Raw genomic sequence first — 40,926 nt, forward strand, 5'->3', positions numbered from 1 at the left:
CATGTCCTTGACGTGCCGGTCCGATGCGTGACGTGTGCGTGCGGCTCAGCCCTGGGTCACCGTGATGTTCTGTTCCCTCACCGCGTGGAAGTTCGGCAGCGGGATACCGAGCAGGCTGGGGCTCAGCTCCACGAGCGTGGCCTCGACGTGGGCGGTGCCCGGGGTGAGCGTGCGGGGCTCACGCTTCTCCGAGTTGGTCCAGCGGTGCTCGGCGCCGTCACAGACCGCCGACGTGCCGCCGATGCCCTGGCGGACACGGGGGTCGCTCTGCGACACCGAGGAGGACACGTACACGGGCCCGGTGCGGCTGAGGCAGCGGTAGGTGCCGGAGAGCGTGATGGTCCCGTCGGCCGCGACGCTGCCGGTCGGGTCGACGGTCACCTCGTCGGACGGGGCGGACGGGGCGGACAGGGCGACGGCGGACGGGGCGAGGAGCAGGAGCAGCGCGGCGCCCGTGGCCGCGCCGATGAGCTGGCGAAAGGACATGGCAGTACCTCCTGGAGCGGGGGTTCCACAGGTACCGTTCCAAGGCCTGGAGTGCGGTGATCGTCACCCCTTTGGTGGCGAGTCCGCACCGTCCGTCTTCGACACGTCCGAGTGTTGTCCGGGTGTTGTCACGCTTCTCAGCCGGCGGTTCCGATGAGTTCGTGGCGGGAGCATGGTCTATCCATGCGAGGCGACGACACCGCCGCCGGTCATCGCATACGACGTGGAGGTGCGCCATGTGTTCCCACCAGACTTCGTGCCAGTCCGCTGGCAGCGGCGCCCCGCACATCGTGGCCGCCCACCCCGAGCAGGGCTGGAACCTCCTGTGCAACGGCGCGATCGTCTTCGACGACACCGGTGAGCTGCTGCCCGACGGCCGTGTCGTCGCTCCGCACCGCGTGTTCGCCGAGCGGCTGGCCGTCGCGGCCTGAGCCCCGCGGCCCGACGTGATCGGAGAGATCGCGCTAGTCCAGCACCGCGAACCCGTCGAGTTCGACCAGGGCCCGTTCGTCCCAGAGGCGGGCGGCGCCGATGACGGCCATCGCGGGGTAGTCGCGGCCCGCCAACCGGCGCCAGAGGCGGCCGAGTTCGGGGGCGTGGGTGCGATAGTCCGCGACGTCGGTGGCGTAGACGGTGACCCGGGCGAGGTCCGCCGGGGTGCCGCCCGCGGCCCGCAAAGCGGTCAGCAGATTCCTCAGCGCCCGCTCGAACTGCTCCGGCAGTGTCTCGCCGACCACCTTTCCGTCCGCGTCGAGCGCGGTCTGGCCCGCCAGGAAGACGACGCGGGTGCCGGTGGCGACCACGGCGTGGGAGAAGCCGGTGGGCGGGGAGAGCTCGGGCGGGTTGACGCGCTCGGTGGTCATGAGGCCTCCGCTTCCGGCTGGGTTTCGCGGTACAACTCCTTGGCGATGACCGCTCGTTGGACCTCGCTCGCACCCTCGTAGATTCGGGGCGCGCGGACCTCGCGGTAGAGGTGTTCGAGGAGATGACCGCGGCGCAGGGCGCGGGCGCCGTGCAGTTGGACCGCCGCGTCGACGACGTACTGCGCCGTCTCGGTCGCGAGCAGCTTCGCCATCGCGGCGCGCCGGGGGACGTCCGGGGCGCCCTCGTCGTACGCCGCCGCTGCCGCGTACACCATCAGGCGGGCCGCCTCGGTGCGCAGCGCCATCTCGGCGACTTGGTGGGCCACCGTCTGGAGGTCCTTCAACTTGCCGCCGAACGCGTCTCGTTGAGCCGTGTGCGCGAGGACCGCGTCCAGGGCCGCCTGTGCCATGCCGACCGCGAAGGCGCCCACACTCGGCCGGAACAGGTTCAGGGTGTGCATCGCGACCCGGAAGCCTCGGTCGGGGTCGCCGAGCATGTCGTCCGCCGTGACCGGTACGGCGTCGAAGCCGAGGGCTCCGATGGGGTGCGGCGAGAGCATGTCGAGCGCGGTCCCGGTGAGTCCGGCGCGGTCGGCGGGCACGAGGAAGGCGGTGACCCCGCGGGCTCCGGCGTCGGCGGTGGTCCGCGCGAACACGGTGTAGAAGTCGGCTTCGGGCGCGTTGGAGATCCAGCACTTCTCACCGGTGAGCCGCCAGCTGTCGGGGCCGTCCTCGTCCGCCCTGAGCGCGAGGGCGGCCGCGTCGGATCCGGCGCCCGGCTCGCTCAGCGCGAAGGCGGCCACCGCGCTGCCGTCCGAGACGCGGGGCAGCCAGCGCTCGCGCTGCGCCTGTGTGCCGTAGGCATGGACGGGGTGCGCGCCCAGTCCTTGCAGGGCCAGCGCCGTTTCGGCCTCCGTGCACGCCTGGGCCAGGGATTCGCGCATCAGGCACAGCTCGAGCGCGCCCGAGGTGAACAGGCGGGCGAGCAGGCCGAGGCCGCCGAGTTCGGCGACCAGGGGGCGGTTGACGTGGCCCGGCTCGCCCTTCTCGGCGAGCGGGCGCAGCCGCTCCGTGGCCAGCGCGCGCAGCTCCGCACACCAGGCGGTCTGTGCCGGATCGAGCGAGAATGCCGTCATTGCCGGTCCTCTCCCCTGCCGGGTTGCACCCCCAGGCTATCGCGGACCGTTGACTGTCGTCACCAACACGATACGCTCCTGGTGCGAGCCCACCACGACGCCCACCAAGGCAAGGGGGCGAACCGCCATGGACCTCACGGACTCCACGGACCCCATGGACACCATGGACACCTTGGAGCCGACGACCTCGGCCCACGTCGACACCTTCCCGCGCGATCACCTCCCGCCCCCCGAGCAGTGGCCCGAGCTCCGTTTCGAGCTGCCGGAGCTGCGCTACCCCGACCGGCTGAACTGCGCCGCCGAGCTCATCGGCCACACTCGCCCCGAGCGCCCCGCGTTCCGTACGGCCTCCGGCGACCTGTGGACGTACGGACAGCTGCGCGCCCGCGTCGACCGCATCGCCCATGTGCTCACCACCGAACTGGGCGTCGTCCCCGGCAACCGGGTGCTGCTGCGCGGCCCCACCACACCGTGGCTGGCCGCCTGCTGGCTGGCGGTCCTGAAGGCGGGCGCGGTCGCCGTCACGGTGCTCGCGCAGCAGCGGCCGCACGAGCTGAGCACGATGTGCGAGATCGCGCGGGTGTCGCACGCCCTGTGTGACGTACGGTCGGTCGACGACCTGGTCAAGGCGGAGATCCCCGGCCTGCGGGTCACGACGTACGGCGGTGACGCGCCCGACGACCTGCTGCTGCGCATCACCGGCGCCCCGCAGGAGCCCTTCGCCGCGGTGGACACGGCCGCCGACGACGTCGCGCTGATCGCGTTCACCTCGGGCACGACGGGCCGGCCCAAAGGCTGTATGCACTTCCACCGCGATGTGTTGGCGGTAGCGGACACCTTCTCGAAGCATGTGTTGCGGCCACACGAGGACGATGTCTTCGCGGGCAGCCCCCCGCTGGGTTTCACCTTCGGGCTCGGCGGTCTCGTCGTCTTCCCGCTGCGCGCCGGCGCCTGCTCGCTGTTGCTCGAACAGGCGGGCCCCAAACAACTGTTGCCTGCGATCGCCGAGCACCGCGTCTCCGTGCTGTTCACCGCTCCGACCGCCTACCGGGCGATGCTGGCGGAGATGGACGCGTACGACACCGGGTCGCTGCGGCGCTGCGTGTCCGCCGGCGAGAACCTGCCCGCGGCGACCTGGCGGGCCTGGCACACCCGCACCGGGCTGCGCGTCATCAATGGCATCGGCGCCACCGAACTGCTGCACATCTTCATCTCCGCGGCCGACGAGCACATCCGCCCCGGCACCACGGGCGTCCCGGTACCGGGATGGCACGCGCGCGTGGTCGACGCCGACGGGGCTCCGGTGCCGGACGGGGAACCCGGACTGCTCGCCGTGCGCGGCCCGGTCGGCTGCCGCTATCTCGCGGACCCGCGGCAAGGGGAGTACGTTCGCGAGGGCTGGAACATCACCGGCGACACCTATGTGCGCGATCCCGACGGCTACTTCCGCTATGTCGCCCGCGCCGACGACATGATCATCTCGGCGGGGTACAACATCGCCGGCCCGGAGGTCGAGGACGCCCTGCTGCGTCATCCGGACGTGGTCGAGACGGCGGTGGTGGGGCGGACCGACGAAGCGCGCGGACAGGTCGTCGTCGCGTACGCGGTCCTCAAGGAGGGCGCCCGCAAGGACCCGGAGGCGCTGCGGGCCTTCCTCACGTCGGAGCTGGCGCCGTACAAATGCCCCCGCGAGTTCGTCTTCCTCGACGCGCTGCCGCGCACCGCGACCGGGAAGCTCCAGCGCTTCCGGCTGCGTACGGCCGTGAAGCCCTCGCCTGTGGATGACCTGTCCACAGGCAGCGAACCCAAGTGATCTTCGAGCACTAGAGTGATCAACGTGTCAGAGCAGCACGCCCCCCGGTCCCTCATCGTCACGTTCTACGGCGCGTACGGCCGTTTCATGCCCGGTCCCGTGCCGGTGGCCGAGTTGATCCGGCTCCTCGCCGCGGTCGGCGTCGACGCGCCCTCCGTAAGGTCGTCGGTCTCGCGGCTCAAGCGCCGCGGCCTGCTGGCGCCCGCGCGCACAGCGCTGGGCGCGGCCGGGTACGCGCTGTCACCGGACGCCCGGCAGCTGCTCGACGACGGCGACCGGCGGGTGTACGCGACCGCACCACCCACGGACGACGGCTGGGTGCTCGCCGTCTTCTCCGTGCCGGAGTCCGAGCGGCAGAAGCGGCACGTCCTGCGCTCACGGCTGGCCGGTCTCGGCTTCGGTACGGCGGCGCCCGGGGTGTGGCTCGCCCCGGCGCGGTTCTACGAGGAGACGCGGCACACCCTGGAGCGGCTGCGGCTAGGTCCGTACGTGGAGCTGTTCCGCGGCGAGCACCTGGGCTTCGCGGCGACGGCCGACGCGGTCGCCCGCTGGTGGGACCTGGCCGCGATCGCCAAGGCGCACGAGGCCTTCCTCGACGAGCACGCGGGCGTGCTGCACGCCTGGGAGCGGCGCGCGGACACCCCGCCCGAGGAGGCGTACCGCGACTATCTGCTCGCCCTCGACTCCTGGCGCCATCTCCCGTACGCCGATCCGGGACTGCCCGCCGCGCTGCTGCCCGAGGACTGGCCGGGCGTCCGCTCGGCCGCGGTCTTCCGGGCGCTGCACGAGCGACTGCGGGACGCGGGGGCGGTGTTCACGGGGGGCCCGAGCGGTCGGAGCGCTGACCTCGACCCCATGGGGAAGGGGTGTACGCCCGGCAGGCGGCGGGGCGGCTCAGCGGGCTGACCGGTGCCGACGATCCGTACGAGCCGCCACTGAACCCGGCGCTGACCCGTCGGACACATCTGCGGAGCCCCGAGGCGTCCGCGGCGCCCGTGTACGCGGTGCCCGCGGCGCGCGGGCTCGGTGTCACGTCCGCCGCGGCCAAGCGTCCCTTCACGCTGTCGCATCTGGACGCCCTGGTGTCGCCTCCTGGTCGACCCGGCGGACGGTGGGATGCCGGCGGCCGGGATGGTTGACCTTTCCTGGCCCGGCGGATGCCCTCAAGTCTCCAGTGTGAGCCGGGGTTTGGGGGCGTCGGTGCGTCCCGTCTGCGGGCGCCGGCTGCCCGCGCGGTAGGGCGTCGGCCAGCCGACGCCAGGGCCCTCGTATCCCTGCTCGGCCGCCGCGTGGAGCGTCCAGTGCGGGTCGTACAGGTGCGGCCTGGCGAGCGCGCACAGGTCCGTACGTCCCGCGAGGATCAGGGAGTTGACGTCGTCCCAGGAGGAGATCGCGCCGACGGCGATCACGGGGATGCCCATCTCGTGGCGGATCCGGTCCGCGTACGGCGTCTGGTACGAGCGGCCGTACTCGGGGCGCTCGTCCGCCACCACCTGGCCCGTCGACACGTCGACCGCGTCGGCGCCGTGCGCGGCGAAGGCCCGCGCGATCTCGACCGCGTCGTCCTCGGTGTTGCCGCCCTCGGCCCAGTCGGTCGCGGAGATGCGGACGGTCATGGGCCGCTCCTCGGGCCACACGGCCCGTACGGCGTCGAAGACTTCCAGCGGGAAGCGCAGCCGCTTCGCGAACGAGCCGCCGTACGCGTCGCTGCGCCGGTTGGTCAGCGGCGAGAGGAAACCGGAAAGCAGGTAGCCGTGGGCGCAGTGCAGTTCGAGCAAGTCGAAGCCACAGCGCGCGGCACGCCAGGCCGCTGACGTGAACTGCTCGCGCAGGTCCGTGAGTTGGGCGCGGCACAGTTCGCGGGGTGTCTGGCTGCGCGGCTTGTACGGGATCGGCGACGCCGCCACCAGGGGCCAGTTGCCGCCCTCCAAGGGCTCGTCGATGCCCTCCCACATCAGCTTGGTCGAGCCCTTGCGACCGGAGTGCCCGAGCTGGACGCCTATCGCGGTGCCCGGTGCCTGCCGGTGCACGAAGTCGGTGATCCGCCGCCAGGCCTGGGCCTGATGGTGGGTGTAGAGCCCCGCGCAGCCGGGCGTGATGCGGCCCTCGGCGCTCACGCACACCATTTCGGTCATCACGAGTCCGGCGCCGCCCAGAGCCCGGGCGCCCAGGTGGACGAGGTGGAAGTCGCCGGGTACGCCGTCGACGGCGGAGTACATGTCCATGGGCGAGACGACGACGCGGTTGCGCAGGGTGAGGCCGCGCAGCCGGAACGGCGTGAACATCGGGGGCGTACCGGGCGGGCAGCCGAACTCGTGTTCCACGGCCGCCGTGAAGTGGGCGTCGCGCAGCCGCAGGTTGTCGTGGGTGACGCGGCGGCTGCGGGTGAGGAGGTTGAAGGCGAACTGGCGTGAGGGCTGACCGAGATAGCGGCCGAGGTTCTCGAACCACTCCAGGCTGGCGCGTGCCGCCCGCTGGGTGGACGCGACGACCGGGCGCCGCTCCTCCTCGTACGCGGCGAGGGCCTCCTCGATGCCGGGCCGTTCCTCCAGACAGGCGGCCAACGCGAGCGCGTCCTCGACGGCGAGCTTGGTGCCGGAGCCGATGGAGAAGTGGGCGGTGTGCGCGGCGTCGCCGAGGAGGACCAGGTTTCCGTGCGACCAGCGGCGGTTGACGACGGTGCGGAAGGTGGTCCACGCGGACTTGTTGGAGCGCAGGGAGCGTCCGCCCAGCGCGTCCGCGAAGATCTTCGCGCACCGCTCGACGGACTCCTGCTCGTCGAGGTCCGCGAAGCCGGCGGTCTGCCACACCTCTTCGCGCATCTCGACGATGACGGTGGAGGCGTCGGCCGCGTAGGGATAGCCATGCAGCTGCATCACGCCGTGCTCGGTCTCGGCGATCTCGAAGCGGAAGGAGTCGAAGGCGAAGTCGGCGGCGAGCCAGATGTAGCGGCAGCGGTGCGCTTCGATACGGGGGCCGAACACCTCCGCGTACGCCGCGCGCGTGAGGCTGTGCACACCGTCGGCGGCGACGACGAGGTCGTACGCCGTCATCAGCTCGGACACCGGCGGGGCCTCGGCCTGGAAGCGCAGCTCGACGCCGAGGGAGCGGCAGCGTTCGTGCAGGATCTCCAGGAGCCTGCGCCGTCCGAGCGCCGCGAAGCCGTGGCCGCCGGAGGTGTGGCGCACTCCCCGGTGCACGATGTCGATGTCGTCCCAGCGCACGAACTCGTCCTGCAGCGCCGCGTACACGACCGGGTCGGCGTGCTCGATGCCGCCGAGCGTCTCGTCGGAGAGTACGACGCCGAAGCCGAAGGTGTCGTCGGGGGCGTTGCGCTCCCAGACCGTGATCTCGCGGGCCGGGTCGAGGCGCTTGAGGAGAGCGGCGGCGTACAGGCCTCCGGGGCCACCACCGACGACGGCGACCCGCAGAGGCAGCCGCGGCAGCGCCCCGGCACCGTCCGGCACCCACGCACCCTCCGGCACCCGCGCACCGTCCGACACCCGCGAATCCTCTGGCAGTCGCGCACCGTCCGGCAGTCGTGCACCCTCCGGCACCCGCGAACCCTCCGGCAGTCGTGCACCCTCCGGCACCCGCGAACCCTCCGGCAGTCGCGCACCGTCCGGCACCCGCGAACCGTCCGGCAAACGCGCACCCTCCGGCACCCGCGCACCCTCCCGCACCCGCGCACCCTCCGGCAAACGCGCACCCTCCGGCCACCGCCCGCCATCCTGCGGCCATGCGCCCTCTGACACCGGCCCGCCCGGCAACGGCCCGCTCTCGGCTACCGGCCCAGCCCCTGGCAACCGCCCGCCGTCCCGCGCCCACCCGCCCGCTGTGGCCTGCCGCCCCTGCACGACAGCCGACACCGCAGCGACACCCGCCGACAGCGCGCCCGCGCCCTCCGACACCCGCCCGTCCAACGGCACCCGCACGCCCGCTGCCGCCACCCGCCCCTGCACGATCGCCGGCACCGGGGCGTCATTCTCCGCCGACACCAGCCCCCGGGCCGCCGGCACCGGGGCGTCATCCTCCGCCGACACCAGCCCCCGGCCCGTCGGCACCGGTGCCCCGCTCGTCGCCGCCACGGCTATCGCCCCCGCCACTTCGGCGGCCGCTTCTCCGTGAACGCCGCGTGGAACTCGGCGTAGTCCTCGCCGTTCATCAGCAGGGCCTGGGTCGAGGCGTCCAGTTCGACGGAGGCGGCGAGTGGCATGTCGAGTTCGGCGGTGAGCAGGGCCTTCGTCTGGGCGTACGCGAGGGCCGGGCCGTCGGCCAGTCGGCGGGCCAGCGCGTGGGCGGCCTCGTCGGCGCGGCCCTCGTCGGTCAGCTCGCTGATCAGGCCGATCCGCTCGGCCTCGGGGGCGCGCACCGGCTCGCCGAGCATCAGCAGCCGGGTCGCGTGGCCGAGCCCGACGACCCGGGGCAGCAGATAGGCCGCGCCCATGTCTCCGCCGGACAGACCGACGCGGGTGAAGAGGAAGGCGAAGCGGGCCGAAGGGTCGGCGACGCGGAAGTCGGCGGCCAACGCCAGCACCGCGCCCGCGCCCGCCGCCACCCCGTGCACCGCCGCGATCACCGGGAACGGGCATTCACGTACGGCCCGTACGACCTGCCCCGTCATCCGGTTGAAGTCGAGGAGCTGGGCGGTGTCCATGGCGAGGGTCGCCCCGATGATCTCGTCGACATCGCCGCCTGAGCAGAAGCCGCGGCCCTCGCCGGCCAGCACCAGGGCGCGTACGGACCTCTCGCGGGACAGTTGAGCGAGCAGGTCGCGCAGGTCGGCGTAGGCGCCGAAGGTGAGCGCGTTGAGTTTCTCGGGGCGGGCCAGGGTGACCGTGGCGACCCCGTCGGCGACCTCGTACCTGAGGTGCTGCCAGTCGGGGGTGCGGGCGGCGGAGCCGGTGAAGGGACTCATGACGTGCGGCCTCCTCGGGCGGGGGCGGCGCTCTGCGGCTACTCCATGAAGCTATCACCTATCTGTGACTACCGTCACGAGCACGCGATAGAGCTGTCGCGAAGTGTCCGTTCCCCCGTCACCGAGTCACGGATCGTCGATAGCAGCGTAACGACGGGAGCGCGGCGCGCGAGGCCGGTCGTCGACCTGGGTAAGCAGCCGTATACCGGGGCGAACGTCCCGGAAGAACACCCGCCGAAGTCCTGACAAAAGCCCGCCGAGCGACTCTGCCGGACGGCGCCGTACCATTCCTAAGGTTGAAAGCAGGACAGCCTGCTCCATGAACGGACCCACGTTGCACGACACCCCAGCCCCCGCCTCCTGGCGCATCGCACTGCCGCACACCGTCGCGGCCGTGCCCGTCGCCCGTGCCCTGGTCCGTACGGCGCTCGCCGAGCTGGAGCACGCGGCCGACAGCGACACCGCGGAACTTCTCACGGCGGAGCTGGTCGCCAACGCCGTGGAGCACACCGCGGGCCGCGGCCCGATAGAGCTGGTCGTGGAGCTGATGCCGACCGGCTGCAAGGTCGAGGTGCACGACCCTGACCCTGCGCCGCCCGGCAACCTCACGCTCCCCCACCCGGCCGGCCCGCCCGACCCCTGGCAGGAGCACGGGCGCGGCCTCCTGCTGATCCGCACCCTGAGCTCGTCCTGCGGTCACCGCCCCACCGACTCCGGCAAGGCGGTCTGGTTCAGACTGCCTGTGGTACCCGCTCAGCGGCGGCCGTCGTAACGGCGGCCAGCCGGGAGTTGCGGCGCCCGTAGAGGACGTACACCAGGAATCCGGCCGCGAGGAAGCAGGCGAACTGGATCCAGGTCGCCCAGCCCGTCTCGTACATCAGATACAGACAGCAGCCCACGCCGAGCACCGGTACGACGGGATAGAGCGGCACCCGGAAGGTGCGCGCCAGACCCGGCTCCCGGCGGCGCAGCGCGATCACCGCGACATTGACGGCGGCCATCACGGCGAGCGTGCCGATGGTGCACAGGTTGACCACGGCGTCCAGGGACGCGAAGGCCGCCGGGACCGCGAAGACGACCGCCACGATCAGCGTGCCCGCGACCGGCGTGGACGTCCTGGGCGAGACCTTCTCGAAGACGCGCGGGACCAGTCCGTCACGGGACATCGACATCAGGATGCGACTCTGGCCGTACATCACCGCGAGGACGACCGAGGCGATGGCGACGACCGCGCCGAAGGCGATGACCCCGCCGCCCACGGTGGAGCCGGTGACCTCGTTGACGACGTAGGACAGCGCGGCGGGCTGACCCCCGACCTTGTCTCCGCCGATCGCGCCGATCGCGGCCAGGGCCACGGCGCAGTACAGCAGCGTGACCAGGCCGATGCACACCAGGATGGCGATGGGGATGTTGCGGCGCGGGTTCTTGGCCTCCTCGCCGGCCGTGGTAATCGCGTCGAAGCCGATGTACGAGAAGAACGCGGCCGTGGTGCCCGCGCCGATGCCGCCGAGTCCGGCCGGCGAGAACGGCGTCAGGTTGCCGTCCTTGAAGGCGCTGAACCCGATCGCGCAGAAGAGCACGAGGACGACGAGCTTGAGGACCGCCATGGCGGCGGTCGCGCGGGCACTCTCGCGCACACCGCGCACCAGCAGGATCGAGGCCAGGGCGATCACGACGACCGCGGGAAGGTTGACGATTCCGCCGTCGGACGGGCCCGAGGAGAGCGCGGCGGGCAGCTGGAGGCCCATGAGGCTGTCGAGCAGCTCATTCACGTACTGGCTCCAGCCGACCGCCACGGCAGACACCGAGACGCCGTACTCCAGGAGCAGACACCAGCCGACCAGGAAGGCGGTGCTCTCGCCGAGTCCCGCGTAGGCGAAGGAGTACGAGGATCCGGAGACCGGGATCGCGCCGCCCAGCTCCGCGAACGAGAACGCGGTGAGGACGCAGGTGATCGCGGCGAGGATGAAGGAGACGACCACGGCGGGTCCGGCCTGGGCGACCGAGTCGGACAGACCGACGAAGATTCCGGTGCCGACGATCGCGCCGACACCGAAGCAGATGAGCTGGAAGAGGCCCATCGTGCGCTTGAGTCCGTTGCCTTCGAGGTCGGCGCCGGATTCGGCGATCAGCGACGCCGGGGACTTGATACGGGGAGCGGGCATGCGGGGTGGTGCTCGTTTCTGGTGGTGCGGGTGCGACGGGGTGTGTCGCGCGACGTGCTCCGGAAGGGGTGGTTCCGGGCCGCCGGTCAGGATAAGGCCTGCTGGGGCGGAGGTCGGCCGGCGTGGCTGGTACGCCGGTCAGGCCAGGGTGGCGACCAGGATCGCCTTGATGGTGTGCAGCCGGTTCTCCGCCTCGTCGAAGACGACCGAGTGCGCGGACTCGAAGACCTCGTCGGTGACCTCGAGGGAGTCGAGTCCGTGGGTGTCGTGGATCTCGCGGCCGACCTTCGTGCCCAGGTCGTGGAAGGCCGGGAGGCAGTGCAGGAACTTGACGTCGGGGTTGCCGGTGGCGCGCAGCACGTCCATGGTGACGGCGTACGGGGACAGGGCGCCGATGCGTTCGTCCCACACCTCCTTGGGCTCCCCCATGGACACCCAGACGTCGGTCGCGACGAAGTCGGCGCCGAGGACGCCCTCGGTGACGTTCTCGGTGAGCGTGATGCGGCCGCCGCTGTTGTCCGCCAGCTTGCGGGCCTGGGTGACGATGTCGTCGGCGGGCCAGTAGCTCTGCGGGGCGACGATGCGGACGTCCATGCCGAGCAGCGCGCCGGTGATCAGATACGAGTTGCCCATGTTGAAGCGGGCGTCACCGAGGTAGGCGAAGGCGATCTCGCCGAGCGGCTTGGCGCTGTGCTCGGTCATCGTGAGCACGTCGGCGAGCACCTGGGTGGGGTGCCAGTCGTCGGTCAGCCCGTTGTAGACCGGCACTCCTGCGTACCCGGCCAGCTCCTCGACGGAGGCCTGGCTGTCGCCCCGGTACTCGATCGCGTCGAACATCCGGCCGAGGACGCGCGCGGTGTCCTTCACGGACTCCTTATGGCCTATCTGCGAGCCGGACGGGTCCAGATACGTCGTCGAGGCACCCTGGTCGGCCGCCGCGACCTCGAACGCGCAGCGCGTACGCGTCGAGGTCTTCTCGAAGATCAGCGCGATGTTCCTGCCCCGCAGGTACGGCGTCTCGGTCCCGGCCTTCTTCGCCGCCTTCAGCTCGGCGGCCAACTCGATCAGACCGCGGAACTCCTCTTTCGTGAAGTCCAGCTCCTTGAGGAAGTGGCGGCCGGCGAGGGCGGTCGGGACTGTCGCCATGGGGGCGCTCCAGGGTTACGTGGACGAGGACCGTGGAATTCTATACGACACATAGAATTTCTATACGGAGACTATACGGCCTCCCGTTCGACCGGACAGCTCATACAGCGCGGCCCGCCCCTCCCCCGCCCCAGCTCACTCCCCGGGATCTCGATGACCTCGATGCCCTGCTTGCGCAGATGGGTGTTGGTGGTGGAGTTGCGCTCATAGGCGATGACGACGCCCGGCTCGACGGCCAGGACATTGCAGCCGTCGTCCCACTGCTCGCGCTCGGCGGCGTGGACGTCCTGGGTGGCGGTCAGGACGCGGATCTCGCTGAGCCCGAGCGAGGCGGCGATCGCGCGGTGCATGTGCTCCGGGGGATGATCGGTGACCTTGAGTTCCTTGTCCCCGGAGCCCGGTTCGATGGTGTAGGAGCGGAGCATGCCGAGCCCCGCGTACTGCGTGAAGATGTCGCCGTCCACCATCGTCATCACCGTGTCGAGGTGCATCAGGGCCCGCCGCTTGGGCATGTCGAGCGCCACGATGGTGCGCGCCGAGCCCGCCGCGAACAGCTTGTACGCGAGCATCTCGACGGCCTGGGGCGTCGTCCGCTCGCTCATGCCGATGAGCACCGCGCCGTTGCCGATGACCAGGACGTCCCCGCCCTCGATGGTGGACGGGTAGTCCACCTGCCCCTCCGACCAGAGGTTGAAGAGCTCGTCGCGGAAGAGCGGATGGTGTCGGTAGATCGCCTCGAAGTGCACGGTCTCGCGCTGGCGGGCCGGCCAGCGCATGGCGTTGATGGAGACTCCGTCGTAGATCCAGGCGGAGGTGTCCCGGGTGAAAAGGTGGTTGGGCAGCGGCCGGAGCAGGAAGTCGTCGAGGTCCATGACATGGAAGCGCACGGAGGTCGGCTCCGGGTGTGCCTCGAGGAATTCGCGCTTGGTCATGCCGCCGACCAGCGCCTCGGCCAGTTCGGCGGCGGGCAGGGTCTCGAAGGCGGCCCGCAGGTGGTCGGTGGCGAGCGGCCCGTACTCCTTCTCGTCGAAGACCTGGTCCAGGACCAGCGATCTGGCCGCCTGGATCTCCAGGGCCTCGGTGAGCAGGTCGCCGAAGAGGTGGACGGTGACCCCGCGGTCGCGCAGTACGTCGGCGAACCCGTCATGCTCCGCGCGTGCCCGGCGCACCCACAGCACGTCGTCGAAGAGCAGGGCGTCCTTGTTGCTGGGGGTGAGCCTTTTGAGCTCGAGGTCCGGCCGGTGCAGGATGACGCGGCGCAGCCGCCCGGCCTCGGAGTCGACATGGAATCCCATGCCTCCATCCTGACCATCCGGACGCGCGTTCACCCGCCGATCGTCCGAGCCCGCGCCGCATTAATTTCGTCCCCTTGACGATAAGTGCACCAAGGCGTTATCGTCTTTCTGACGACAATGACGACGAAGGGCCGCCTGGACCACCCGGCGGCGAGGGGGTACTCATGGCCGACATCACCCGGCGTCTCGGCCGGCGCCATCTGCGCGGGGCGCCCACCGCCCACGTCCGCCACCACAAGTCAGGACGCCTGGTGCACGACGGGCCCGGACTCAGCTTCTGGTACCGCTCGCTGACCGCCGCGCTCTCCGAAGTCCCGGTCGACGACCGCGAGTTGGCGATGACCTTCCACGCCCGTACGTCCGACTTCCAGGACGTCGCGGTCCAGGCGACCGTCACCTACCGCATCAGCGATCCCGCGCTCGCGGCCGCACGCCTCGACTTCTCCATCGACCCCGACACCGGCGCCTGGCGCGGCACGCCGCTCGAACAGCTGGGGTCGCTGCTGACCGAGACGGCCCAGCAGCACGCGCTGGACGTGCTGGCCCGTACCTCACTGGCCTCGGCCCTGGTCGACGGCGTCGCGGCGGTACGGGAACGGATCGCGGGGGGCCTCGCCGCCGAACCCCGGCTGCCCGCGACCGGCATCGAGGTGGTGACCGTACGGGTCGTCGCCCTGCGCCCGGAGCCGGAGGTGGAGCGGGCGCTGCGCACCCCCGCCCGCGAGCAGATCCAGCAGGACGCGGACAAGGCGACGTACGAACGGCGTGCCGTCGCCGTCGAGCGGGAGCGCGCCATCGCGGAGAACGAACTCGCCAGCCAGATCGAACTCGCCCGGCGCGAAGAGCAGCTGGTCGACCAGCGGGGCACGAACGCGCGCCGCGAGGCCGAGGAGCACGCGGCGGCGGACGCGGTACGGGCCGGGGCGGAGGCGGCGCGCACGGTGCGCCTGGCGGAGGCGGAGGCCACCCGGTCGCTGCGGCTCGCCGAGGCGGAAGCCACCCGTAAGGTGCGGCTCGCCGGGGCCGATGCGCGGGCCGAGCGGGAGGTCGGTGCGGCACGGGCCGAGGCGCAGGCCGCCTGGCTGCGGGTGCACGGAGAGGTCGACGTCGCCACGCTGCACGCCCTGACGGGCACGCGGCTCGCGGAGAACCTGCCGCGGATCGAGAGCGTGACGGTGTCGCCGGACGTCCTGACCGGGCTGCTCGCCAGGCTGGGCAACGGGGCCGCGGGGGAGCCGGCGTGAGCCTCGCTCCCCGGGTCGTCCTCGTCCATCGCACCACCGAGTACGAGGAGTTGGTGGCCCGGCACGGGACGCACGGGCAGGCGGCGTTCTTCCTCTCCTCCCGGGGGCGGGACATCGAGGAGGTGGCCGAGCGGCACCGGCGGGCGCGGGAGGCGCTGACCGAGGTGGTGTCGGCGATTCCCCTGACCTGGCGTCAGGCTCGGGTGGAGCGAGCCGACTTGGACCGTTTCCTGTTCGCACCTGAGGACGTGGTCGTCGTGGTCGGGCAGGACGGTCTTGTCGCGAACGTGGCCAAGTACCTGACGGGACAGCCCGTCGTCGGCATCGACACCGACCCTGGGCGCAATCCGGGGGTGCTGGTGCGCCACCGCGCCAGGGACGCGGGGGCGCTGCTCGCCTCGGCGCACGGCGGCCGGGCCGACGAGCTGACCATGGTCGAGGCGGTCGCGGACGACACGCAACGGCTGGTCGCGCTCAACGAGATCTATCTGGGAGCCGCGGGCCATCAGACGGCCCGCTATCGGCTGGGGCTCGACGAGTACGGGGGTGCCGTCGAGCCCCAGGCCTCCTCCGGGGTCCTGGTCGGCACCGGAACGGGGGCCAGCGGCTGGCTCCGCTCGGTGTGGCAGGAGCGGGGCGGCGCGCTGCCCTTGCCCGGTCCCACGGACGAAATCCTGCTCTGGTTCGTCCGCGAGGCCTGGCCGTCGCCGGCCACGGGCACCTCGCTCGTGGCCGGCCGGCTCACCGCGTCCGGCCGGCTGTCCCTCACCGTGGAGTCGGACCGGCTCATCGCCTTCGGGGACGGGATGGAAGGGGACGCGGTGGAACTGATGTGGGGGCAGACGGTGCGGGTGGGGGTGGCGGGGATTCGGTTGCGGTTGGTGGGGTGAGGGGCGAAGAGCCCTACAGGCGGGGGTCCACCGGTTCCGACTCCAGGGCCAGGACGCCGAAGACCGCCTCGTGGACCCGCCACAGCGGCTCGCCCTCCGCGAGCCGGTCCAGGGCCTCCAGGCCCAGCGCGTACTCCCGGATCGCCAGCGACCGCTTGTGGTTGAGGAAACGGCCGCGCAGACGGGCGAGGTTCTCGGGACGGGTGTACTCCGGCCCATAGATGATCCGCAGGTACTCGCGCCCCCGGCACTTGATGCCGGGCTGCACCAGCCGCCCCTTCTGTCCGCGTACGACCGCACCGACCGGCTTGACGACCATCCCCTCGCCGCCCCGCCCGGTCATCTCCAGCCACCAGTCCACGCCCGCCCGTACCGACTCGGGGTCGCCCGTGTCGACGTACAGCCGTCGTGTGGTCTGCAGCAGCCCGCTCCCGTCGTGCTCGACGAGCCGGTCGATCAGCGCGAGCTGCTCGTCGTGCGGCACGCCGGCGAGACTGCGGCCCTGGACGGCAAGGATCTGGAAGGGCGCGAGGCGCACCCCCTCCAGGCCGTCCGTCGTCCAGCAATACCGCCGGTACGCGTCCGTGAACGAGGCCGCGTCCGCTGCCCGTTCGCGCTGCCGCACCAGCAGCTCCGCCACGTCGACACCCCGCGCCGCCGCTCCCTCCAGCGCGGTCAGCGCCCCCGGGAAAGCGGCGCCGGACGCGGCGCCGACCGCCGCGTACTGACTGCGCAGCAACCCGGACGTCTTCAGCGACCACGGCATGAGCTCCGCGTCCAGCAGCAGCCAGTCCGTCTCCAGCTCGTCCCACAGCCCCGCCTCGGTCACGGCGGCCCGCACCCGCCCGAGGATCTCCTCGGTGACGGCCGCGTCGTCGAAGAACGGACGACCGGTACGCGTGTACAGCGCACCCGTGGGTCCCGCCCCCACTCCGAACCGCTCGCGCGCCGCCGCCGCGTCCCGGCAGACCAGCGCCACGGCCCGCGAGCCCATGTGCTTCTCCTCGCACACGACCCGCGCGACCCCGTCCTCCCGGTACTGCGCGAAGGCCTCCGCCGGGTGTTCCAAGTAGCCCTCGATGTGCGAGGTAGCGGTGGGCGCCATGGTCGGCGGCAGGTATGGGAGCAGCCTCGGGTCCACCGCGAAGCGGCTCATGACCTCCAGGGCCGCCGCCGCGTTCTCCTCGCGCACCGACACCCGGCCGGCGTGCCGGGTCTCGATGGACCTTCGGCCCTGCACGTCCGCCAGGTCCAGCGGACGGCCCTCGTGTCCACCGGGCGCCTCGGTGGCCAGCGGCTTGGCGGGCTCGTACCAGACCCGCTCGGCGGGTACGTCGACGAGCTCGCGCTCCGGCCAGCGCAGCGCGGTGAGCTTGCCGCCGAAGACGGCACCGGTGTCGAGGCAGATGGTGTTGTTCAGCCAGGTGGCCGTGGGAACGGGTGTGTGGCCGTACACCACCGCCGCGCGGCCCCGGTAGTCCTCCGCCCACGGGTAGCGAACCGGCAGCCCGAACTCGTCCGTCTCCCCCGTCGTGTCGCCGTACAGCGCGTGCGAGCGCACCCGGCCCGAGGTACGGCCGTGGTACTTCTCGGGCAGACCCGCGTGACAGACGATCAGCCGCCCGCCGTCGAGGACGTAGTGACTGACCAGTCCGTCGACGAACTCCCGCACGGAAGCCCGGAACTCGTCGCTCTCCCCCTCCAACTGCTCGATGGTCTCGGCGAGTCCGTGGGTGTGCTGGACCTTGCGGCCCTTGAGGTGGCGGCCGAGCTTGTTCTCGTGGTTTCCGGGCACGCACAGGGCGTTGCCGGACGCGACCATGGACATCACGCGGCGCAGGACGCCGGGCGTGTCCGGGCCGCGGTCGACGAGGTCGCCGACGAAGACGGCCGTACGGCCTTCGGGGTGTGCCCCGTCGACGTACCCGAGCTTGCCCAGCAGGGTCTCGAGCTCCGAGACGCAGCCGTGGATGTCGCCGACGATGTCGAACGGACCGGTCAGGTGGGTCAGGTCGTTGAACCGCTTCTCCGTCCTGACCTCGGCGCCCGCTATCTCCTCCACGCCCCGCAGGACATGCACCTTCCGGAAACCCTCGCGCTCCAAGTGGCGCAGGGAACGGCGCAGTTCGCGGATGTGCCGCTGGATGACGCGGCGCGGCATGTCGGCGCGGTCGGTGCGTGCGGCGTTGCGTTCGGCGCACACCTCCTCGGGCACGTCGAGCACGATCGCGATGGGCAGCACGTCGTACTTCCTGGCGAGTTCGACCAGCTGGCGGCGGCTGTCCTGCTGGACGCTCGTGGCGTCGACGACGGTCCGGCGACCGGCCGCGAGGCGCTTGCCCGCGATGTAGTGCAGTACGTCGAAGGCGTCGCCGCTGGCGCTCTGGTCGTTCTCGTCGTCGGCGACCAGGCCGCGGCAGAAGTCGCTGGAGAGGACCTCGGTCGGCTTGAAGTGCGCGCGGGCGAAGGTCGACTTGCCGGAGCCCGACGCGCCGATCAGGACCACGAGGGAGAGGTCGGTGACGGGCAGGACGCGCCCCTGGATGGTGTCGTCGCTGCTTGTCATGCGGCCTTCTCCTCCTTCGCGGTCAGCGTGAACACGGCCATCTGTGTGGGCGGCCCCACCTCGGGGTCCTCGGGACCGACGGGCGTGAAGTCCGCGTCGTAACCGTGCCGTTGGGCGACCTGCCGGGCCCACGCCCGGAACTCCTCCCGCGTCCACTCGAAGCGGTGGTCGCCGTGCCGGGAGTGTCCGGCGGCGAGGGTCTCCCAGCGGACGTTGTACTCGACGTTCGGTGTCGTCACGAGGACGGTCCTCGGGCGTGCGGAGCCGAACACCGCGTACTCCAGGGCCGGCAGCCGGGGCAGGTCGAGGTGCTCGATGACCTCGCTGAGCACGGCGGCGTCGTAGCCCTTGAGCCTGGTGTCGGTGTAGGCGAGCGAACCCTGGAAGAGCTGGACGCGCGCGGCCTGCCGCTCGCCCATCCGGTCCAGCTTGAGCCGCCGCGAGGCGATGGTGAGCGCGCGCATCGACACGTCGACGCCGACGATCTCGGTGAACGCGGTGTCCTCGAGCAGCGCCTGCACCAACTGGCCCTGCCCGCAGCCGAGATCGAGGACACGTGCCGCACCGGACGCCTTCAGCGCGGCGAGAATCGCGTCCCGCCGCCGCACGGCGAGCGGTACGGGCTTCTCCTCCGTGTCCGTCTCCTCGTCGACCGCGTTGTCGATCTCCTCGACCTCGGTGTCGTCGGCCTCCGCGAGCCGTACGAGCTCCAGCCGCTCCATCGCCTCCCGGGTCAGCGACCAGCGGCGCGAGAGATACCGGCTGGTGATCAGCTTCTGCTCGGGGTGGTCCGGCAGCCACCCCTCACCCGCCCTCAGCAGTTTGTCGACCTCGTCGGAGGAGACCCAGCAGTGCTTGGCGTCGTCGAGCACGGGGAGCAGTACGTACAGGTGGCGCAGGGCCTCGGCGAGCGTCAGCCCCTCCGCCGCCAGTTCCAGGCGTACATAGCGGGAGTCGCCCCACTCGGGAAAGTGCTCGTCCAACGCCACGGCCTCGACCGTCACCGTCCATCCCAGCGGCTCGAAGAGCCCCCGTACGAGGTCGGCGCCGCCCCGGGCGGGCAGCGCCGGCACCTCGATGCTGAGGGGCAGCGGCCGTGCGGGCAGGTCGGGCTTCGCGGCGCACTGGCCCTTCATCGCGCTGGAGAACACGCCGCTCAGCGCCACGGCGAGCAGTGAGGAGGCCGCGTACGGGCGGTCGTTGACGTACTGCGCGAGCGCGGCGTCGGGCGCGCCGCCACGGCCCTTGCCCTTGCCCCGCCGCACCAGCGCCACCGCGTCGACCTCGAGCAGCAGCGCGGCCGTGCACCGCTCGACGGACGCCTCCGGGTAGAGGACGTGCGCCGTGCCGTAGGAGGTGGAGAACGCCTGCGCCTTGTCGGGATGCTTGTGCAGCAGAAAGCCGAGGTCGGTCGCGGGGCGCTCCGGAGTACCGGTGGTACTGATCGTCAGAAACACGGTGGTCTGCCTCGAAACATCTTCTGAACTGCGGGAACACGGCGGGCGCCGGTTGCTTCGGCGGCGCCCGCACAGCGTACGGCGAACATCGCGGGCGGACCCTGGAATTTTCGGCGCCTTGATTCCTGGCGGGACTGGTGTGCCAGCGGTTCACCGTGGGGCGGCAATTGCGACCGGTGCATGATGGATACATGGATCTTCGAGTCTTCACAGAACCGCAGCAAGGCGCGACCTACGAGACGCTGCTCCGCGTCGCCAAGGCCGCCGAAGACCTCAATTACTCAGCCTTCTTCCGCTCGGATCACTACGTGCACATGGGCTCTGGGGACGGGCTCCCGGGGCCGACGGACGCCTGGATCACGCTGGCCGGTATCGCCCGCGAGACCAGCCGGATCCGCCTCGGCACGCTCATGACCGCGGCCACCTTCCGCCTCCCCGGTGTGCTGGCCATTCAGGTCGCGCAGGTCGACCAGATGTCGGGCGGACGCGTGGAGCTCGGTCTCGGCGCCGGGTGGTACGAGGCCGAGCACGAGGCGTACGGCATTCCGTTCCCGAAGGAGAAGTTCGGCCGGCTGGAAGAACAGCTCGCCGTCGTCACCGGTCTGTGGGCCACGCCGGTCGGCGAGCGGTTCACCTTCGACGGGAAGTACTACCAGCTCAAGGACTCGCCCGCGCTGCCCAAGCCCGCCCAGTCGAAGGTACCCGTCCTGGTCGGCGGTCACGGTGCCCGGCGGACCCCGGCGCTCGCGGCGCGGTACGCCGACGAGTTCAACATCCCCTTCGCGTCCGTCGCGGACACGCAGCAGCAGTTCGCCCGGGTGCGCGAGGCCGCCGAGCAGGCCGGGCGCCAGGGCGACGAGTTGGTGTACTCCAACGCGCTGGTGGCCTGCGTCGGGCGGACCGACGTCGAGGTGAAGCGGCGGGCGGACGCCATCGGACGGGATGTCGAGGAGCTGAAGGCGAACGGGCTCGCGGGGTCGCCCGCGGAGGTCGTCGAGAAGATCGCCCGGTATCAGGCCGTCGGATCACAGCGCATGTATCTCCAGGTGCTGGACCTCGGCGACCTGGACCAGCTGGAGCTGATCGCGTCCGAGGTGATGCCGCAGCTGGGCTGAGCGGCGGGGCTTCGCCGGGCGGCTTCGTCGGTGCTGCGAAGGCCGACGTCGCCTGGCCGAGCTCCGGCGGTTTCCCCCCTCCCCTCCCCCTCCGCCCGTCCCGTATCCGGGGGCCGCGCCCCAAGATCCCCGCATCGCGCTTCGCGCTCGCCCTCAAACACCGGACGGGCTGAACCGGCCGGGGCTGAGAAGCGGGCGCCGGTCCCTATCCCGGGGTCGGATGCCGGTCCCTATCCCGGGGTCGGGTCTCGTTCCTTCAGTCTCTTCTCGTCCCGTACTGCGAGGCGTCTCAGCATTTCCAGGACCCGGTCCCGGGACTCGTCCGCCGCGTCGATGGCTTCCATGCACTGCCAGTACGTGCCCTCGTCGTGCGCCGCGCAGGCGATGGCGACGAGGGCCATGCCGACCTCGCCGAGGAGGCCACCGAGGCAGAGGAGTGCCTCTCGGGCGTCGCCCAACTCGGTGAGCTGGGCGGCACGTAAGGACCTGACGTCGAGTGCGGGGGCGTCGAGGACGCCGCAGCCCCGGCCCGCCAGCTCGGTCAGGCCGAGGGCCTCGCCCCGGAGTTCAGGAGGTCCGGAGACGGCGAAGCGACTGCCGATCGCCTGTGCCAGGGCCTGTGCCTGCCACGCTTCCGCCATCACCTCCGGGGTGTCTCCGCCCTCCGCCAGGGCACGCCTGCTCGCCACGATGAGCCGCACCGCGTCCATGCGCTGCCCCCGTCTGTCCTGACGTGCTCGTCGCACGTCCGCCCGCACTCCCTTGTTCACTACCCAGAGTGAAGGCCGCTGAGACGGAAAGCCAGAGGAAGCCCGAAATCTGTGGACACGGAGATGAGTGTGGATAACTCCATGACTCCGGAGAGTGATGAACGCCCTCGCCCGCGAGGCGCCGGACGGCTTCCGGTGCCTGTCACGGACCCTCCGGCGCCGGGAACCTCCGCTCGTTCCGGTCGATCTTCGCGTCGAGCGCCGCGAGCGGGTCGATGCCGAGCACCTCGCAGAGCTGGAGCAGATACGCCAGGACGTCCGCGACCTCGTCGGTGACACGGTGCGCGGTGTCCGGGTCGTCCATGACGCGGGCCGACTCCTCGGGGGTCAACCACTGGAAGATCTCCACGAGTTCGGACGCCTCCACGCTCAGCGCCGCGACCAGGTTCTTGGGGGTGTGGTACGGCTGCCAGTTCCGCGCCGCCGCGAACGCGGCCAGTCGGCGCTGCAGCTTCGCTACGTCCAGTTCTGTCACGGCTCAAGGTCTACCACCGCGATCCCGGGCACCCCGAAGGCCCAGGAGGGGTCGCTCACCGCGCCCACCAGCCGGATGTGCCCGCGTTCGCACATCCGCGCCGCCAGCCGTACCAGCTCCCCCGCCTGCCGGGCGTCCAAGCGGCGGTCGAAGCCGTCGGCCAGGACCGTGAGCGTCTGAAGGGCCGCGGGGACCTCCCCGGCCTGGTCGACCTCCAGCACGCCGGGCCCGGTGAGCAGCACCAGCGCCAACGCCAGATACCGCAATTCGCCGTCCCCGAGCAGACCCAGCGGCGTACGGACGCCGTTGCCGCGGTCGAGGAGCGCGCGGATCGTGCCGTCGCCGAGCAGTTCGGCCAGTACGTCCGTGACCGGGCCCGCGCATCCGGCGCGGACCGCCGCGACCAGGTGCCCGTAGCGGTGGACGCACTCCGACCGGGTGCGCCACAGCACCTCGGCGAGGTTGCCGCAGCCCCGCAGCAGCCGGCCCGCGCCGACCGGGGCGGGGGCGCGCATGCGTCGCGGGCTGGGATCGCAGGCGTAGACGGAGCGCAGGGCGAGCACCATCTGTTCCGCGGCGGCGAGGACCTGGCGCTCGCCGTCCGTCCGGCCCGCGACGCGCAGTGGCACAAGGGCCGTGCCGAGGCGGTCGTCGGGGAGCGGACACCGGGTCACCGCGGAGGAGCCGGCCGTGCGCCAGGCCGCCTGGACGAAGGGGCGGCCCGGGTCGCGCAGCGCCGTCTCCAGCAGGGTCTGTCCGCCCGCCGTCAACCGTTCGCCCACGATGCGCAGTTGGGGCTCGGCCTGTACGGCGATGTCGAGCCGTACGGGGCCCTCCGGGCCGTCCACCGTGCAGCCGATGCGGAAGCCGCGCCGCCGCTGGGCGTCCGGGCGCGCCCGTTCGGGCACACAGGCGACCGGGTCGGGGAACACCTCCGCGAGTTCACCGCCGCCACCGAGCCGCGCCAGCGCCTCGTACGCCCTGAGGGCGGTGGTCTTGCCGCTACCGCTGGGACCGCTGACGAGGGTGAGCGGTCCGAGCGGAAGGCGGACGCGGCGGTGGGTGGCGAAGGCGGCGAGCCGCAGCTCGGTGACGCCCGGACGGTCGGGGCGCGCCTCCGCCGCCGCGGGGGCCTCGGGGGATGACACGGTCATATCCGGACGGTAGGCCTACACCGCCAGAGGAACCGTTCCGCCCGGGGGACCTTCCTACGATCGAGGGATCCAGCCGCCCGGTTCGGGGCGCCGGAACCGTCGTACGACCGTCGCCACCCGGTTCCCGTACCGCAACCCGTCGCCGGGTTGCGTACCGGAACCACTCGTCCGGCCCCCGGCCTCCGTCGCGATCAGGCCCGGAACCCCCGCCCCCTCCAGATCAGGCCCCCGGAACCCCCGCCCCCTCCATCAGCCCCCGCACCTCGGTGCCCGGCGGCGTCAGCAGGAACACGTTCCGGTCGACTCGGTGCATGCCGCTCGCCAGGCCGAAGACCACTCCCGTGCTGAAGTCCAGTACGCGCTTGGCGACCTCGGTCTCCGCGCCGGTCAGGTCGAGGAGTACCGGGACCCCCGCCATCAGCGTCTCGGCGACATCGCGGGCGTCGGCGAAGACATTGACCCGCAGGACCACGAAGCGGCGCCGCGCCTCGGTCGCGGCCTCGGCTATCGACCGGTGGCCGACCGCCGACGGCCACGCGTCCCGGCCCCGCAACGGAACGACCTGGGCGAGCCCCTCCCACTGTTCGTCGGTGACGTCGTGGCTGTTCATCCGTCCACCCCGTCCTGGCTCGCACTCGGTATCTGCACCGGGCAATTCTTACGCATGGTCACCCGTTCGGCCCAACAGCGACACGGTCCGCAACGCGGCCAGGAGGGCGGCGACTACGGCAAACTGCTCATAGTCGACCAATCTCCCCGCCCTTCATCGCAATCGAGGCCCCGTCATGAGCCTGAGCATCCGCAATCAACTGCCCGGCACGGTCACCTCGGTCACCCCAGGTGAGGTGATGGCGACGGTGAAGGTCCGGCTCGACGGCGGCCAGGAGATCACCGCGGCCGTCACTCTGGAGGCCGTCGAGGAGCTGGGCCTGAGCGCCGGCTCCACGGTGCGCGCTCTGGTGAAGTCGACGGAAGTGTCCCTGGCCACCGGCCCGGTGAACGGAGTCAGCATCCGCAACCAGCTGCCGGGCACGGTCACCGGCGTCGTCACGGGGGGCGCCATGGCCCGGGTGAAGATCGAGGTGGCGGGCGGCGAACTGACCTCGGCGATCACCAAGGACGCGGTCGCGGAGCTCGGCCTGGACGCCGGTTCGCAGGTCGTGGCGCTCATCAAGTCCACCGAGGTGTCCCTCTCCAACGCGTGACAACACGCGCCCACAGAATGGACGGCCGCGCTTCTTACCCGCCTCACACCGGACTCTTCACGTCCAGTCGCGCGCCGCTCACCTGCGGGAATTACGGTCTGGAGCCGTGTACTTGGCAGAAACCAAGCCGTCGCCCACCGGTCGACAGGCCCCCTCGAAGGCCTCGCCCGATGCCGCGCCCGCGCAATGGCACCCGGACGAGGCGCCCGCCCAGTGGCACCGCGTACTGACGCTGCTCGCCGACGTCAGCCTCTTCATCGGTATGCGCCCGTTGTGGGCGCAGGCCGCGAGCCACCGTCTCGTCGTGGCCGCGGTCGTCTCGCTCTGCTATGCCTCGATCCTCGTCACGGGCGTGCTGACGCTGGTGGTACGCCGCGGCCGTACCCTCGCGCGGCTCGATCTGTGCATCCTCGTCACCGCGGTCGTGCTGGCCGCGTGCGGCTACGCGATGAACCACGTCGGCAGTGACGAGTCGGTCCTCACCACGCAGGCCGCCCATGAGTTCCTCGCCGGGCACCAGGTCTACGGGCGGCCCTGGCCGTGGCTCTTCGGTCACGGCGTCGCCCTCACCGGGACAATGGACGGCGGCTACGACTACACGTACGGCTATCCGCCGCTGTGCCTGATGCTCACCGCCCCTCTGCTGTGGATCGGCCACGGCGCCGCCGCCGCGGTGCTGGTCAGCGTCGGGGCCCTGGTCGTGGGCGCGATCGTGATGTGGCGGATGCTGCCGGTGCCGTGGCGCTCCGCGGCCACGCTGGTCTGCCTCGGCCTCGGTCTGCTGCCGGCGTACGCCCGGCTCGGCTATCCGGCGATCGTCGCCTGCGCCCTGCTCATCCCGGTGGTGGTGGGCTGGCCCCGGATGGGAAGCGGCGACCGGGGCGACTGGGTGCGGGCGGCGTGCCTGGGCGCGGCCTGCGCGGCCCAGCAACTGCCCTGGTTCCTCACGCCGTTCCTGCTGGCCGGGGTCTACGCCCTGCGCCGCGGTGACCTGGGACCGCGTGCTGCCGCTGTCGCCGTGGGCCGGATCGTCGGCGTGGCCGCCTCGACGTGGCTGCTGATCAACGCGTACTTCATCGTGAGCGAACCCCGCGCCTGGATGTCCGGTATCGCGCTTCCGCTCACCCAGAAGGCGAACGTGCACGGCCAGGGCCTGGTCGGCATCTCGCTGTACTTCACCGACGGCAGCGACCGGCTGGCCTGGTACTCGCACGCCAGTCTGCTGCTGGCCGCGGCCCTGCTGGGCCTCTTCGTGCTCTTCGTACGGCGGCTGGGGCCCGCGGCGACGATCCTGCCCTGGTGCGCGTTCTATGTGGCGACCCGTTCGCAGGACGGCTACTACCTGCTGATGACCCCGTTGTGGCTGGCCGCGGCCGTCACCGCGCCCTGGCAGTCCTTCGCCACCGCGTGGCAGCCCCGGCCGGCGTTCCTGCGCGGCCGGCACGGGCGCACGGCCAGGATCACCGCGGCCGTGCTGCTGCTGGCCCCCACCGCGGTGGCGGTGACCCTGGCGGTGACCGGCTCACCGCCCCTTCGTATGGACGTCGTCGGGGCGCGCCGGACCACCAGCGCCGTGACCGAACTCACCGTCCGGGTCACCAACTTGGGCGATGCGGCACTGAGCCCCCACTTCACCCTGACCACGGGCCAGGGCATGAGCCGCTACTGGTCCGTCGCGGCCGGCCCGGCCACGCTCCCCGGACATGGCTCGGCAAGCTACGAACTCCTGCCGCCCGACGGGAAGTTCATCCTCCCCCGCGCGGGCGTCCGCATCCGGGTACGGGCCGTGTCGGCGTCGCCGATGACCCTGTCGAGCACGGACGTCCACAGGTCGGCGCTCAGTCCCTGATTCCCTTCTATCCTCGGGACGGTGATGTCGGATTTCTCGGGTCGGGAAGGTGTCGCGTTCGTCGCGGGCGGCACCGGTGGTATCGGCGCGGCGATCGTACGGATACTGGCCGAGCGTGGCAGCGACGTGGTGTTCACGTATCGCGCCAACGAGACGGCTGCGGACGGGCTGCTCGGCGAGGTCAAGAAGTTCGGGCGTCGAGTACGGGCACTGCGCGTCGAGTTGGCCGATGAGTCCGCCTCGGCGACTGCCGTCACCGAGGCCGCCTCGTCGTTCGGCGCTCTCCACACGCTCGTGTACGCGGCGGGCCCGCACGTGCCGATGGTGCATCTGAGCGAGGTCACGCCGAGCCAGTACCGCGCCCAACTCGACGCGGACGCCGGGGCGTTCTTCAACCTGGTCCATCCCGCGCTGCCCCGGCTGCGGGAGAGCCGGGGCAGCATCGTCGCCGTCACCACCGTCGCCACTCGCCGCTTCCCCGTCCGCGACGGACTCTCGTCGGGCACGAAGGGCGCGGTCGAGGCGGTCGCCCGGGCGCTGGCCGCCGAGGAAGGGCGCTACGGCGTCCGCGTCAACTGCGTCGGCCCCGGCATGCTCACCGACGGCATCGCCTCGCGCCTGATCGCTTCCGGCGAACTCGACGAGACCGCGCTCGAGATCACCCGGCGCAACATCCCGCTGCGCCGCTTCGGTGCCGCGACGGACATCGCCGAGGCGGTCGCGTTCCTGGCCTCGGACCGCGCGGGGTTCATCACCGGGCAGGCCCTGGGGGTGGACGGGGGCTACAGCGTTTAGCGTTCAGGCTCGCGGCGTTCGCCAACCGCGCTCTCGCCGCGCCGGACACGGTGATCCGGCTGCCCGAGATCGGCATGGGGCTGATCCCGGGCGCCGGCGGCACGGCAAGCCTCCTGGTCCGCATCGGCCGGAAGCGGACCCCGTATCTCGCCCTGTCCGGCGAGCCGTTGACCGCCGGGGAGGCGCTCGCGTGGGGCCTCTTCGACGAGGTCACCGCAGCGCTCAGCGCCCGGAAGGTGAGCGTCACGTCCCGGTCCGGACAGGAGGCCGCCCCCTCCGGGCCGAGTGATCCGCTGGAGTCGCACAACGTTCCGCCGACAGCCGAGCCCAGGCTGTCACCGGCGAGAGATGGCGGGCGGGTTGGCGGGATCCGGCTATGCCGGGTCAGGCGTCGCGGAATCCGGCTTGGCCGGGGCAGGCTTGGCCGGGTCAGGCTTGGCCGGGTCAGGCCACGCGGAATCAGGCTTGGCCGGGTCAGGCCTCGTCGGGGCAGGCCTCGCGGGATCCGGCTTGGCCGGGTCAGGTATGGCGGTATCCGGCTTGGCCGGATCAGGCGTCCCGGCCCCGGCGGGAAGGTCGTCCGCCGGCCGGCGCACTCCCTGCGGCACATCCGCTCCCGGCGCCGCGCTCCGGGCGTACAGCCGGCGATGACGTACGCCCGCGGCAACGCCGTACACCCGCAGGCGCGTACGCCGCACACAACCCCGTATGCCGCCCCGCTCCCTCAGGCCCGCGCCCCCGCCTCATACGTCACGTCCACGTCCTCCGCCGAGTAGAAGTCGTCGACCATCCGGTGGAACAGCGTGGCGAGCTGCCGCAGTTCCTCGGGGGACCAGGACTTCAGGGCGACCTGCATGCCCCGAACACTCGCCTCTCGGACGCGGTCGATCGCCTCCCGGCCGGTCGGGGTGATCTCGATGCGCTGGGCGCGGCGGTCGTCCGGGTCCGGGACGCGCGTCACGTATCCGGCCTTCTGGAGTTGCTGCACCTGCCGGGTGACATGGGACGCCTCCACCGCCAGGCGGTTCGCCAGCTCACCCAGACGCATCGGCTCCGAATCGGCGATCTGCCGCAGCAGCGCCACGGCAGCGCGGTCCAGCGACACCCCTGCCAGCGCCATCAGGCGTTCGTGCTGGCGTACCCGGCTGGTCAGGTAGGAGATGCGGTTGAGGGCTCCCTCGATCTCCACGATGTCGGTCGTGGGGAGAGCGTCTCTCGGCGGTGTGGTGGGCATGTACCTAGTCTATCAGCTAATTGCCTAAGTCAAGTAAATGAACGATTAGTTTGCTTGACTCAACTAACTCCGGGTGGTGCTCGGCACCCGTCGGCTTCGGCGCGGCTGCGGCGCCTGCCGCGCCCGGCCAAGCTCGTCGTCAGCCCACTGACCGTACGCACCCAAGTCAGGCCTGGTACGCCCCACACCACCGCCTTCGCCGCGCTGACCGCCGATGGAGTGAGGCCGATGCGCTGGCGCTGATCGCTCAGCCCCTCGGCCATCACCGGGTCACTCGGTCGCAACCAGCAGGGCGTCGCCCCCGCCGGCCCGCGAGGTCGGCTCGGCCGTCGGCATCGCCCTCAGGGGCTCGATCCACGGCAGCCACTACCGCTCTTCCCCGCCCGGCTGACCGCCTTCATGAACGGTCCGCAAGTCGGGGCGGCCGCCCGGTCGGACAGACCGCCACCCCGCGGAGAAGCAGCAGCTCAGAGGGCCTTTTGGCTAGGCTCCAGAATCGCCACGCACTCCACATGATGAGTCGCCGGAAAGATGTCATAGGAGAGAGGATCTTGAGTGATCCCAGGCCAGAGGGCAGTTACGGCCCTGCTGGAGGGCCCGTCAGACGCTCGAAACGTCAAACGAGCGTCACGGCCAACTGGAACCACGTCCTTACCGAATCGCTCCAGCCAGGTCTGTCACCAGGACGTCGGCCACCAGTTCCTCGACCACAGCGATGCCGTGCCCGCTCAGCCCTTTGGCCGGCCTGGCGGCCGCGGCGGTTGGCGATCCATGTGCCGAGTGCGGTTCGGAATGCTGACTGCCCCGGCGCAGAGGATGCGTCGAGGCAGTCCGGCATCGTGGCCAGTTAGCTGAGTGAGGTGAGGAGGGTGTTGAGTGCCTTGACCTCGGTGGCCTTGTCGGGGTTCGAAGCGCGCAGTGCCGTCAGGACTTGGTCGATCTCGCTGTCGAGGAAGTGCCAGGACTGCTCGCTCTTGGGCTCAAGGGTGGGCTGGCCATCGTCCCAAGCGGTCTCGAGGCCGGTCACTCGGGTGGTCGCGGCTTGCTGGTTGCCCGAGTTGAGTTTTGCCAGGGTGTCAGCTGTGATCGTGCGGAGCTTCGCGATCTCAGCCGGAGGGAACGGCGACGTCGCCTGCTTCGGGGTGAGGTGGGCGGTCACAGGTGCCGGGGTTTCGGACTCGCTGGCCGCGGCCGCGTGGGGCTGGTGGTGTGCCCAGATGAGAAGAGCCGCAGTCGCGACCGCTACGACGGCGTAGTAACCGAGCATGATCCGCTCACGCGCCGGGTTCAGCGCTCGTGGGGTATCGGTGAGGTCGTTGGTCTCGATGACATCGCTGCGGCTGAGCGTGAGGTACACGACCGTGGCGAGGATCGCGGCCAGGAAGATCACGCTGGTCGCCGCGGTGCCGAGGCCCAGGCCGCCGTCGCCGCTGGGCGAGCCGAGCCAGTCGCCGAGGTTGGCGCCGAGCGGGCGGGTGAGGATGTAGGCCAGCCAGAAGGAGAGCACCGCGTTGGCACCGAGGCGCCACGCGAAGACGATCGTGGCGATCAACCCGAGAGGCAGGAGCACGGAGACGCCCGGGGTCCAGCCGGTCAGTTCCAGGGTCCAGTCGCCGGTCGCGGTGCCGAGGGCAAAAGTGACCAGGACCGCGAGCCAGTAGAAGAGCTCACGGGGGCGGGTGGTGATGGTGTGGACCGACAGGGTCCGCTCGCGGGCGTACCAGATCCCGAAGACGACGGCGAGGATCCCGGCGAACACGCTACTGCTCAGCGCGAGGGGAACGCCCTGGCTGTCGGTGAGGATGTCGGTGTACAGAGTGCCGGTCACGCTCACCACCACGACGGTGAGCCAGTACACGAACGGGACGTAGCGTTTGGTGGTGAGTTGCCAGCCCAGAACACCGGCCAGAACCACGGTGAAGATCAATGAGGTGTTGATCAGGCCGACGCCGAGGTTCATATTGATCCAGTCGGCGAAGCTTTCGCCGACCGTGGTGCACAAGATCTTGATGATCCAGAACCAGATCGTGACCTCGGGAACCTTGTTCAGCATCTGCTTGACATGCGTCCGAGAGCTCTCGGGCGTCGTCACAGTTGTCATGTAACCCTCACATAGAACGGGCGGCAGCACAGAGGGGACGCCCCTCACGTCTGCGGAACGGTAACTGTCTACAACTGTGTAGACAAGCGCAGCCTCGGATCCGCAGAACGGCGGGATGACTTCGATTGCTCGTCAAGCCCGCCCGGGCCGCGCCGCCGGGGGCGATATCCGCGGCACGGTTCGCATTTCCCGGAATGACCTCTGCTTTTATTCTTTCCTTGGCCTGCGCAAGGACTTTCTGTACACCTGTTATGACCCGGGGGCGACATACCTTATAGGCGGGATCTTGAGATTGCGCCGTGTGATGCAGGAAACGCCTTTGGCCGAAATTCTGGGAACTTCGTCCCAGAATTCAATCTGCGGAGCGCGTGAATTCGCGTCGCCCGATCCCCCGTGCGGCCTCCCCCTCCTGGCCACGCAAAGGCTCTCCTGTCACTCCCTACCCAGTGCCGGAGAGGCGGTGTGGGGCCGCCTCGGCTGGTTGCTCGCCGACTCGCCGCCGGCCTCCTTGCTGGGTGCCTGCCTCTGGAACCACCTGACCCTCAGAGGTTTCATTGGTCATACTGCTCGACTGTGCCAGAGGGAACCTGAACGCATCCTGACTGCCACCGTGTATCACTCGCCCCACTCGTGCAGCACGAGCAGCATGGCTCCATGCACAAACGCACCTCTCCTCCGTAACGGTCGTCCCCCACTCTCGGCGGGCCGAATTCTGATTCAACCGCCGCCGACACCCCACTCTCCCGACGACCAGCAGCGCCGTACTCTCGGCGCCTATTGGCTGAACTCCCCTGCCTTCGCTCGACCACCTGTGCGTGCTTCTCCACGGGTGGGATGAACCAGCAGTCGAGCGCGGCCGCAGCTGACGGCAGGAAGTATCGGACTGGCTCGTGGCTCAGGCCGCGTACCCCTACGGGTGCTCCGGTTCGGCGACATCCCTGCGGGTGACGGAGAGGTAGGTGACCAGTCCGAGGATGACCGCCACGAACAGAGCGCTGGTCACGACGGCGCCCAGGTCGAGGCCGCCGTTGCCGGTGGGCTGGGAAAGGTAGTCGCCGATCGAGGCGCCCAGCGGGCGGGTCAGGATGTAGGCGATCCAGAAACTCCACACCGCGTCCAGATCCAGCGCGAAGTGCGCGATGGCCACCGCGGCGATGGCCATCGCGAAGAGCACGGCGGACAGCCAGTAGCCGAGGTCTATGCGCTCGGACACCAGGTCACCGGCTGCGGTGCCGAGTGCGAAGGTGAACAGGACCGCCAGCCAGTAGAAGGACTCGCGGCTGGTGGTGTCGATGTGATGGATGGACAGGGTCCGCTCGCGCCGGTGCCAGACGGCGAACACGACCGCGAGGACGATCGCGAAGACCGTGGCGCTCGTCTCCAGCGGCATGCCCATGTTGTCGGTGAGGTTGTCGCTCATCAGCGTGCCGACGACGCTGATCAGCGCCACCGCCGACCAGTACACGCCCGGCCGGTAGGCGCTGGAGCGGAACTGGACCACCAGGACGACAGCCAGCAGGGCACTCATCAGCGCCGACACACCGGTCAGCCCGAGACCCGCCTTCTCGTTCAGCAGGTCCGCCGCGGTCTCGCCGACAGTCGTGCACAGCACCTTGATGATCCAGAAGTAGACGGTGACCTCGGGCACCTTGTTCGAACGCAGCCGGCCCCGAGAACCGGAGGGCAGACCGGCCTGCGGAACCACCTGACTCTCACACGCTTCATAGGTCACGTTGCCCGACCGTGCCACCGGGCACCTGAACGCATCCTGACTGCCGGCGCGCGTCACCCACCCCGCCCGTCCCGCACGGGCACCATGGCGCCATGCACACACATATCGCCCACTTCCCCTATAGCGGACCTCCGTCCCACCCCTGCCCACGTGACGGAAGAGAACCGCCTTGAACACTCCGAGCACCGCTCCAGCGCCCACTGACGCGCGACCGCCTGACTGCGGCGTCGACCGGTTCGGGCCGTCGTCATACCGAGGCCCTGCTCCTGGCCGTCACCGGGCTGGCCGGAGGCATCCTCATCGGCTGCGCCCTGTCGGAAATGCTGGTCAAGGTCCTCACCGGCGTCTTCGACCCCCCGCCCCACGGCTACCGCCTGGTCCGTGACCTACTTCGTTCACACCGGCGTCCTGCAGTTCCGAGCCGCTACCGGCGGCATTGGGCCAGGGACCACGTTGCCATTGGTCCCGGTGACCACCCGCGCAGGAAGGCACAGTCCTACTCGGAAGAGTCAAGGACCGTCGGCGAATTCAATCTACATATCCATTACCAAATCGCATAAATTACGTCTTCGCAGGTCACAGGGTAGCGATGCAGTGCGGGCCGCACCCGTGCGCAGGTGCGCCCCGCCTTTTGCAGAGGCAGCGCCTCGTTCCCTTCAACGATCACTTCGCGAAGACGCCTCACCTTCGACGACAGGCCAGACCCGCTGTCCACCCCCTTCTTCCTGCGCCTGCTCGACGAGCGCGGGGTGCGCGCCACCTTCTTCCTGCTCGGCAACGAGGCCCACCGCTCCCCCGGCGTGGTGCGCGAGATGGCCGCGGCGGGCCACGAGATCGGCGTCCACGGCTGGCGGCACCGGCCCCTGCTGCTGCGCGGCCCGCGCGCGACTACGACGACTTCGCCCGCGCCCGCAGCACGGTCGCCGACATCACCGGCACCCGGCCGACGCTCTTCCGCCCGCCGTACGGCATCATGTCCACCGCCGCCCACGTGGCAGCCCGGCGCCTCGAACTCACCCCCGTGCTGTGGACCTGCTGCGGCGAGGACTGGACCGGCGGGCCACACCCGAGTCGGTCCACCGCACGGTGACCGCGGACCTCGACGGCAGCAGCACTATCCTGCTGCGGGACTCGGACTGCACCTCGGCCCCCGGCACCTGGCGCTCGGCCCTCGACGCGCTCCCCCCATCCTCGACCTGCACGGAGCGAGGCTACGAGGTCGGCCCGCTCCGCGACCACGGATAGCCGCTGCCGGACACGAGCTGCGGGAACCCCCTGCAGCCGCCGATCGTCTACAGCTATGTAGACGATCGGCTCTGGCTTAGTCGTTCATTCCTGTCCGCTCACCGACGTCAGGGCATGACCGCTCGCCGGATGCACCAGGTGTTGGAGTCCGACCCGGACCCCGAGGCCGTGCTCGCCCGGTTCGTCGACAGGATGCCCGCCACGGACGAAGAGCTGCTGCGGCAACCGCTGGGCAATCTGCCGGAGGAGCGGTGAGCGGCCATGCGGCGGCGGCCGTGGTGCTAGACAGCAGCGAGGGCGGCCACAAGTTCGCGGGCAAGATCGTCATGGCAGCCCTCGCCGCGAATTGAAGCAACACCCGGGAGAGTGACTTTGACGACCAACCACAATGGGTGGACTTTGCGTCTCGCGGCCCCGATGCGGAGAATTCCCCCGCGGAAGCCGATGGTCGTCGACCGGCCGATACCGCGCCCAGCGGTGTGGATGGCCGGGGCCGGTATCGCACTGTTCGCTCTGGTCGGCGCGAGCGCGCCCAACCACAACACGCTCAGGACACCGATCCCCTGGCTCCGGCTGCCTGCCATGGCCGGCATCGTCTCCCAGACGGCCACGATCGCGGCCATCGTGCTGTCGTGCTGGGGCACGCTGGGCATGCTCAAGGCCCATGAGGGGGGCTGGAGACCAGATGCCCGGCTCCTGTTCCGGCTCGGCGCCATGACCGCGCTCGCCGTCGCCAACCTCACCCCCGTCGGCTCCTCCGACACGGCCAGCTACGCCGCGTACGGCCGCATCGCCGCGCTCGGCGGTGACCCGTACGTGACGACTCCCGCCCGGCTGGGCGGCGCGTACGCCCACCTGGTGAGCGAGGCGTGGCGGAACACACCTTCCGTGTACGGGCCGGTGGCGACGTGGTGGCAGGGCGCTGCGGCATTCATCGGCCAGGAGCGGCCGTGGCTTACCATCTGGGCGCTGATGCTCGCGAACGCCGCCGTCTTCGTGGGTACCGGGTACCTGTTGCTGCGGACCGCCGACGATCCAGTCCGTGCGGGCCTGCTGTGGAGTGTCAATCCGCTGCTGATCGGTGTGCTGGTCGAGGGTGGGCACCTGGACACCCTCGTCGCAGGCCTGGCCGTCTGCGCGGTTCACCTCGCCCGCAGGACGGCCCGGTGGCACCACGACCTGATCGTGGGAGGGCTGGTCGGCCTTGCCTGCGGTGTGAAGATCAGTGCCTGCCTGTTCGGTGTCGGGCTGGCCTGGCCGCTGCTGCGTTCGGGCAGCTGGCGACCGGCCGCCCGGCAGGCGTGCGCGGCAGCGCTGACCCTGGCCGCGCTCTACGGAGCCTACGGCACGCACGCACTGGCCCCGCTCTCCGCGGCCTCCCGACTGGTCTCCGCACCCTCCTTGTGGGCGGTCTTCGATCAGTGCGCCACCACGGTCCTGGGCCCTGACTCGACCGCGGCGATCGTCAGCGTGCTGTGGCCGGTGGTGATGCTCGCGCTGGCGTGGGCGCTACGCCGCCGCGCCGCTCCGGACGCCCCCTCCGTCATCGCCCTGCCGTTCGCGCTGGCCTTCGCCTGGGTCCTCGCGGCACCGTGGTCGATGCCGTGGTACACGGCTCCCGCCTGGGCCCTGGCGGCCCTGTTCAGCCAGGGCCGCCAGACCCAGTACCTCGCCGTGGCCACCGCCGTCCTGGCCCTGTCCCACAACAGCGGCGGCCACGGCTGGACATGGTGAGAGACCACGCCGGGCCGGCCGCAGAGGTGTTCGGCCGGCTGTCCACAAGGACATCGGCGGCCGACCTCGGACCGCCGGTTTCCCATGCCGGCTTCGACGGCGTGATGAGCCGGCGCTGACGCACAGGTCAAATGAGCGTCATTCCAGCGTCAAGATATCGCCCGTAACGCCACACCGCACATCATGCACACGCGCAAAATCGCAGGTCAGGAGCCCTTGGCCTCCGGCTCAAGAATGGCGACGCACTCCACATGATGCGTCATCGGAAACAGATCGAACGCCCGCAGTGTCCGCACCTTGTAGCCGCCGTCGCGGAAGTACGCGAGGTCGCGGGCGAGGGCCGCCGGGTCGCAGGCGACGTAGGCGATGCGGCGGGCACCGAGGGAGGTGAGGTGTTCGACCGTCTTCTTGCCGGCGCCGGCGCGGGGCGGGTCGAGGACGATGAGGTCCACCTCGGTGATGCCGGTGCGCGGGAGGTCGGTCTCGACCTTGCCCTGTTCGATGCGGACCCGGTCGAAGCCGGCGAGGTTGTGGCGGGCGTCCTCCACCGCGCGCTTGCCGGACTCGATGCCGAGGACCGCGCCCTGGTCGCCGAGGCGGTCCGCGAGGGCGCCGGCGAAGAGGCCGACGCCGCAGTACAGGTCGAGGGCCATCTCGCCCTTGCGCGGCAGCAGGCCCTGCATCACGGCGAGCACCAAGGTGTCGGCGGCCTTCGGATGGACCTGCCAGAAGCCGCCGCTGCCGACCCGGTAGGTGCGGCCGTCGGCGCGCTCGCGCACGAACGCGCGGCCGTGGACGCGGTGGATGCCGCCGTCCTTCTCCTCCACGCGCATCACGGAGACGGGCCGGTCGAGTTCGACGAGGGGCAGCCGGGCGCCGGGCCGGGGCTCAAGGATCACCATGCGGTCCTGGGATCCCGTCGCGGCGATCGCGTCCACGGAGGCCATGCCGGACCAGTCACGCTCCTCGATGCCCAGCTCGCTGACGCCCTCGGCGGCGATCATGCAGTGCTCGATGGGTTCGACCTCGTGCGAACGGTGACGGCGCAGGCCCGCCTTGCCGGTGTCGGCGTCGACTGCGTACTGCACGCGCGTGCGCCACGCCGGGACCTCGCCCGCGGGCAGCTTGTCGCCCTCGGCGGGCATCACCGTGCCGTCCCAGCCCGCCTCCTCGGGCGTGAGGCCCGCGAGCCGCTGCAGCTGCTCGGCGATGACCTCGCCCTTGAGGCGGCGCTGCGCGCCCGGCTTGGCGTGCTGCCAGTCGCAGCCGCCGCAGCGGCCGGGACCGGCGTAGGGGCAGGGCGCCTCGACCCGGTCCTTGGACGCGGAGAGGATCGTCACCGCGTCGGCGCGCAGGAAGCGTGCGCCCTCCTCGCCCTCGGTCACGCGCGCGACGACGCGCTCACCGGGCAGCGCGTGCCGGACGAAGAGGACCTGACCCTCGGTCGTACGGGCGACGCAGTGGCCGCCGTGGGCCACCGGCCCGATCTCGACCTCGTACTCGTCCCCCACCAGCGACTTCTTCGGTTCTGCCTGCATGGTGGGGTGACTCCAGGTGAGAAAGGGGGTACGGCCGGACAACAGCCCACCAGTCTACGTGCTCCCCGACAGCGTCAGTTCTTCGCGCTCTGCTCCTTCGGGCGCTCGTCTGCGGGACCGCGGCGCACCGCACCCGGCGCGTTCCACTCCTGCCGCTTGCGGGCCCGCTGCTTCGCCGCCTCGGAGGACACCAGCTGGTAGGGCACGGAGGTCACCATGACGCCCGGCGTGAACAGCAGGCGGCCCTTGAGGCGCAGGGCGCTCTGGTTGTGCAGCAGGTGTTCGTACCAATGGCCGACCACGTACTCGGGGATGATCACGGACACCGCGTCGCGCGGCGATTCCTTGCGCAGGCCCTTCACGTACTCGATGATCGGCCGCGTGATCTCGCGGTAAGGCGAGTCGAGGATCTTCAGCGGTACGTCGATGCCGCGCCGCTCCCACTCCTCGCGCAGGGCCTTGGTCTCGGCCGGGTCGACGTTGACGCTGAGCGCTTCGAGGGTGTCGGAGCGCATGAGCTTGGCGTAGGCGAGGGCGCGCAGCGTCGGGCGGTGGATCCTGGAGATCAGCACGACGGAGTGGACGCGGGAGGGGCGGACGCTGTCGTCGGAGGGGCCCTCGGGGGCGGCGATCTCCTCGGCGACCCGGTCGTAGTGCTTACGGATCGCGCTCATCGTCGCGTAGAAGATCACCATGCCGAGCAGCGCCACCCAGGCGCCGTGCGTGAACTTGGTGACGAGGACGACGACCAGCACCAGGCCGGTGAAGAAGGCGCCGAAGGCGTTGATCGCCCGGGAGCGCATCATGTGGCGCCGCTTGGCCTGGTCGGTCTCGGTGGCCAGGTGGCGGTTCCAGTGCCGGACCATGCCGGTCTGGCTGAGCGTGAAGGAGACGAACACACCGACGATGTAGAGCTGGATGAGGCGCGTGGAGTCCGCCCCGTAGATGATGACGAGCATGGTCGCCGCGCCGGCGAGCAGCACGATGCCGTTGGAGAAGGCGAGGCGGTCGCCGCGGGTGTGCAGCTGGCGCGGTAGGTAACGGTCCTGGGCCAGGATCGAGCCGAGCAGCGGGAAGCCGTTGTACGCGGTGTTGGCGGCGAGGAACAGCACCAGCGCGGTGGCGGCGGCCAGCACGATGAACAGGAAGCTGCCCTTGCCGAACACGGCCTCGGCGACCTGGGAGATCACCGGGTTCTGGACGTATCCGGAGCCGATCGCGACCCCGTTGTGGATCAGGTCGGTGGCCGGGTTCTCGGCCATCCGGACCTTGGTCACCATGGCCAGGGCGATGATGCCGCAGAACATGGTGACGGCGAGCAGGCCCATGGCCGCGAGCGTGCTGGCGGCGTTCTTGGACTTGGGTTTGCGGAAGGCCGGGACGCCGTTGGAGATCGCCTCGACGCCGGTGAGCGCCGCGCAGCCGGAGGAGAAGGCGCGCAGCAGCAGGAAGACGAGGGCGAAGCCCGCGAGTCCCTGGTGTTCGGCCTTGATGTGGTAGGCGGCGGTCGGCGCCTGCATGGTGTCGTTCAGGACGAGTCCGCGGAAGGCGCCCCACGCGATCATGATGAAGACGCCCGCCACGAAGACGTACGTCGGAATCGCGAAGAGCTTCCCGGACTCCTTGACTCCGCGCAGGTTCATCAGCGTGAGCAGCACGATGACGGCGACCGCGCAGGCCACTTTGTGCTCGACGACGAATGGGACCGCCGAGCCGAGGTTCTCGATGCCGGAGGCGATGGAGACGGCGACGGTGAGTACGTAGTCGACGAGCAGGGCGCTGGCGACGGTGAGTCCGGCCTTGGGCCCGAGGTTGGTGTTGGCCACCTCGTAGTCGCCGCCGCCGCTCGGGTAGGCGTGCACGTTCTGCCGGTAGGAGGCGACCACCGTGAACATCAGCACGACGACCGCGGCCGCGATCCAGGGGCTGAAGTGGTACGCCGACACACCCGCGATGGAAAGGACCAGCAGTACTTCTCCGGGGGCGTACGCCACGGAGGAGAGCGGGTCGGAAGCGAAAACGGGTAGGGCGATGCGCTTCGGCAGGAGCGTTTCTCCGAGCCGGTCACTACGCAGTGCGCGCCCGATCAGGATCCGCTTGGGCACGTCGGTCAGTTTGGACACAACAGAGAAGCCTAAGGGTTCGAACTGGGGGCCGCCCACCCGGCGTCCCGCATCTGCTCTACGAGTGAAAACGGGGACGGCTCCCGCTGCGGATTCCGTGGCCCCGCCGATCCCTGTGTCTATATGACAAAACCCCGCCCACGTCCCGCTATGGAGGTTCCATGCATGTCACCGCGGAACTCATCGGCGCCGCCGCCGGACTCGTCGGCCTCGGATTCCTGACCCTCGCCAGTGTCCGCAGCATCACACGCCGCTGACCGCGCCCAGCCACTGATCGTGTGCAGGGGTGCCCCCGCAGGACCGCGCGTGTGTAGCTTGGGCGGCGGTCTGAGACCCTGTTTAGCCTGAGCCGTAATCATTCACATGCGGAAGGACGGTCGTGCACATCGTCATCATGGGCTGCGGAAGAGTGGGTTCCGCTCTTGCCCAGACCCTGGAGCAACAGGGGCACACGGTCGCCGTGATCGACCAGGACCCCACCGCCTTCCGACGACTGGGCTCCGGGTTCGGCGGCCGTCGTGTCACCGGCGTCGGCTTCGACCAGGACACCCTGCGCGAGGCGGGCATCGAGGAGGCCGGGGCGTTCGCCGCGGTCTCCAGCGGTGACAACTCGAACATCATCGCCGCCCGCGTGGCCCGCGAGATGTTCGGCATCGAGAACGTCGCGGCACGCATCTACGACCCCCGCCGCGCCGAGGTCTACCAGCGCCTCGGCATCCCGACCGTCGCCACCGTCCGCTGGACGGCCGACCAGATGCTGCGCCGGCTGCTGCCGTCGGGCGCCGAGCCGCTGTGGCGCGACCCCACCGGCGGAGTGCAGCTCGCCGAGGTGCACACCTCGGCGGCCTGGGTCGGCCACAGGATCAGCCGGCTCCAGGACGAGACCGGCGTGCGCGTGGCCTTCCTCACCCGGCTGGGCGAGGCGATCCTGCCGTCGTCGCAGACGGTGCTGCAGGAGGGCGACCTGGTGCATGTGATGATGCGCACCGACGAGGTGGACAAGGTCGAGGCGGCATTCGCCCAGGGCCCTGAAGAGGAGGCCGGTCACTGATGAGGGTCGCCATTGCCGGTGCCGGCGCCGTGGGCCGCTCGATCGCGGGCGAGCTCCTGGAGAACGGCCACGAGGTCCTGCTGATCGACAAAGCGCCGACCGCCATCTCGGTCGAGCGCGTCCCGCAGGCGGAGTGGCTGCTCGCCGACGCCTGCGAGATCACCTCCCTGGACGAGGCAGCGCTGCAGCGCTGCAACGTGGCCATCGCGGCCACGGGAGACGACAAGGTCAACCTCGTCGTCTCCCTGCTCGCGAAAACCGAGTACGGGGTCCCGCGGGTCGTCGCCCGCGTCAACAACCCCAAGAACGAGTGGCTCTTCAACGAGTCCTGGGGCGTCGACGTCGCCGTCTCCACCCCGCGCCTGATGTCGGCCCTGGTCGAGGAGGCCGTCAGCGTCGGCGACCTCGTCCGGCTGCTCCGCTTCAGCCACGGCGACGCCAACCTCGTCGAGCTGACCCTGCCGCCGGAGTCCGCCCTCGCGGGCACCACGGTGGGCGACGTCGAGTGGCCGGAGGACACCTCCCTGGTGACCATCATCCGCGGCACCCGCGTCCTGACCCCCTCCCAGGAGGACTCCCTGGAGGCAGGCGACGAACTCCTCTTCGTGGCCGCCCAGGCCCGCGAGGAACAGCTGGAGGATCTGCTGTCGGTGCGCCGAGAGGACGCGACGAGCTAGTCGATTCCTGTACGACGGTGACGAGCTAGTCGATTTCTGTACGACGATGGGGGCGCCCGGAGATCTACGGGCGCCCCCCACCTAGTAAGCGGCGAATCCGTGTAGCCGCCCGCCCCCGGACCGCCGCAGTCGGCAGGTAGGAAGAGCAC

At 70.7% G+C, this 40,926-nt stretch carries 34 protein-coding genes and 3 pseudogenes; 18 read left to right on the forward strand and 19 right to left on the reverse strand.

Annotated elements, in window-relative coordinates; genetic code table 11:
* Positions 1–45: 45 nt before the first annotated feature.
* Positions 46–486, reverse strand: a complete 441-nt coding sequence (locus AB0D27_RS34535) for a DUF6299 family protein (protein ID WP_362516520.1) — start codon at positions 484–486, stop codon at positions 46–48.
* Positions 487–722: 236 nt separating this feature from the next.
* Here AB0D27_RS34535 and AB0D27_RS34540 point away from each other — a divergent pair, with 236 nt between their 5' ends.
* Positions 723–917 carry a DUF5999 family protein gene (locus AB0D27_RS34540; RefSeq protein ID WP_362516522.1) on the forward strand — a complete coding sequence of 65 codons (195 nt, stop codon included), beginning with the start codon at positions 723–725 and terminating at the stop codon, positions 915–917.
* A 33-nt stretch (positions 918–950) separates the two neighbouring features.
* On the opposite strand, the gene AB0D27_RS34545 is transcribed toward AB0D27_RS34540, so the two are convergent.
* Together AB0D27_RS34545 and AB0D27_RS34550 are read right to left on the reverse strand one after the other, a co-directional pair.
* Complete coding sequence (locus AB0D27_RS34545) at positions 951–1,349, reverse strand: RidA family protein (protein WP_362516524.1); 399 nt, start codon at positions 1,347–1,349, stop codon at positions 951–953.
* Positions 1,346–2,485, reverse strand: a complete 1,140-nt coding sequence (locus AB0D27_RS34550; protein WP_362516525.1) for an acyl-CoA dehydrogenase family protein — start codon at positions 2,483–2,485, stop codon at positions 1,346–1,348. Before AB0D27_RS34550 ends, AB0D27_RS34545 begins: the two co-directional genes overlap by 4 nt.
* 127 nt (positions 2,486–2,612) lie before the next feature.
* Between AB0D27_RS34550 and AB0D27_RS34555 the strand changes: the two genes are divergently transcribed.
* The 3 genes and pseudogenes from AB0D27_RS34555 to AB0D27_RS34565 form a co-directional block, all read left to right on the forward strand.
* A complete protein-coding gene (locus tag AB0D27_RS34555) occupies positions 2,613–4,298 on the forward strand; it encodes an AMP-binding protein (protein WP_362516526.1) in 1,686 nt (561 codons plus the stop codon).
* A gap of 15 nt (positions 4,299–4,313) precedes the next feature.
* Positions 4,314–5,204, forward strand: coding sequence for a PaaX family transcriptional regulator C-terminal domain-containing protein (locus AB0D27_RS34560; RefSeq protein WP_362516528.1), 891 nt, complete (start codon positions 4,314–4,316; stop codon positions 5,202–5,204).
* Positions 5,162–5,323 (forward strand): annotated as a pseudogene (locus AB0D27_RS34565) (adenylyl-sulfate kinase); the annotation flags it as partial. The gene AB0D27_RS34560 and the pseudogene AB0D27_RS34565, both read left to right, overlap by 43 nt.
* Positions 5,324–5,461: 138 nt before the next feature.
* Here AB0D27_RS34565 and AB0D27_RS34570 read toward each other — a convergent pair.
* Both AB0D27_RS34570 and AB0D27_RS34575 read right to left on the reverse strand, forming a co-directional pair.
* Positions 5,462–7,783 carry a bifunctional salicylyl-CoA 5-hydroxylase/oxidoreductase gene (locus AB0D27_RS34570; RefSeq protein WP_362516568.1) on the reverse strand — a complete coding sequence of 774 codons (2,322 nt, stop codon included), beginning with the start codon at positions 7,781–7,783 and terminating at the stop codon, positions 5,462–5,464.
* A gap of 605 nt (positions 7,784–8,388) precedes the next feature.
* Positions 8,389–9,216 carry an enoyl-CoA hydratase family protein gene (locus tag AB0D27_RS34575; RefSeq protein WP_362516529.1) on the reverse strand — a complete coding sequence of 276 codons (828 nt, stop codon included), beginning with the start codon at positions 9,214–9,216 and terminating at the stop codon, positions 8,389–8,391.
* A 319-nt stretch (positions 9,217–9,535) separates the two neighbouring features.
* Between AB0D27_RS34575 and AB0D27_RS34580 the strand changes: the two genes are divergently transcribed.
* Positions 9,536–9,988, forward strand: coding sequence for an ATP-binding protein (locus tag AB0D27_RS34580; RefSeq protein ID WP_362516531.1), 453 nt, complete (start codon positions 9,536–9,538; stop codon positions 9,986–9,988).
* On the opposite strand, the gene AB0D27_RS34585 is transcribed toward AB0D27_RS34580, so the two are convergent.
* From AB0D27_RS34585 to AB0D27_RS34595, 3 genes are all read right to left on the reverse strand, one after another.
* On the reverse strand, positions 9,948–11,381 hold the full coding sequence (locus tag AB0D27_RS34585) for an amino acid permease (protein ID WP_362516532.1): 1,434 nt from the start codon (positions 11,379–11,381) through the stop codon (positions 9,948–9,950). The genes AB0D27_RS34580 and AB0D27_RS34585 overlap by 41 nt on opposite strands.
* Before the next feature lie 138 nt (positions 11,382–11,519).
* Positions 11,520–12,527 carry an ornithine carbamoyltransferase gene (gene argF, locus AB0D27_RS34590; RefSeq protein ID WP_362516533.1) on the reverse strand — a complete coding sequence of 336 codons (1,008 nt, stop codon included), beginning with the start codon at positions 12,525–12,527 and terminating at the stop codon, positions 11,520–11,522.
* A gap of 71 nt (positions 12,528–12,598) precedes the next feature.
* Complete coding sequence (locus AB0D27_RS34595; protein ID WP_362516535.1) at positions 12,599–13,822, reverse strand: arginine deiminase; 1,224 nt, start codon at positions 13,820–13,822, stop codon at positions 12,599–12,601.
* Positions 13,823–13,986: 164 nt separating this feature from the next.
* Here AB0D27_RS34595 and AB0D27_RS34600 point away from each other — a divergent pair, with 164 nt between their 5' ends.
* Positions 13,987–15,066 carry an SPFH domain-containing protein gene (locus AB0D27_RS34600; RefSeq protein ID WP_362516536.1) on the forward strand — a complete coding sequence of 360 codons (1,080 nt, stop codon included), beginning with the start codon at positions 13,987–13,989 and terminating at the stop codon, positions 15,064–15,066.
* The gene (locus AB0D27_RS34605) at positions 15,063–15,956 is read left to right on the forward strand and encodes a hypothetical protein (protein WP_362516538.1); all 894 of its coding nucleotides are present in this window, start codon (positions 15,063–15,065) and stop codon (positions 15,954–15,956) included. Before AB0D27_RS34600 ends, AB0D27_RS34605 begins: the two co-directional genes overlap by 4 nt.
* A gap of 13 nt (positions 15,957–15,969) precedes the next feature.
* Here AB0D27_RS34605 and AB0D27_RS34610 read toward each other — a convergent pair whose 3' ends face one another.
* Complete coding sequence (locus tag AB0D27_RS34610) at positions 15,970–18,522, reverse strand: polynucleotide kinase-phosphatase (RefSeq protein WP_362516540.1); 2,553 nt, start codon at positions 18,520–18,522, stop codon at positions 15,970–15,972.
* Positions 18,519–19,979, reverse strand: a complete 1,461-nt coding sequence (locus tag AB0D27_RS34615; protein ID WP_362516541.1) for a 3' terminal RNA ribose 2'-O-methyltransferase Hen1 — start codon at positions 19,977–19,979, stop codon at positions 18,519–18,521. The genes AB0D27_RS34610 and AB0D27_RS34615 overlap by 4 nt, the downstream gene beginning before the upstream one ends.
* Before the next feature lie 191 nt (positions 19,980–20,170).
* Between AB0D27_RS34615 and AB0D27_RS34620 the strand changes: the two genes are divergently transcribed.
* A complete protein-coding gene (locus AB0D27_RS34620) occupies positions 20,171–21,094 on the forward strand; it encodes an LLM class F420-dependent oxidoreductase (protein ID WP_362516543.1) in 924 nt (307 codons plus the stop codon).
* Between the two features lie 230 nt (positions 21,095–21,324).
* Here the strand turns inward: AB0D27_RS34620 and AB0D27_RS34625 are convergent, their stop codons facing one another.
* The 4 genes from AB0D27_RS34625 to AB0D27_RS34640 all read right to left on the reverse strand — a co-directional run bounded on the left by AB0D27_RS34625 (position 21,325) and on the right by AB0D27_RS34640 (position 24,103).
* Positions 21,325–21,804, reverse strand: coding sequence for a DUF6099 family protein (locus AB0D27_RS34625; RefSeq protein WP_362516570.1), 480 nt, complete (start codon positions 21,802–21,804; stop codon positions 21,325–21,327).
* Positions 21,805–22,006: 202 nt separating this feature from the next.
* Complete coding sequence (locus tag AB0D27_RS34630; protein ID WP_362516544.1) at positions 22,007–22,339, reverse strand: nucleotide pyrophosphohydrolase; 333 nt, start codon at positions 22,337–22,339, stop codon at positions 22,007–22,009.
* The gene (locus tag AB0D27_RS34635) at positions 22,336–23,493 is read right to left on the reverse strand and encodes an ATP-binding protein (protein ID WP_362516546.1); all 1,158 of its coding nucleotides are present in this window, start codon (positions 23,491–23,493) and stop codon (positions 22,336–22,338) included. Before AB0D27_RS34635 ends, AB0D27_RS34630 begins: the two co-directional genes overlap by 4 nt.
* A 220-nt stretch (positions 23,494–23,713) precedes the next feature.
* Positions 23,714–24,103, reverse strand: a complete 390-nt coding sequence (locus AB0D27_RS34640) for a cell division protein SepF (RefSeq protein ID WP_362516547.1) — start codon at positions 24,101–24,103, stop codon at positions 23,714–23,716.
* A gap of 175 nt (positions 24,104–24,278) precedes the next feature.
* On the opposite strand from AB0D27_RS34640, the gene AB0D27_RS34645 reads away from it, so the two are divergent.
* From AB0D27_RS34645 to AB0D27_RS34660, 4 genes and pseudogenes are all read left to right on the forward strand, one after another.
* Positions 24,279–24,698, forward strand: a complete 420-nt coding sequence (locus tag AB0D27_RS34645; RefSeq protein ID WP_362516549.1) for a TOBE domain-containing protein — start codon at positions 24,279–24,281, stop codon at positions 24,696–24,698.
* Between the two features lie 106 nt (positions 24,699–24,804).
* Positions 24,805–26,547 (forward strand): hypothetical protein, encoded by a 1,743-nt coding sequence (locus AB0D27_RS34650; protein WP_362516551.1) that lies wholly within the window; start codon positions 24,805–24,807, stop codon positions 26,545–26,547.
* A gap of 24 nt (positions 26,548–26,571) precedes the next feature.
* Positions 26,572–27,342 (forward strand): SDR family oxidoreductase, encoded by a 771-nt coding sequence (locus tag AB0D27_RS34655; RefSeq protein ID WP_362516553.1) that lies wholly within the window; start codon positions 26,572–26,574, stop codon positions 27,340–27,342.
* A 14-nt stretch (positions 27,343–27,356) separates the two neighbouring features.
* Positions 27,357–28,118, forward strand: a pseudogene (locus tag AB0D27_RS34660) (enoyl-CoA hydratase/isomerase family protein); the annotation flags it as partial.
* Here AB0D27_RS34660 and AB0D27_RS34665 read toward each other — a convergent pair.
* The 3 genes from AB0D27_RS34665 to AB0D27_RS34675 all read right to left on the reverse strand — a co-directional run bounded on the left by AB0D27_RS34665 (position 28,067) and on the right by AB0D27_RS34675 (position 32,382).
* Positions 28,067–28,576, reverse strand: coding sequence for a MarR family transcriptional regulator (locus AB0D27_RS34665; protein ID WP_362516554.1), 510 nt, complete (start codon positions 28,574–28,576; stop codon positions 28,067–28,069). The pseudogene AB0D27_RS34660 and the gene AB0D27_RS34665 sit on opposite strands and share 52 nt — an antisense overlap.
* Positions 28,577–29,423: 847 nt before the next feature.
* The gene (locus AB0D27_RS34670) at positions 29,424–30,677 is read right to left on the reverse strand and encodes a hypothetical protein (RefSeq protein WP_362516556.1); all 1,254 of its coding nucleotides are present in this window, start codon (positions 30,675–30,677) and stop codon (positions 29,424–29,426) included.
* 910 nt (positions 30,678–31,587) lie between these two features.
* Positions 31,588–32,382: a hypothetical protein gene (locus AB0D27_RS34675; RefSeq protein WP_362516572.1), complete on the reverse strand. Its 795-nt coding sequence runs from the start codon at positions 32,380–32,382 to the stop codon at positions 31,588–31,590.
* Positions 32,383–33,026: 644 nt separating this feature from the next.
* Between AB0D27_RS34675 and AB0D27_RS34680 the strand changes: the two are divergent.
* The 4 genes and pseudogenes from AB0D27_RS34680 (at position 33,027) to AB0D27_RS34695 (ending at position 35,388) form a co-directional block, all read left to right on the forward strand.
* Positions 33,027–33,499 (forward strand): annotated as a pseudogene (locus tag AB0D27_RS34680) (polysaccharide deacetylase family protein).
* Positions 33,436–33,654 (forward strand): hypothetical protein, encoded by a 219-nt coding sequence (locus AB0D27_RS34685; protein ID WP_362516573.1) that lies wholly within the window; start codon positions 33,436–33,438, stop codon positions 33,652–33,654. The pseudogene AB0D27_RS34680 and the gene AB0D27_RS34685 overlap by 64 nt, the downstream one beginning before the upstream one ends.
* 114 nt (positions 33,655–33,768) lie before the next feature.
* On the forward strand, positions 33,769–33,909 hold the full coding sequence (locus AB0D27_RS34690) for a hypothetical protein (protein ID WP_362516558.1): 141 nt from the start codon (positions 33,769–33,771) through the stop codon (positions 33,907–33,909).
* 162 nt (positions 33,910–34,071) lie between these two features.
* The gene (locus AB0D27_RS34695) at positions 34,072–35,388 is read left to right on the forward strand and encodes a hypothetical protein (RefSeq protein WP_362516559.1); all 1,317 of its coding nucleotides are present in this window, start codon (positions 34,072–34,074) and stop codon (positions 35,386–35,388) included.
* 206 nt (positions 35,389–35,594) lie between these two features.
* Here the strand turns inward: AB0D27_RS34695 and AB0D27_RS34700 are convergent, their stop codons facing one another.
* Both AB0D27_RS34700 and AB0D27_RS34705 read right to left on the reverse strand, forming a co-directional pair.
* Positions 35,595–36,926 carry a TRAM domain-containing protein gene (locus AB0D27_RS34700; protein WP_362516561.1) on the reverse strand — a complete coding sequence of 444 codons (1,332 nt, stop codon included), beginning with the start codon at positions 36,924–36,926 and terminating at the stop codon, positions 35,595–35,597.
* Between the two features lie 74 nt (positions 36,927–37,000).
* Positions 37,001–39,049 carry an APC family permease gene (locus AB0D27_RS34705; protein WP_362516563.1) on the reverse strand — a complete coding sequence of 683 codons (2,049 nt, stop codon included), beginning with the start codon at positions 39,047–39,049 and terminating at the stop codon, positions 37,001–37,003.
* Positions 39,050–39,428: 379 nt separating this feature from the next.
* Here AB0D27_RS34705 and AB0D27_RS34710 point away from each other — a divergent pair, with 379 nt between their 5' ends.
* Both AB0D27_RS34710 and AB0D27_RS34715 read left to right on the forward strand, forming a co-directional pair.
* On the forward strand, positions 39,429–40,100 hold the full coding sequence (locus AB0D27_RS34710; RefSeq protein WP_362516564.1) for a TrkA family potassium uptake protein: 672 nt from the start codon (positions 39,429–39,431) through the stop codon (positions 40,098–40,100).
* Positions 40,100–40,777 (forward strand): TrkA family potassium uptake protein, encoded by a 678-nt coding sequence (locus AB0D27_RS34715; protein ID WP_362516566.1) that lies wholly within the window; start codon positions 40,100–40,102, stop codon positions 40,775–40,777. Before AB0D27_RS34710 ends, AB0D27_RS34715 begins: the two co-directional genes overlap by 1 nt.
* Positions 40,778–40,926: the final 149 nt, after the last annotated feature.

Origin of the sequence: Streptomyces sp. NPDC048415, from assembly GCF_040651675.1 — a bacterium.
In the GTDB taxonomy this organism is placed as follows: domain Bacteria; phylum Actinomycetota; class Actinomycetes; order Streptomycetales; family Streptomycetaceae; genus Streptomyces.

Bases quoted from the DNA above. Each gene is read 5' to 3' on its own strand.
- AB0D27_RS34625 (WP_362516570.1), bottom strand. From the start codon at position 21,804: ATGGACGCGGTGCGGCTCATCGTGGCGAGCAGGCGTGCCCTGGCGGAG.
- AB0D27_RS34585 (WP_362516532.1), bottom strand. From the start codon at position 11,381: ATGCCCGCTCCCCGTATCAAGTCCCCGGCGTCGCTGATCGCCGAATCC.
- AB0D27_RS34700 (WP_362516561.1), bottom strand. From the start codon at position 36,926: ATGCAGGCAGAACCGAAGAAGTCGCTGGTGGGGGACGAGTACGAGGTC.
- AB0D27_RS34555 (WP_362516526.1), top strand. From the start codon at position 2,613: ATGGACCTCACGGACTCCACGGACCCCATGGACACCATGGACACCTTG.
- AB0D27_RS34655 (WP_362516553.1), top strand. From the start codon at position 26,572: ATGTCGGATTTCTCGGGTCGGGAAGGTGTCGCGTTCGTCGCGGGCGGC.
- AB0D27_RS34580 (WP_362516531.1), top strand. From the start codon at position 9,536: ATGAACGGACCCACGTTGCACGACACCCCAGCCCCCGCCTCCTGGCGC.
- AB0D27_RS34595 (WP_362516535.1), bottom strand. From the start codon at position 13,822: ATGGGATTCCATGTCGACTCCGAGGCCGGGCGGCTGCGCCGCGTCATC.
- AB0D27_RS34715 (WP_362516566.1), top strand. From the start codon at position 40,100: ATGAGGGTCGCCATTGCCGGTGCCGGCGCCGTGGGCCGCTCGATCGCG.
- AB0D27_RS34550 (WP_362516525.1), bottom strand. From the start codon at position 2,485: ATGACGGCATTCTCGCTCGATCCGGCACAGACCGCCTGGTGTGCGGAG.
- AB0D27_RS34540 (WP_362516522.1), top strand. From the start codon at position 723: ATGTGTTCCCACCAGACTTCGTGCCAGTCCGCTGGCAGCGGCGCCCCG.
- AB0D27_RS34610 (WP_362516540.1), bottom strand. From the start codon at position 18,522: ATGACAAGCAGCGACGACACCATCCAGGGGCGCGTCCTGCCCGTCACC.
- AB0D27_RS34695 (WP_362516559.1), top strand. From the start codon at position 34,072: ATGCGGAGAATTCCCCCGCGGAAGCCGATGGTCGTCGACCGGCCGATA.
- AB0D27_RS34620 (WP_362516543.1), top strand. From the start codon at position 20,171: ATGGATCTTCGAGTCTTCACAGAACCGCAGCAAGGCGCGACCTACGAG.
- argF (WP_362516533.1), bottom strand. From the start codon at position 12,527: ATGGCGACAGTCCCGACCGCCCTCGCCGGCCGCCACTTCCTCAAGGAG.
- AB0D27_RS34545 (WP_362516524.1), bottom strand. From the start codon at position 1,349: ATGACCACCGAGCGCGTCAACCCGCCCGAGCTCTCCCCGCCCACCGGC.
- AB0D27_RS34665 (WP_362516554.1), bottom strand. From the start codon at position 28,576: ATGCCCACCACACCGCCGAGAGACGCTCTCCCCACGACCGACATCGTG.
- AB0D27_RS34635 (WP_362516546.1), bottom strand. From the start codon at position 23,493: ATGACCGTGTCATCCCCCGAGGCCCCCGCGGCGGCGGAGGCGCGCCCC.
- AB0D27_RS34670 (WP_362516556.1), bottom strand. From the start codon at position 30,677: ATGACAACTGTGACGACGCCCGAGAGCTCTCGGACGCATGTCAAGCAG.
- AB0D27_RS34640 (WP_362516547.1), bottom strand. From the start codon at position 24,103: ATGAACAGCCACGACGTCACCGACGAACAGTGGGAGGGGCTCGCCCAG.
- AB0D27_RS34575 (WP_362516529.1), bottom strand. From the start codon at position 9,216: ATGAGTCCCTTCACCGGCTCCGCCGCCCGCACCCCCGACTGGCAGCAC.
- AB0D27_RS34600 (WP_362516536.1), top strand. From the start codon at position 13,987: ATGGCCGACATCACCCGGCGTCTCGGCCGGCGCCATCTGCGCGGGGCG.
- AB0D27_RS34645 (WP_362516549.1), top strand. From the start codon at position 24,279: ATGAGCCTGAGCATCCGCAATCAACTGCCCGGCACGGTCACCTCGGTC.
- AB0D27_RS34535 (WP_362516520.1), bottom strand. From the start codon at position 486: ATGTCCTTTCGCCAGCTCATCGGCGCGGCCACGGGCGCCGCGCTGCTC.
- AB0D27_RS34690 (WP_362516558.1), top strand. From the start codon at position 33,769: ATGACCGCTCGCCGGATGCACCAGGTGTTGGAGTCCGACCCGGACCCC.